Here is a 57671-nt window from a genome sequence, read left to right as displayed (position 1 = left end):
TTGCTTCATAGCGTTTTCCTTAAACAAGTCCGCTCAATAATACTCAATTCTGAGCAAGGCGTTGAAGCTTGTGCGAAAAATGCGGCAATAATGTGTGGTTGACCCAGGTTCAGGCGGGCGGCGTCCAGCAGCGACCGAGCGCCGAACCCTGGCCGCCATGTGCAGTAAGGTAGGTATTAATTTCGACCATGCCGGTCCAGCGGTTTTCGCACCACAGCGGCGCCAGCAGTGTAGGACGACGCGCGCTGGCAGAAACACGGTGGTAGATTATCTCCGGCGGCGTGTGGCGGATCATCTCGCCAGCAATGGTGGTGTACTCCTCAAGCCCGATGGCATTGAGGCGCCCCGCTTCCCAGGCCTTTGCCATAATGCTGCCTTTCACAATATGCAGTGGGTGCAGCTTGATGCCGTCGACGCCGGTTTCAACCACGCGCTCAAGCGTCGCCATGCAATCCGGCAGCCGCTCGCCCGGCAGGCCAGCAATCAGATGGGTACAGACCTTCAGGCCGCGCGCGCGGGCGAGCCGCGTGGTGTTTTGATAGCAGGCAAAATCGTGGCCGCGATTAATGCGGTGCAGGGTTTTATCGTGCGCGGTTTGTAGCCCCAGCTCCAGCCATACTTCAAAGCCCTGCTGGCGGTATTCGCACAGCAGATCCAGCACCGCATCCGGCACGCAGTCGGGACGCGTTCCGACGCACAACCCAACCATATTGGCCTGGCTCAGCGCCTGCTGATACATCTCGCGCAGCACCTGCACTTCCGCCCAGGTGCTGGTATAGGCCTGAAAATAGGCGAGATAGCGCCGGGCGCGGTTCACGCGCTGCGCCTGTTCGGCAAGCTGCAGCGCAATTGAACGATACTGCTGCGCCTCATCGGCAAACGAGGCAACGTTACAGAAAGTACAGCCGCCACGGCCCAGCGTGCCATCGCGGTTTGGGCAGCTAAAGCCGCCATGCAGGGTCAGCTTATGAACTTTTTCGCCATAGCGCCGGGCAAGATCCCCACCAAACATATTGACTAATTTCTGTAACTGCATAATCTGAAAGGCCGCCCAAATCAAAGGGCGTAGCCTGCCACTATTAGCTTTCATCGGCGATGACCTGGATCAATCGCCCGGGAAGGCTTTATCCATTGCATAATCAGTCAACATAACCGCTATTTCATTCACCCTCGGGGCGATTACTTTTCCTTATGCTGAAAGGTAAATTTGCAGAAATAGGTCTCTATCTCAAAAACAGTGGGATTATGCGGCGCCAGCCACACAAGCAGGATAATAATCTGCTAATAAAAGTCAGGTCAGAACAGAAGAGCGGAAACAGCGCATTACTATAGTGAGTCAGATCACACTCTCCCCCTGCATTATGCTGCCATAACTGAATGTAAAACTGATTAAACATCCTTTTAAATCAATTAGATGAATGCGCGTTAGCACATTTTTGGATAAATAAGCTCGGCATTTGACCTGTGTGCGGATTCCCGATAAGTTGGAAATCCGCTGGAAGCTTTCTGGATGAGCAGTCTGCTCATCATATTTATGCAGTAATTGAGATTCCCTCTTAAGCAAGTCCTCAACACTTGTGAATCGATGCGAAAAGGAAATGAAGAGGGCGACATACGAGGCCATTGCCCCGTCGCCATGCTCTTTCTGCGCCTGTGCGTAACGATCGGGAGGGCTCTCGCAGAGCCTGGGGAGGTTCACTGATATGTTGTACGATAAATCTCTTGAGAGAGATAACTGTGGTTTCGGCCTGATCGCCCACATAGAAGGCGAACCTAGCCACAAGGTAGTGCGTACCGCTATTCACGCACTGGCCCGCATGCAGCACCGCGGCGCGATCCTTGCCGATGGTAAAACCGGCGACGGTTGCGGCCTGCTGTTGCAAAAACCTGACCGTTTCTTCCGCATCGTCGCCGAAGAGCGCGGCTGGCGCTTAGCCAAAAACTACGCCGTCGGCATGCTGTTCCTCAATCAGGATCCGGAAAAAGCGGCTGCATCGCGTCGTGTTGTAGAAGAAGAACTTCAGCGTGAGACTCTCTCGCTCGTTGGCTGGCGCGATGTGCCGACCAACGAAGGCGTACTCGGTGAAATCGCCCTCTCCTCACTGCCTCGTATTGAGCAAGTTTTCGTTAACGCCCCGGCTGGCTGGCGTCCGCGCGATATGGAGCGCCGTCTCTTTATTGCCCGTCGCCGCATTGAAAAGCGTTTACAGGAGGATAAAGAGTTCTACGTCTGTAGCCTCTCTAACCTCGTCAACATCTATAAAGGTCTCTGTATGCCGGCGGATCTGCCGCGCTTCTACCTGGACCTGGCGGACCTGCGTCTGGAATCGGCCATCTGCCTGTTCCACCAGCGCTTCTCCACCAACACCGTGCCGCGCTGGCCGCTGGCGCAGCCTTTCCGCTACCTGGCGCACAACGGTGAAATCAACACCATTACCGGTAACCGCCAGTGGGCGCGCGCGCGTACCTACAAATTCCAGACGCCGCTGATCCCCGATCTGCATGATGCCGCGCCGTTCGTCAACGAAACCGGCTCTGACTCCAGCTCAATGGATAACATGCTGGAGCTGCTGTTAGCAGGCGGGATGGATATTGTGCGCGCCATGCGCTTACTGGTGCCGCCAGCCTGGCAGAATAACCCGGAGATGGATCCGGATCTGCGCAGCTTCTTCGACTTTAACTCCATGCATATGGAGCCGTGGGACGGCCCGGCGGGCATCGTCATGTCCGATGGGCGCTTTGCCGCCTGTAACCTCGACCGTAACGGTCTGCGTCCGGCGCGCTACGTCATCACCAAAGATAAGCTCATCACCTGCGCTTCTGAAGTGGGCATCTGGGATTACCAGCCGGATGAAGTGGTCGAGAAAGGCCGCGTCGGGCCAGGCGAACTGATGGTTATCGATACTCGCGGCGGGCGCATTCTGCACTCTGCCGAGACCGATGACGATCTGAAAAGCCGCCACCCGTATAAAGAGTGGATGGAGAAAAACGTCCGCCGCCTGGTACCGTTTGAAGATCTCTCCGACGATGAAGTCGGCATCCGCGAGATGGATGACGATCTGCTCACCAGCTACCAGAAACAGTTTAACTACAGCTTTGAAGAGCTGGACTCGGTGATCCGCGTGCTGGGCGAAAACGGCCAGGAAGCGGTCGGCTCGATGGGCGATGATACGCCGTTCGCCGTGCTCTCCAGCCAGCCGCGCATCATTTATGACTACTTCCGCCAGCAGTTTGCGCAGGTGACCAACCCGCCTATCGATCCGCTGCGCGAAGCGCATGTGATGTCGCTGGCGACCAGCATCGGCCGTGAAATGAACGTCTTCTGCGAAGCGGAAGGCCAGGCGCACCGTCTGAGCTTCAAATCGCCGATTCTGCTCTACTCCGATTTCAAACAGCTCACCACCATGACCGAGGAGCACTATCGCGCGGATACGCTCGATATCACCTTCGACGCCACGGCAACGACGCTGGAAGAGACCATTAAAGCGCTGTGCGACAAAGCGGAAGCGATGGTGCGTGCCGGTACCGTTCTGCTGGTGCTCTCCGATCGCAACATTGCCAAAAACCGCCTGCCGGTTCCGGCACCGATGGCAGTGGGTGCGATTCAGGCACGCCTGGTGGATAAGAATCTGCGCTGCGACGCCAACATCATTGTTGAAACCGCCAGCGCCCGCGATCCGCACCACTTTGCGGTGCTGCTGGGCTTCGGCGCGACGGCGATCTACCCCTACCTGGCGTATGAAACGCTGGCGAAGCTTATCGACAGCAAAGCGATTGAGAAAGATTACCGCACGGTGATGCTGAACTACCGCAACGGCATCAACAAAGGGCTGTACAAGATCATGTCCAAAATGGGCATCTCAACTATCGCCTCTTACCGCTGCTCAAAACTGTTTGAAGCGGTTGGTTTGCATGATGATGTTACCGAACTCTGCTTCCAGGGCGTGGTCAGCCGTATTGGCGGTGCCAGCTTCCCGGACTTCCAGCAGGATCTGTTGAACCTCTCCAAACGTGCCTGGCTGGCGCGCAAACCGCTGGAGCAAGGCGGCTTGCTGAAGTACGTCCACGGCGGCGAATACCACGCTTACAACCCGGACGTAGTGCGCACACTGCAAAAAGCGGTTGAGAGCGGCGACTACAGCGATTATCAGCAGTACGCGAAGCTGGTTAACGAGCGCCCGGCAGCAACACTGCGCGATCTGCTGGCCATCACGCCAGGCAGTGACGCGGTAAGCCTTAACGACGTTGAACCGGCGACAGAGTTGTTTAAACGCTTCGATACGGCGGCGATGTCTATCGGCGCGCTCAGCCCGGAAGCACACGAAGCGCTGGCGGAAGCGATGAACAGCCTCGGTGGCTTCTCTAACTCCGGCGAAGGCGGCGAAGATCCGGCGCGCTACGGCACCAACAAAGTGTCGCGCATCAAACAGGTCGCTTCCGGTCGCTTTGGCGTAACCCCGGCCTACCTGGTGAACGCCGATGTTATCCAGATTAAAGTGGCACAGGGCGCGAAGCCGGGCGAAGGCGGTCAGTTGCCGGGGGATAAAGTGACCCCCTATATCGCTAAGCTGCGTTACTCCGTGCCGGGCGTGACGCTGATTTCACCGCCGCCGCACCACGATATCTACTCGATCGAGGATCTGGCGCAGCTGATTTTCGACCTGAAACAGGTCAACCCGAAGGCGCTGATCTCCGTCAAACTGGTTTCCGAACCGGGCGTTGGCACTATCGCGACCGGCGTGGCGAAAGCCTATGCCGATCTGATCACCATTGCCGGTTATGACGGCGGTACCGGCGCAAGCCCGCTCTCCTCCGTAAAATACGCTGGCTGCCCGTGGGAGCTTGGCCTGGTGGAAACCCAGCAGGCGCTGGTGGCAAACGGTCTGCGTCATAAGATTCGCTTGCAGGTCGATGGTGGCCTGAAAACTGGCCAGGACATTATCAAAGCGGCGATTCTGGGTGCAGAGAGCTTCGGCTTCGGTACCGGACCGATGGTGGCGCTGGGCTGCAAATACCTGCGTATTTGTCACCTCAACAACTGCGCGACCGGTGTTGCAACCCAGGATGAGAAGCTGCGTAAGAACCACTACCACGGCCTGCCGTTCAAAGTGACCAACTACTTTGAATTTATCGCCCGTGAAACCCGCGAGCTGATGGCGCAGCTGGGCGTGAAACGCCTGGTCGACCTGATTGGCCGCACGGACCTGTTGAAAGAGCTTGATGGCTTTACCGCGCGTCAGCAGAAGCTGGATCTCTCCAAACTGCTGGAGACCGCTGAACCGCATGCCGGCAAAGCGCTCTACTGCACCGAGAGCAACCCGCCGTTCGACAATGGCGTGCTGAATGCCCAGCTGTTGCAGCAGGCGAAACCGTTTGTTGATGAGCGCCAGAGCAAAACCTTCTGGTTTGATATCCGCAACACTGACCGCTCGGTTGGCGCGCTGCTCTCTGGTTATATCGCCCAGACGCATGGCGATCAGGGTCTGGCATCGGATCCGATTAAAGCCTACTTCAGCGGCACCGCAGGCCAGAGCTTCGGCGTCTGGAACGCGGGCGGCGTTGAGCTTTACCTCACCGGCGATGCCAACGACTATGTCGGTAAAGGCATGGCGGGCGGGCTGCTGGCGGTACGTCCTCCGGTCGGTTCGGCGTTCCGTAGCCACGAAGCGAGCATTATCGGTAACACCTGCCTCTATGGCGCAACCGGCGGTCGTCTCTATGCCGCAGGCCGCGCGGGCGAGCGTTTCGCCGTGCGTAACTCCGGGGCTATTACCGTGGTTGAAGGCATTGGCGACAACGGCTGTGAATATATGACGGGCGGTATCGTCTGCGTACTCGGCAAAACCGGCGTCAACTTTGGCGCGGGCATGACCGGCGGCTTCGCCTACGTGCTGGATGAAGATGGCGAGTTCCGCAAGCGCGTGAACCCGGAGCTGGTGGAAGTGCTGAGCGTCGACGATCTGGCGATCCACGAAGAGCATCTGCGCGGGTTGATTACCGAGCATGTGCAGCATACCGGTTCGCAGCGCGGTGAAGAGATGCTGGCCAACTGGCCGACATTTGCCGCCAAATTTGCCCTGGTTAAGCCGAAGTCCAGCGATGTGAAAGCGCTGTTGGGTCACCGTAGTCGTAGCGCGGCAGAGTTGCGCGTGCAGGCGCAGTAAGGAATTGAGATGAGTCAGAACGTTTACCAATTTATCGACTTACAGCGCGTTGATCCGGCAAAGAAACCGCTGAAACTGCGTAAGATTGCCTTTGTCGAGATCTACGAGCCCTTCTCCGAAGGGCAAGCGAAAGCGCAGGCTGACCGCTGTCTCGCCTGCGGCAACCCCTACTGCGAGTGGAAGTGCCCGGTTCATAACTACATCCCGAACTGGCTGAAGCTGGCAAATGAAGGGCGTATTTTTGAGGCGGCAGAACTGTCGCACCAGACCAATACCCTGCCGGAAGTGTGCGGGCGCGTCTGCCCGCAGGATCGCCTGTGTGAAGGCTCCTGTACGCTGAACGACGAGTTCGGCGCGGTGACCATCGGCAATATCGAGCGCTATATCAACGATAAAGCCTTCGAGATGGGCTGGCGTCCCGATTTGACCGGCGTGAAGCAAACGGATAAACGCGTGGCGATTATTGGCGCGGGCCCGGCTGGTCTGGCGTGCGCGGATGTGCTGACTCGCAACGGCGTGAAAGCGGTGGTCTATGACCGTCACCCGGAGATTGGCGGCCTGCTGACCTTCGGTATTCCGGCCTTCAAGCTGGAAAAAGAGGTGATGACGCGTCGCCGTGAGATCTTCACCGGCATGGGCATTGAGTTCCAGCTCAACACCGAAGTGGGTCGCGATGTGCAGATTGACGATCTGCTGAAAGAGTACGACGCCGTGTTCCTGGGCGTCGGCACCTATCAGTCGATGCGTGGCGGCCTTGAGAATGAAGATGCGCAGGGTGTGTTTGACGCGCTGCCGTTCCTGATTGCCAATACCAAGCAGATTATGGGTTATGGCGAAACGCCGTCAGAACCCTATATCAGCATGGAAGGCAAACGCGTCGTGGTGCTGGGCGGGGGCGATACCGCGATGGACTGCGTGCGTACCTCGGTTCGCCAGGGTGCAACTCACGTAATCTGCGCCTATCGTCGTGACGAAGAGAACATGCCTGGCTCACGCCGCGAAGTGAAAAACGCGCGTGAAGAGGGTGTCGAGTTCCAGTTCAACGTACAGCCGCTGGGAGTTGAAGTGAATGCCAACGGTAAAGTGAGCGGCGTGAAGATGGCGCGCACCGAAATGGGCGCACCGGATGAGAAAGGCCGTCGCCGCGCCGAGATCGTTGCCGGCTCTGAACACGTTGTTCCGGCTGATGCGGTGGTGATGGCGTTTGGTTTCCGTCCACACAGCATGGAGTGGCTGGCGAAGCACAGCGTTGAGCTCGATTCGCAGGGCCGCGTGATTGCCCCGGAAGGGAGCGATAACGCGTTCCAGACCAGCAACCCGAAAATCTTCGCCGGTGGTGATATCGTTCGCGGTTCCGACCTGGTAGTGACAGCGATTGCCGAAGGGCGTAAAGCCGCGGACGGCATCCTCAACTATCTCGAAGTGTGATCTTGCGAAAACGATAAAAAAGGAGGCTGCGGCCTCCTTTTTTATATTCTGCGGGCAATAAAAAAGCAGAACCGGGGTTCTGCTTTTCTCAGGTTATTTCACCACACGCAGCGATGGACGCCCACCGCGCGGCGGCGGATCGTCATCCGGATCGTTATCCTGATCCACTGCATGATCGGGTTTATCACCGTCGATAACCGACATCACCGTCTCGTTCTCCTGCTCGGGCATCTCACCATCATCGTTGAGACTGACGAGCTCTTCGTCGTAGGCGGTTTCTGGCTCAAACATGGTGCCGGCACCGTTTTCACGGGCATAAACGGCCAGTACGGCAGCCATCGGCACTTCCACCTGGCGCGGCACACCGCCGAAACGCGCGTTGAAGCGCACTTCGTCGTTGCCCAGCTCCAGGTTGCCCACCGCACGCGGTGCGATGTTTAATACGATCTGGCCGTCACGCGCATACTCCATCGGCACGCGTACGCCCGGCAACGTCACATCAACAACCAGATGCGGCGTCAGCTGGTTATCCAGCAGCCATTCGTAAAAGGCCCGCAGTAAATACGGGCGGCGTGGAGACAGTTGCGACAAATCCATGATTAACCCCGACCAAGGCGCATTTCGCGCTCGGCTTCTGTCAGAGAGGCAAGGAAAGAATCACGTTCGAAGACGCGCGTCATGTACCCTTTCAGCTCTTTCGCGCCTGTGCCGCTCAGCTCGATGCCCAGTACCGGCAGACGCCACAGCAGCGGCGCGAGGTAGCAGTCAACCAGGCTGAATTCGTCATTCAGGAAGTAAGGCTTCTGGGTAAACAGCGGGCCAATCGCCAGCAGCTCTTCACGCAGCTGTTTACGGGCGGCATCGGCCTGCGCACCGCTGTTGTTCTCGATGACGTTCATCAGCGAGTACCAGTCTTTCTCGATGCGGTGCATGTAGAGACGGCTTTCACCGCGCGCCACCGGATAAACCGGCATTAATGGCGGGTGCGGAAAACGCTCGTCCAGATATTCCATAATGATGCGTGATTCCCACAGGGTGAGTTCACGATCTACAAGTGTCGGTACGCTTTGACTCGGGTTGAGGTCAATCAGATCCTGAGGAGGATTATCCTTTTCCACGTGCTCAATTTCAAAGCTGACACCCTTCTCGGCCAGCACGATGCGGACCTGATGACTATAGATGTCCACAGGACCAGAAAACAGCGTCATTACCGAACGTTTGTTGGCAGCGACAGCCATGAAAACCTCCAGGTATATTCAGAAATACTGCTACCGGACTAACTCGACCGGTCAGATGTTAGTTAGCTACCCGCGCGTACTGTCTCTCTTGTTCAAAAAACAAACAAAAAACGAACAATCCCAGCCATTTGGGCAGAAAATTGGATGATAGTTTACCAGATTTTGCGCGCTTTGTGGTGAGGGGATTCCGGAAATGCTGAAAAAGAGGAGATAAGCGACTGATTGCTGTGGATAACACAATTTTTATCCATAAAAAAACCCGGCTTGCACCGGGTTTTTCGCCAATCGTTCTGCCGAAGCAGAGGACAATTAACGTTTGGAGAACTGCGGACGACGACGTGCTTTACGCAGACCGACTTTCTTACGTTCAACCTGACGAGCGTCACGAGTAACGAAGCCAGCTTTACGCAGTTCAGCGCGCAGGGACTCGTCGTACTCCATCAGAGCGCGGGTGATACCGTGACGGATCGCACCAGCCTGACCGGAGATACCACCACCTTTAACGGTGATGTACAGGTCCAATTTCTCAACCATGTCGACCAGTTCCAGCGGCTGACGAACTACCATGCGGGCAGTTTCACGACCAAAGTACTGTTCCAGCGAACGCTGGTTGATTACGATTTTACCGTTGCCCGGTTTGATAAACACGCGAGCGGCGGAGCTTTTGCGGCGACCAGTGCCGTAGTATTGATTTTCAGCCATTGCCTATAATCCCGATTAGATGTCAAGAACTTGCGGTTGCTGTGCCGCGTGGTTGTGCTCGTTGCCAGCGTAAACTTTCAGTTTACGGTACATAGCACGACCCAGCGGGCCTTTTGGCAGCATGCCTTTAACCGCGATTTCAATCACACGCTCAGGACGGCGGGCAATCATCTCTTCAAAGGTCGCTTGTTTGATACCACCGATGTGGCCAGTGTGGTGGTAATACACTTTGTCTTCACGCTTGTTGCCGGTTACAGCAACTTTCTCAGCGTTCAGAACGATGATGTAATCACCAGTATCAACGTGCGGAGTGTATTCCGCTTTGTGCTTACCGCGCAGGCGACGAGCCAGTTCGGTAGCCAGACGACCCAGAGTTTTACCGGTCGCGTCAACAACATACCAGTCGCGTTTTACGGTTTCTGGTTTAGCTGTAAAAGTTTTCATTAAAAGCTTACCCAAATAATTAGTTTCACGTTGGTGAACACCCAAACGTTTGTCAGTTGAGGTTCACACGACAAAGTCCGGCAAACCTACCCCTTCGAATAGCCTATGCCGGCGCATAGAAAGTTTTGGGGAAAAAAAACTTTCCCGTAACGTGGGGTCGCAGGATTATAGAGAAGTCGGGGTCAAAGATCGACCCCTTTTCGTCTTTTGCTGTTCGATTTCTGCGCCTGGTGGCAATGAAAAAAGGATTACGGCATATGCTCGCGTTTCAGGTACTCCTCGCTCTGCATCTCCTGCAGGCGCGATAAACAGCGCTGAAACTCGAACTTAACCCGCTCGCCCTGATAAATCTCATGCAGCGGCGCCGCCGCGCTCACCACCAGCTTCACGTGGCGTTCATAAAATTCATCCACCAGCGCGATAAAACGGCGCGCTTCGTTCTCCATCAGCTTCGTCATCACCGGCACCTCAAACAGCATCACGGTGTGGAAAAGGCGCGACAGCGCGATGTAATCATGCTGGCTGCGCGCATCAACACATAATGTGGCAAAGGAGACGGCTAAGGTTTGATTCTCCACGCCAAGCGTCGCCAGCGGCCGGTGGTTAATCTCCAGCTCCGGCGCATGGCTGCGCGGTGCGCCCGCCAGCGCCAGCCACAATTTATCCATCTGCTGCGCGGTCTCTTCACCAAGCGGTGACAGCCACAGATGGGCCTGGGTCAGCGTGCGTAAGCGGTAATCGATGCCGGCGTCGACATTCATTACATCGCAAAACTGCTTGATCGCCTCAATGGCGGGCAGAAAACGGGCGCGTTGCAGACCGTTGCGATAGAGCTCGTCCGGGGGAATGTTCGATGTCGCCACCAGCGTAATGCCGCGCGCGAAGAGCGCCTTCATTAATCCGCCAAGCAGCATCGCATCGGTGATATCAGAAACAAAAAATTCGTCAAAACAGAGGACGTCGGTTTGCGCCTTAAAACGGTCGGCGACAATCTCCAGCGGATCGCTCTGCCCTTGCAGCGAAGTTAACTCTTCATGCACACGCAGCATAAAGCGGTGAAAGTGCAGACGCTGTTTACGCTCGCCCGGCAGGCTGTGATAGAAGAGATCCATCAGCCAGGTTTTGCCTCGCCCGACGCCGCCCCACATATAGAGGCCGCGTACCGGCTCGCGCGAAGGGGTATCGCGTTTGCCCAGCAGCTTGCTGAACTTCGCCATCAGGCCTCCGCTTTGCTGCGCGGCGGGCTGCTGTTCGGCAATCAACTGTTGATAAATCGTATCCAGTCGGGTGACAGCTTCTTTTTGCACATCGTCCGGCTGATGGCTACCCTCTTTCAGGGCTGTAAGATATCGCGATGTCGGGGAAAGGCTTTGCATGGTGTTATTGTTGTTCCTTGAAAATCGATCCGCCCCCACAGGGTTGACGAAAAAAAGGCCGCTCTACACTACGCGATGCAGCGTCAGGATTCCACTTCTGCACCTTTAGCGGTTATAGTGGCACTCTCCGGCGCAGGCAAGAAGCTTGCAGCCCACCCCCTACGGAATCGAACAACAATGGGAGAAGTCATGACCTGGGAATACGCGCTAATTGGGTTAGTTGTCGGCATTATTATTGGTGCCGTGGGCATGCGTTTCGGAAACCGGAAATTGCGTCAACAGCAGGCCTTGCAGTATGAACTGGAAAAAAACAAAGCAGAACTGGAAGAGTACCGCGAAGAGCTGGTGAGCCACTTTGCCCGCAGCGCTGAACTCCTCGACAACATGGCGGACGACTATCGTCAGCTCTATCAACATATGGCGAAGAGCTCCTCAAGCCTGCTGCCGGAAATGTCCGCGGAAGAGAATCCGTTCCGCAACCGTCTGTCAGAGTCTGAAGCGAACAACGATCAGGCCCCGGTACAGATCCCGCGCGACTACTCTGAAGGCGCATCGGGTCTGCTGCGCGGTCGCGCCAATCGCAAATAAGGCTTCTCACCCTCCTTATTTATACGGGCGCGTCCCCCGCGCCCGTCGCAACTTCCCCATTCCAGCTATTATTTAGTCATTCTTCGCATTGTTACCCGGTTGAAATTTCAATAACATCACTCTGTTTTGGGCGTCTATCCTTCCACTTCAGGTTACTGAGAGCCAGCATCGATGAAGAAACAAACCCAGCTGTTGAGTGCAATCGCGTTAAGTGTCGGCTTATCTCTCTCGGCACCGTTGGCAACGGCGGCGATGCCGTCACAGGTACCTGGCCAGGGGGCGTTACCCAGTCTTGCGCCGGTTCTTGAGAAAGTACTTCCCGCCGTGGTCAGCGTGCAGGTTGAAGGCACGGCGGTACAAGGCCAGAAGGTGCCGGAAGAGCTAAAAAAATTCTTCGGTGAAGAAGCGCCTGACCAGCCGCAACAGCCGCAGCCGTTTGAAGGGCTAGGCTCCGGAGTAATTATTGATGCCGCGAAGGGCTACGTCCTGACCAATAATCACGTCATCAACCAGGCGCAAAAAATCAGCGTACAGCTTAATGATGGCCGTGAATTCGACGCCAAACTGATCGGCGGCGATGACCAGAGCGACATCGCACTAATACAGCTGCAAAACCCCAGCAACCTGACGCAAATCGCCATTGCGGACTCCGATAAGCTGCGCGTCGGTGACTTTGTCGTCGCAGTTGGTAACCCGTTTGGCCTCGGGCAGACCGCAACGTCCGGGATTGTCTCAGCGCTCGGGCGCAGCGGTCTTAACCTCGAAGGGCTGGAGAACTTTATCCAGACCGATGCCTCGATTAACCGCGGCAACTCCGGCGGCGCGCTGCTCAATCTCAACGGTGAGCTGATCGGCATTAATACCGCCATTCTCGCTCCCGGCGGCGGCAGCGTCGGCATCGGCTTTGCTATTCCCAGCAATATGGCGCAAACCCTCTCCCACCAGCTGATTCAGTTTGGTGAGATTAAGCGCGGCCTGCTCGGTATTAAGGGCACGGAGATGAGCGCGGATATCGCCAAAGCCTTTAACCTGAATGTGCAGCGCGGGGCGTTTGTCAGCGAAGTGCTGCCCAACTCCGGCTCGGCGAAAGCGGGAATTAAATCCGGGGATGTGATTGTCAGCCTCAACGGCAAAGCGCTGAACAGCTTCGCGGAGCTGCGCTCGCGCATCGCCACGACCGAACCGGGCGCGAAAGTGAAGCTTGGGCTGCTGCGAGACGGTAAACCGCTCGACGTTGAAGTGACGCTGGATAAGAGCACCTCCGCTTCCGCCAGCGCAGAGCTGATTTCCCCGGCATTGCAGGGCGCAGAGTTGAGCGACGGTCAGCTGAAGGATGGCACCAAAGGCATCCGGGTCGGTGAAGTTGAGAAAGGCAGCTCGGCGGCACAGGCTGGCCTGCATAAAGATGATGTGATCATCGGCGTTAACCGCACGCGCGTGCAGTCCATCGCCGAGATGCGCAAAGTGCTGGAGACCAGGCCGTCGATAATGGCGCTGCACATTGTGCGGGGTAACGACAGCATCTATCTGCTGCTGCGTTAACCCTTTCCTCGTCCGGGCATCACCGCTGCGTGTGATGTCCGGATAACTCATGGTATGCTGCTGCGGTCCTTCTTTTAACGACTATCCCATCATGTATGTGAAGCTTTTACGTTCGATTGCAATCGGTGTTGTCGTCGGTGGCCTGATCATCGCCGCCATGCCGTCGCTACGTCAGAATAACCCGCTCGCGACGCATCAGTTAGACAGCGCCGATGAGACGCCTGCGTCCTATAACCCGGCCGTGCGCCGCGCCGCGCCCGCAGTGGTCAACGTCTATAACCGTAGCCTGAACAGCTCCACGCACGATCGCCTCGAAATCCGCACCCTCGGCTCCGGCGTCATCATGGATCAGCGCGGCTATATCATCACCAACAAGCATGTGATTAACGATGCGGATCAGATTATCGTCGCCCTGCAGGATGGACGTGTCTTTGAAGCCTTATTGGTCGGCTCAGATAGCCTGACGGATCTGGCGGTGCTGAAGGTGAACGCTAACTCCGGGCTGCCGGTGATCCCGATCAATGCCAAGCGCACGCCGCATATTGGCGATGTGGTGCTGGCGATCGGCAACCCCTATAACCTCGGGCAGACCATCACCCAGGGGATTATCAGCGCCACCGGGCGTATCGGCCTCAACCCCAGCGGGCGGCAAAACTTCCTGCAAACCGATGCCTCCATCAACCACGGTAACTCCGGCGGCGCGCTGGTCAACTCGCTGGGCGAGTTAATGGGTATCAATACCCTGTCGTTTGATAAGAGTAACGACGGAGAGACGCCGGAAGGGATTGGTTTCGCCATTCCGTTCCAGCTGGCAACCAAGATTATGGATAAGCTTATCCGCGACGGGCGGGTGATCCGCGGCTATATCGGTATCGGCGGGCGCGAGATTGCCCCGCTGCACGCTCAGGGCACCGGTATCGATCCGATTCAGGGGATTGTGGTTAATGAAGTATCGCCAGACGGCCCGGCGGCGCGCGCAGGTATTCAGGTCAATGACGTGATCACCTCTGTGAACGGCAAACCGGCGGTATCCGCGCTGGAGACCATGGACCAGGTAGCGGAGATCCGCCCTGGCTCAGAGATCCCGGTTGAAGTGATGCGCGACGACAAAAAGCTGACCCTGCACGTCACGATTCAGGAGTACCCGGCCACCAACTGACGGCCATAAAAAAACCGGAGCGCAGGCTCCGGTTTCTCATCTCAGCCGCGCTTAGCGGTTGACGAAGTCGACACCAAGTTCGATATCTTTTTTCAGCGTATCCAGCATGCCTTCCAGCGACTGCTGTTCAAACGCGCTGAGCTGGCCAATCGCCTTGCGCTCTTCTACGCCGTTTTTACCCAACAGCAGCGGCTGCGAGAAGAAACGGGCGTGTTCGCCATCGCCTTCAACATAGGCGCACTCAACGATGCCGCTCTCGCCCTGCAAGGCGCGAACCAGCGACAGACCAAAGCGTGCAGCCGCCTGGCCCATGGAGAGGGTTGCAGAACCGCCACCCGCCTTCGCTTCCACCACTTCGGTGCCCGCGTTCTGGATACGTTTGGTCAGATCGGCAACTTCCTGCTCGCTGAAGGTCACGCCCGGGATCTGCGACAGCAGCGGCAGAATTGTCACGCCAGAGTGCCCGCCAATAACCGGCACTTCAATCTCTGCTGGTTTCTTACCTTTCAGCTCAGCAACAAATGTATTGGAGCGAATGATGTCCAGCGTGGTCACGCCAAACAGTTTGTTCTTGTCATAGACGCCCGCTTTTTTCAGCACTTCAGCCGCAATCGCGACGGTGGTGTTGACCGGGTTGGTAATGATACCGATACAGGCTTTCGGCGCGGTTTTTGCCACCTGCGCCACCAGGTTTTTCACGATACCGGCATTCACATTAAACAGATCGGAGCGATCCATCCCCGGCTTACGCGCAACCCCTGCGGAGATCAGCACCACGTCGGCACCTTCCAGCGCTGGCGTCGCATCTTCACCGGAGAAGCCTTTAATGTTTACATCGGTCGGGATATGGCTGAGGTCTACAGCGACACCGGGAGTGACAGGTGCGATGTCGTAGAGGGAGAGTTCTGAACCTGAAGGCAGTTGTGTTTTCAGTAGTAGGGCAAGCGCCTGGCCGATACCGCCGGCCGCGCCGAGGACTGCGACTTTCATCCTAAACTCCTTATTATGGTTAGCTAAATATATTGTTACTCCGCTGCGGCGACCTTAATTCACCCTGCTAATTATGACAATAAGTGCGCCAAAATAACGCGGCACAGCCCACTGTAGCGATTTTATAAAAGGGTTAAATACGACCGTCAGATCGGCAAGCTAAGCAACTAACTTAACGAGTTTATAATATAGCTGTAGAATTCACCAAAATAACATCATATTTATAACATTTAATTTACTTTTTACTCTTATTTGCGACGTAAGCCACATGCTGATGTCCTTAACGAAAGAATTTGCTAAACTTCGCGCCCTTCCCCATAACTTTTCAGCATATTTATCTGCACAATGTTTGCATAAAAATTCATTAATATGCATAATAATGTTATTTTCACAGCCATATTACGGGTGACTTATGCGAAGCTCGGCTAAACAAGAAGAATTAGTGAAGGCGTTTAAGGCGCTTTTAAAAGAAGAGAAATTCAGTTCCCAGGGGGAAATTGTCCAGGCCTTACAAGAAGAGGGCTTCGACAATATCAACCAATCTAAAGTCTCACGCATGCTGACCAAGTTCGGCGCGGTGCGTACGCGCAACGCGAAGATGGAGATGGTCTACTGCCTGCCGATCGAGATGGGCGTGCCGACCACCTCCAGCCCGCTGAAGAACCTCGTGCTGGACATCGACTACAACGATGCGGTGGTGGTCATCCACACCAGTCCGGGTGCTGCGCAGCTGATCGCGCGTCTGCTCGACTCGCTGGGTAAAGCGGAAGGGATCCTCGGCACCATTGCCGGTGACGACACCATCTTCACCACGCCGGCCCGCGGTTTTACCGTTAAAGATCTCTACGAAGCGATTCTGGTCCTCTTCGAACAAGAGCTTTAACCGCGCATTCCCCTCGGTTCCCGCTGAGGGGGAATGTTCGGCATTTTTCCTCTTCCAGGCGACTTTTCACCCCATTTCATTTAACAAATAGTGCGATTTTTCGTTTCATTCCCCTGCCACAGCCGATAGCACCGCACAAAAAATCAAAGCAATCTATCTCGCTGATTTTATTAATCCTCGTTAACTAATTATTCGCCTTAAGCAAAATTTTTATGCTGGCAGGTTATAAAAACCGCCGTGCGTTATATGTATTCGGCGTAGTTATAATTAGCTTGGTATTAATTATTCGCGTGATTAGTGTATACTTGATTTCGTGATGGGGGTCACAAAACGAGCCCCTGGAAAAATTCAAAGAAAAGAATACGACGAGGTAAGCATTATGAATATCAAATCATCTATCGCAACTATGGGTATCCTCTCAGCACTCTCATTCGGCGCCTTTGCCGCTGACATGATCAATGCAGACCAGGCGCAAGACCGCCAGTCTCTGGGTACCGTCTCCGTCGGCGCCATCGCCTCTTCACCGATGGACATGAACGCGCAGCTGAGCAAAAAAGCGGAAGAGCAGGGTGCATCCTCCTACCGCATCATTGAAGCGCACAGCGGTGACCGCTGGCACGCGACGGCAGAACTCTACAAATAAGTTTTACCCCAAACCCTATGAATTAATCGCTCAACGGCACCAGGCATAAGAAAAGACGTTTAACCCTTCTCGCCGTTGAGTCTCTCTTAAGGAGAACACAGTATGAAACGCAATCTGATTATCGCATCCCTTGGCCTTGCTTCCCTGATCTCGTTCGGCGCAGGTGCCGCAACGCTGGTTAACAGCGATCAGGCCAGCAACCTGCAATCCGTAGGTACCGTCTCTGTTTCACAGATTGCCGGTGTACCGATGGATATCCGTCAGGAACTCTCTGCGAAAGCCGACCAGGCTGGCGCAAGCAGCTACCGCATTATTGAAGCCCGCACCGGTTCTCACACCCACGTGACGGCTGAACTGTACAAATAAACCCTCGTCGTCTGTCCGACGACTTGCCCCTGCCTCCCCTGGCAGGGGCTTTTTTTATCAGAAGTAGTAGTGCACCTGCGCGTTGATAGCCTGCTCCGCATCCATGTTGCCAAACCTTGAGTGCGCGACATCAAGCTCCATGTGGAGGTTATCGCTCACTTGCCCATCAATGCTGGCATGGTAGTGTATGCGCCCGTCACGCCCGGCTTTAACCCGCATATTGCCTGCGTCATCATGAAGGATGATATCGCCATCCGGCCGCAGTTCAGTCTCATAATGCCACCCTGCCCGCAGCGTAATCGCCCGATCGTCATCGCAGAAGTGCGCACCCGCCACGATCCCTGTACGCCCCACCCACGGAATTGCGCTCCGGCGATGCAGGGTGAGAGGAAGGCCGCGATCGTGCCAGTGAAGCGTGGCGCCGGAGAGCTTGCCCAGCACCACCCCCGCCTGCGGTTCGATATAGGCGTGCCGGGTCAACGGATAGTGATAACCCGCTTCAACGCCGCCTAACCAACTGTTAGTGCGGTAATCGCGCGCGTTAAGACCGCTGAACGCCAGCCAGTCGTGATTGAATGAGTGGACATATTTCACGGCGGTATCGAGATAGAAACCGGATTTGTTCAGCAACGTGGCGTAATAGCCTGCGCCGAAATCGCGACTGCTTCCCTGGACGCTTGCGCCGCTCAACTGCTGAGTGGCGTAACTCATATAGACGCCAGAAAAGAGATCGGCACCTGGCAAGGCGCTTTTTCTGTCGATACCCGACCAGGTCATGGCGTCGTGGTGGTTTACGCTCCCTTTGCCGGTGCCGTTATGGCGCTGCGTGAATGCCCACGCCCCCGCATGCCCGCCCTTCTCCCGCAACTGCACGGCGCGTTTATTCAGGCTATTCACTTCCGTAATGAAGCGCTTATAACTCATGGCAAAAAAGCGTCTGGCTTTGGCAATGGCGGCGGGATCGGGCGTCTGCCTGAAACCGGTCAGGATCCACTGCGTGCTTAGCGCATCCTCTTGCTGTTTGATAATCGGCTCAAGTTTGCTAAACCCCCGTACCGCTTTTGCCGCCGTAATGAGCGAAGCGGGCGTGCCGCGCGGGGCGGTAATCAACGGAAGATGCAGCCCCTGGAGGCGTCGGGAGAGCTTGAGCACATCAAGAAACAGAACGTTATTGCGCCCCCCCGCACGCTGGCTAATGACGATTTTATCGCTGCTTTGCAGGTCCGTACGCAGGGCGAACCCCGTATCATTGGCCTCTAACTCACCAATTTTTAAGGTATTAAAGCGGTATCTTCCTGCGGAAAGCCCCACCAGCGAGCGCGAAGCAGAGAGTTTGCCGACCTCAGAATCACGGCGTAGCTGCCACCGCGTCGCATTGAGGCTTAAGCGCACGCGCGGCGCAGAGAGTGAACCAATCCAGCTGCTCTTAAAACCAAAGAGCCTGGCCACGCTCCCCTTCTGCCCCGGCGTAAGCCCCTGAACAAGCCGCGGCACATCACTCTCACCAAAGCGGATGAACGCCTCGCCTACGGCGTGAATATGCCCCCACAGAGAAGCGAAGGGGGCCACGTTAAGCGTGCTTTCATCATTAAGTTCATACGTCGCACTGCTCTTGAGCGCATAGAGCGTAGGGGTAACGCGCCCCGCCGCAACAGGGTTTGCCGCCAGCAGTAGCGAGGCGGAAGAGCCGACGGTCACCGTAGCGTCACTGCCCCAGCCACCCGTTGCGGTCAGCCGTGCATTCTCCTCAAGGGTGAGCGGGGTTTGGCTAAACTGGCTGAATCCATCAAACGTGGCATCCCGCGATGAAACCGTTACCTGGCTATCCTGCCCGTAAACCGTGCCGGTAAATTTCTCCCGAATGGCGAGTGTCGAGTGGGCAGAGAGATTAATGTGCCCCCAGAAGCGGCTAAGCTCCTCATCAAGCGCTCCCGTTGAGCTGCCCCGGCGCGGTACGTTCACCACGCCATTGCCATCATTGATATCGATATAGGGTGTAGAGCTACCCAGCGTGATAGCCGAGCCTCTGGCCTCAATATTGCCGGTCAGCGACGCATTTCTGGCAAGGTCGAACGAGGCATAATCAAGCACTAACCGATTGACGTGAAAGATGCGGCGCTCCCAGTCCGGCTGCGTAAACGAGACCGGCTCGCTGCGCAGCGAGAAATCCCTCAGCGAACGCAGTTTTTCAACAATCTCCGGCGTGTTATAGGCATGGATAACAGGATGTCCCTGAAACACCAGCCGACCATACTGCTGCGTAAAATCACCGGCTATGTCGACTGCGCCATCCAGGATCAACGCGCCTCGCGTTCCGGGTGCGACACGGTTAGTGAAGTTAAGATTTCCCCGCAGCTGGCCGTGATAGATATAGTCCTCATCTTTGAGGCGCTCATACCGGGTGCGGATCGCCTGCTGATGATCGTGACCGACAAACTCCCAGTGTTCATTGCTGTGCTGATTGTCCGGGAACCAGTCATAGTCAGGCGTTTTAAGAATGAAGTAATCATTGGTGCCGGTGTTGGAATTACGGTACCCATACAACTCGCCGACCTTCCCTGTTCGCGAGTAGGACCACTCGTAGACGGGAATGGTGTCGATAGCGCGCTGATAGCGTAAATTGATATCGGCCCGCTTTGCTGCCCGGTTAATCAGCGCAGCGCCGTAATCTTCGGCATTGAGCTGGTGGAAGGTGAGCGCATTGCCGTTAACGTCCAGCCTGCCGCCGCGAAAGCCCCACGTAATCGAATCGGGATCGACCTGCTGACCATCGCGAAGCACCACTAACGGCCTGCCGCTGACGATGCGCAGCACGCTGCATGCCCTCACCCTGCCCTGTGCATCGGGACGCTGGGCAAGCACCACGGTTCCGTCACCGACATTTAATCCGCCCGGATTGACGCCCACCGCGTTAATATTCAGCGTCCCTTTACCCACCTTATGCAAGTTATCGCCGTCGGTGCCGTTCACCAGCCATTTTACTGTCGCGCCGGAAGCGATATTGACGCCACCGCCGGTCCACGTCTGCGCCTGCATCGGCGAGACGCTGGCGTTGCCATAAAAGGTTAAGCTTCCCGCGCCCTGATCGACGCTATCCTGCAACATCAAAATAGCGTCCGTGCCGCGAAAAATCAGATCGTTACCGCTGCGGGTGCTCTCTGTGCCCTTGCCCTGCATGGCATAAGTGTTTCTCCCCTGGGTTAACGTGCCCGTGCCTGTGGCGGCATTGTATCGCCAGATAAACAGCGCATTGTATTGCCTGTTTTCTATCGCCGCGCTGGCATATTTATCCCTTGTCTGCTGAATGAATTGCGGATCAACAAAGGTGTACGCGGTCTGCTCAAGAGGCCCCAGATAGAGCATGCTTAATGAACCGACCACGATCCATTGGTTATTCAGGCTATCCCAGGCGTAGAGCGGAGAGCCGCTATCGCCCAGTGCGCCATGGCTCGCCAGCGGACCATTTTTAGGGTCAAAAACATCGCCGGAGTTGATCACCAACAGTTGATAAAGGTTAATCCGCGGCTGCCCGATAGTTCCGCCGGTGAGAAAACGATACGCCCCCTGAATATCGCTCCGCTTTCCCGCGGCATCGCTCACTTTTTGTCTGCCGGAGCCCATGCGGTAAAAGAGACGAAAACGCGCCTCGTCATGCAGCGTTTTAAGCGGCATGTTCAAGGGGGCTATCGCGGCGGGCGCCACCTCCGTCACCACTTTATTTAAGCGAATAACGCTAAAGTCCTTTAGCCGAATACTCTCTCTGTCTGCCAGCTCATAAGGATGATGACCAAATTCCAGGGTCCTGAGATATGACGTGGGATTATGATGCACCGTGGTTGCATATTGCGGGTGAATAAGTGTAGCGATACCCGTGGTGTTATTTACGCTGCTGAAATCGGGCATCGGCGCCTGATTTAACCGGCCAACCGTCTGACCATATTTATTATAAATGGGCACATCCCGGGCTCCCGGATAAAAAGCCCCCTTATTGCTCGCGAAATCACGATAGGTCTGATAAGGAATATCGGCATTCGCCACGGAGCGTTGAACAATGCGCGCTTTCGCATGCAGTGCGCAGGAAGGGAAAAAGAGTGATAAACAGAGTGATAGTGTGACTTCAAGCGAATATATTTTTTTCATACCAACCATCCTTTGGTTTAGTAATAGAAGAAAATATTGCTCTACATTGAAAATATAGTAATAAGCCCCTACTTATTATATTTATCGCGACAGGCTCTTTGCCCGTCGCGAATTAACTCTAGCACAGCGCGATATTTATATATTCTGAAAATAGAGTGCGGCTAGCGCACATTAAAATGCAGCGCGCCCTCCAGCTCCTCTTCCGCTTCATCAAACAGCAGGATCAGCGCCCCGAAACGGCGGCGCTTCTTCTCCGGCAGATGGATAAAAGCAATCTCCAGCGGCAGCGGTAACGCTTCCCCCATCACCGCATCCCACAGCGAATCGAGATCGTGCACCTTCTCCTCTTCAAGGGCGAACTGGCGGCAAAAATCGCGGTAGAAGGCGCGCTGATCGGCGATCTCTTTGAAATCGAAAGTGTAGGTTTTCATGCTCTCCATCATCTGCCGTTCCACTGTTTATAAGCCGCCTAAATGTAGCGTTTTCACTTCCATAAACTCGTCTAACCCCAGCACAGAGCCTTCGCGGCCTAACCCCGACTCCTTCACGCCGCCAAAGGGCGCGACTTCGGTCGACACCGCGCACTCGTTCACGCCGATCATGCCACTCTCCAGCGCCTGCGAAACGCGGAACACCCGTTGCAGGTTTTGCGTATAGAAGTAGGCCGCCAGCCCAAACGGCGTGGCGTTGGCGCGTTTGATCACCTCCTCTTCGCTGGTGAAGCGGAAGCAGGCGGCAAGCGGGCCGAAGGTCTCTTCCTGCGCCAGTTTCATGCCATCGCTACAGTCACCGAGCACCGTCGGCTGCCAGAAGTTACCGCCCAGCGCGTGCGGTTCGCCGCCGGTCAGCACTTTCGCGCCTTTCGCTACCGCATCTTCAACATGCTCACGCACCTTATCGACAGCGGAGGACTCAATCAGCGGGCCGACGACCACGCCCTCATCCATGCCATTGCCCACTTTCAGCGCCTTAACCGCCTCGCTCAGCTTGCGGGTGAACTCGTCATAGACCCCTTCCTGGATATAGAAGCGGTTGACGCTGACGCACACCTGGCCTGCGTTGCGGAACTTGTTCGCCACCGCGCCCTGCACTGCGGCATCGATATCCGCATCGTCAAAGACGATATAGGGCGCGTTGCCGCCCAGCTCCATTGAGACCTTTTTCATCGTCTCGGCAGCGTTGCGCACCAGCGTTTTGCCCACCGCCGTTGAGCCAGTGAAGGAGATTTTGCGCACCTCCGGGCTTGCCATAATGGCATCGCTGATCTCAGAAGTTGTGCCAGCAACCGCGTTTAGCACGCCATCCGGGACACCCGCTTTTTTTGCCAGCGTTAACAGCGCAAAGGCGCTCAGCGGCGTATTGTTAGCGGGCTTGATCACCCCGGTGCAGCCTGCGGCCAGCGCCGGGCCGAGCTTGCGGGTCAGCATCGCCATCGGGAAATTCCACGGCGTAATTGCCGCCACCACGCCGACAGGTTCACGGGTCGCCAGAATGCGCGATCCCGGCTTCACCGGCGGAATGATCTCGCCGTTGGCGCGTTTTGCCTGCTCGGCAAACCACTGAATAAAGCTGGCGGCGTACTCGACTTCGCCCTCCGCCTCTTTCAACGGTTTACCCTGCTCGCTGGTCATCAAGTGCCCCAGCCAGCTTTTGTTCTCGATAATCAGTTCATACCAGCGATAGAGAATGGTTGAGCGCTCTTTGGCGGTTTTTGCCCGCCAGGCGGGAAAGGCGCGCGCTGCGGCGGCAATCGCCTCTTCGGTCTCTTTTTTCCCCGCTTTCGCCACGCGCGCGATCACCTCGCCGCTGGCCGGGTTCAGAACCTCAAAGGTGGTCTCCAGGGTTTTCCAGACGCCATCGACCAGATAACCGGTCTGAAAAAGCGCACTCTCCTGCAATGCCTGCGTGCTCATGAGTTCTCCTGATCTGCGGTGTGTTGATTCTCCAGTGAAGTATAGTCATAAAAAAACCGACGCTTAGGGCGTCGGCTTTGTCATTAATTGCTGGTTAGCGCGTGTTGATACTTATGTAGCATGCCGGTTAGCCGCTCGACCGGCTCCGTCACCTGCGGCGAGGCATTCCACTCACGCAGTTTCTGCTGGTAGACAGCCAGCTCTTCAAGCAACTGGGTAAAGTAGCGACGCCGTTTGGTATCGGATCCGGCGGCGATCACCTCAGATGCGGTGCGGCGCAACTGCCGGTGGAACGCCGAGAGATCGTCATTGATCGGTACCGGCGCATCGCGCAGCCGCTGGTGGGCAATGATCAGTGTTAACGCCAGGCGAAACTTCGCCACATCGCCGGGAAACTTATTCAGCAGCAGGAAGAGCTGTTGATAGAGCGCCGGGAGGTGGTTCTCTTTACGCCGGGCGGTGTTGGTGGTCATCGCCGAGACCGCTGCCGAGACAAACTGGTTAAGCAGCACGCGTCCGGTGCGCGCCTGCGAGTTATCGCGCACCAGCAGGATCACCGTTATCGCCAGCACCACGCCCACCAGCTGCCCGAGCGCGCTGTCGAGGAAGAAGCTGAACTTGAAGGTCATCGGGTTATCCAGCACCAGAATATTGATGGTGCCCGCCAGCGTCGCCATCGATCCCAGCCGCCGTTTCTGCACTTCGATACCAATAAAGAAGGCCAGCACCGCAAGGCTGATACAGAGCAGCAGCATGCTTTGCTGGGTGGCAGGCAGGATAACCAGGAAGTAGAGCGCGCCTATTGGTAATGCCCACAACATGCCGTAAACGAAATCTTTCGCCACCATAATCGGGTTAGGCAGCCGCATCGCCAGCGAGGTAACAACGGCGATCATCACCATCGCCCCGCTGCCGGAGGTCCAGCCGGTCCACAGCCAGAAGAGCGTACCGAGGGCGCAGGAGAGCGTGGTGCGCCAGAAGTTAATCATCGCGTGGTGACGCTCAGCGGATTCCGCTTTCACCACCGCTTCGCCCCGCAGCACCTCCTCTTCGATGGCGCTGATTTTGGTATTGCCAATCACGCCGCGCTTAAGCAGCAGGTAGCGCGTCGCCGCCCCGACCCAACTGTAGAGCGTCACCGGCGTGTCACGCTCACCGGTCCAGACAATCACCCGGCGCATGCGTTTTAACTGCCGGTGTACGTCCTGCACCGTTTCGACCGGCTCGTCGAACAGCTCGCGAAAGGTATCGGTGATCAGCTCCGGGCGCGTATTCTGAATCAGGTAGGTTTCGCACGCCTGGGTAATCAGCGTCAGCGACAGCGTATTGATCACCTTCAGACGGCGGTTTGCCAGCCCCCAGCGCGAGGATTCGATCTTCAGGTTGCTGCGCATGCCATCCAGCCCGGCGGTGCGGCGAACCAGCGCGGCCCACGCGGCATCAACCTCTTCACTGTCGCCATGCTTGATACAGAGTTGCATCAACTGGTAGTGCGCTAACAGCAGGCTGTCGAGCTCCTGGTCGATTACCTGCTTCACCGAGCGCGGCGAGAAGAGCAGATCGGCGACAATCGCGCACAAAATCCCCACCACGATCTCACTACAGCGCTCCACGGCATATTGCGGTGCCAGCAGCGGGTTAGGCTCAATGGTGATAACAATGATCAGCGCCGTGTAGCCCGCCAGCCCCCAGGCGTAGGAGTTCTCAACGCGTATCAGCGAGGAGACCCAGGTACAAAACCCCGCCCAGATGCAGCTCACCAGCAGCATCAGCAGCGGCGTGCGGATCAGCATAATGATGATGGTCAGCCCGGCGATACAGCCAATAAAGGTCCCGGCGATACGCAACATACCCCGGTAGCGGATTGCCCCGGAGTAAGGCTCGCCGCCTGCCGCAAAAGCGGGACCGGCGGCAACAATCGCCGCGGTCAGCACCGCCCAGCGCGGTGTTTCAAGCTGGAAGTGAAAGCCGACAAACAGCGCCAGCACTACCGCGCCGGCCAGCTTGCAGGCAAAGCGCAGATGCTGGCTGGCGATAGAGAACAGCCCCATAGCGATTACCCCAGCTCACGCAGACGGTGGGCGATTTTACGAAACAGCGAATCGTGGCTGGCGTCGCGATCGGTTTTGCCGGTGACCACGACGGTTGCAGTGGTGCCTGCCGGCCACAGGTTGCCCTGCTGTTGATCCAGACGGATGCGCACCGGCACGCGCTGCGCCAGACGAACCCATTCGAGGTTGGAGTCGACGGTCGCCATCCCTTTGCTGTCATTGGTGCTGCTGGAGTTAGTCACCCCGGCGGCGACGCTGTCGACGGTGCCTTTCAGCACCTGGTTGCTGCCTAACGGTGTGATCTCGGCGCGGTAACCGGCGCGCACGCCCTCAAGCTTGGTCTCTTCCATATAGGCCAGCACATAGAAGCTGTTCTGTTTCACCAGCGCTACGGCAGTGGAGCCGCGGGTGATGAACTCACCGGCGTAAACGTTGAGGTTGGTGACCCAGCCATCGGCCGGAGCACGAATAGTGGTGCGCTCCAGATCGAGCTTCGCCAGGTCGCGTGTCGCCTGCGCTTTCGCTAACTGATGCAGTTCGGTTTGCAGGGTGTTATTCGCCTGATCAATCTCTTCGCGCGACATCGCCTGGATGCCTAACTGGTTACGGCGGCCAGCTTCGCGTCGCTTCTCATTGACTAAAGCCTGGTAATAGGCGACATCGGCTTCATCCTGCTCGAGCGCTTTTTGGTAGCGCGGCTGGTCGATGGTGAAGAGCACCTGGCCCTGTTTAACCAGCTGGTTATCGTGAACATCGACGCTGGTGACCAGCCCGGTGACATCCGGGGCGATGGCTACCACGTCGGCGGTGAAGCGCGCATCGCGCGTCCAGGGTGATTCGGTGTAGTAAACCCAGGCGCGGAAAATGGCGATAAACGCCAGGATAACAAGCGCCACGGTGATCGCGGTACGGGTGATATTTCTTGTTAGTGTTTTCACTTCTACCTCAAACAAATAAACGCGACAGCAGGTAAAACAGGCAGCAATAGAGCGCGGTGTTAAACAGCGCAGGATGCCAGACAAAATCGTAGATCCCGGTCGGGATCAGCATCCGACGCACCAGCCAGAAAATCGCCAGCGACAAAATCAGCTCGAAAAAAATCGGTGGGAACGACAAACCGAACACCACGATGACGGGAAACAGACTCATGTTGACCTTGGTTTTTTTACGCTTGCAGGTGATAAATCGTTCGTACGCCACCGCAGGAAAGGGCAAGGAGAGCCAGGCGAGAGTGACGTGAATATTATGGATAGATAGTATATTAGCGTAACTGTTATGCTGTTATCTATATTATGTGATCTAAATCACTTTTAAGTCAGAGTGAATAATGGAACGTTTAAAACGCATGTCGGTGTTCGCCAAAGTGGTGGAACTGGGCTCCTTTACCGCCGCTGCACGTCAGTTGCAGATGAGCGTTTCGTCCATCAGCCAGACCGTGGCGAAGCTGGAGGATGAGCTACAGGTTAAGCTGCTGAACCGCAGCACGCGCAGCATTGGGCTGACCGAAGCGGGAAAGATCTACTATCAGGGCTGTCGCAGAATGCTCCATGAAGTGCAGGATGTGCACGAGCAGCTCTACGCCTTTAACAATACGCCCATCGGCACGCTGCGCATCGGTAGCTCTTCAACCATGGCGCAAAATGTGCTGGCAAAAATGACCGCCGAGATGCTGAAAGAGCACCCGGGGCTGTCGGTTAATCTGGTAACGGGCATCCCCGCGCCGGATCTTATCGCCGATGGTTTGGATGTGGTGATCCGCGTGGGCGCATTGCAGGATTCCAGCCTCTTCTCCCGCCGCCTCGGCACCATGCCGATGGTGGTCTGTGCGGCCAAAAACTATCTCGCCCAGTACGGCACACCGGAAAAACCGGCCGATATGGTCAACCACTCGTGGCTGGAGTATAGCGTGCGCCCGGATAACGAGTTTGAGCTGGTGGCCCCGGAAGGGATCGCCACGCGCCTGATCCCGCAGGGGCGGTTTGTCACCAACGATCCGATGACCTTAACCCGCTGGCTAACCGCCGGCGCCGGGATCGCCTATGTGCCGCTAATGTGGGTGATCGAAGAGATCAACAGCGGCCAGCTTGAGATCCTGCTCCCGCGCTACCAGTCGGATCCGCGCCCGGTTTACGCGCTCTACACGCAGAAAGATAAGCTGCCGCTGAAAGTGCAGGTCTGTATCAACTATTTGACGGATTACTTTATCGAGGTGGCGAAGGTCTACCAGAGCATGCAGGGGCGCAGGGTGTGAAAGCATTCACCCTCTTTGCGCGAAAGAGGGTGAACGGTAAAGCTTAGGCCGTGCCGCCGACGGTCAGGTTGTCGACCTTCAGCGTCGGTTGACCCACGCCAACCGGCAGGCTCTGCCCCTCTTTGCCACAGACGCCAACGCCGTTATCAAGCTTCAGATCGTTGCCGACCATCGAGATCTGCTGCATCGCTTCGATGCCGGAGCCAATCAGGGTCGCGCCTTTAACCGCTTTGGTCACTTTGCCTTTTTCAATCAGGTACGCCTCGGAGGTCGAGAAGACGAACTTACCGGAGGTGATATCCACCTGGCCGCCGCCGAAGTTCGGCGCATAGATGCCATACTCCACGGATTCGATAATCTCCTGCGGCGTCGATTTGCCCGCCAGCATATAGGTGTTGGTCATACGCGGCATCGGCAGATGGGCATATGACTCACGACGGCCGTTACCGGTCGGCTTCACGCCCATCAGGCGCGCGTTCATCTTGTCCTGCATATAGCCTTTCAGTACGCCGTTTTCGATCAGCGTATTGTACTGGCCCGGCGTCCCTTCATCGTCGATGGCGACTGAACCACGGCGATCGGCGATGGTGCCGTCATCAACCACGGTGCAAAGCTCGGAGGCAACCAGCTGGCCCATCTGGCCGCTGAATACGGAAGTACCGCGACGATTGAAGTCCCCTTCAAGACCGTGACCAACGGCTTCGTGCAGCAGCACGCCCGGCCAGCCTGCGCCCAGCACTACCGGCAGCGTGCCCGCAGGCGCAGCGACGGCAGAGAGATTGACCAGCGCCATACGCACCGCTTCGTGCGCCCAGGCATCGGCACGAACTTCGCCATCCACCTCTTGCAGGAACCAGTCATAACCGAAACGACCGCCGCCACCGCTGGCACCGCGCTCGCGTTTACCGTCATCCTCAACCTGTACGCTGACAGAGAGACGCACCAGTGGGCGAACATCGGCCGCCAGCGTGCCGTCCGTCGCCGCCACCAGAATCAGTTCATAGACGCCGGTCAGGCTGGCGGTCACTTCCTGCACGCGCTTATCGGCAGCGCGTGCCGCTTTATCGACGCGACGCAGAATGTCGAGCTTCTCTTCGCGGCTCATGCTTTGCAGCGGATCGATGCTGGTATAGAGGCTCTGATGCTCGATCGCGCCGAGGGTTTTGACTTTACCGTCGCCCTCTTCGCGGACGATGGTGCGCGCGGCCTGCGCGCTCTGCTCTAACGCCAGCAGGCTGATCTGGTCTGCGTAAGCAAAACCGGTTTTCTCGCCGCTGATGGCGCGCACGCCCACGCCCTGGTCAATATTGTACGAACCATCTTTGATGATGCGGTCTTCTAAAACCCAGGATTCGTGATAGCTCGACTGGAAATAGAGGTCGCCGTAGTCAAGACGACGCGCGGTCAGTTGACCGAGAATGGCAAACAGATCCTGATGATTCAGGCCATTCGCTGCCAGCAGTTGTTCACTCACCAGATTAAGACTCATCATGTTTTCTCGTCGTTGCCGCCACATCGGGCAATAAAAAAGTGCGATACAAGGAGCTTGAGGCAATTCGCCGATGCCGTCAAATCATTGCTTTTTGTCGGTGCGCGGCTGGCGCATCACTTCATTGATCTGCGGCTGGTCTACCGGGCCGGTAATGCGGTAGCGCAAAATGGAGACTTTATTCCACAGCGGACCCAGCACTTTACTGGCCGCGAACACCGCCGCGCCGACAATCGGGTTAACGGCAAACGCCGCCGCCACGCCAACGGTCGCGGAAATTTCCGGTGCCACCACCGCTTCAACATCGAGCTGGCGACGCACCAGATCCACTGAGCCTTTCATCGCAATATCCGCTTCCAGCCCGTCGACCAGCGTGTCATCGGTGTGCAGCACGCCATCTTTGATCCACGCCGTGCTGCGAATGGAGTCAAACCAGAAGCCCTCATTACTGAAGGTGTCGCTGAAATCAAAGCGCAGCTTACGCAGCAGCGAGTCGACGCTGAACAGGCGCAGGATCTGCCCGGCATGACCGGTGCTGATATCGTCGATTTTGCCTTTGCCGAGGCGCGTGCGCAGAATGCCGTTGAGCGACGCTTCCTGCGGCTGCCACGGCGCGCTGCGCCAGTGCAGATCGTAATTGACGTTGAACGGTGCGTCGCGCACCGGCGTCGGCACTCCGAAGAAGCCCATCGCCGAATCCAGTTTGTCGCCGCGCAGAATGCCCTTAATAGAAGTGCGCTCGCCGCCCGTGCGGTTGACCCACTCGCCGTCGGCAGTCAGGCGCGCCACACCGCTATCGACCAGCCCATTTGCCAGCGTCAGCGTATCGCCTTTAATGGCGAAATCGCCCTCGATACGGCCATATTTCTGCCCCCACAGCCAGCACTCTTTACAGCGCAGTTGCAGATCGGGCCAGCCGCTGAAATCAATCCGCTGCTGCTCGCTGAAAAGCGTGGTTGGCGAAGTGATATCTTTCGTCTTCGCGGCGCTCGCCGGGTTGTAGTAGAGATAACGAATATCGGCCTGCCACGGCGCGTTTTTATTGATCTTCAGCGTCGCGTTAAGCTCGCGGCCCTGCGCGTCAATAGTGGTGCCGGCAAACTGCGGCTGCGAGACGATGCTCATGTTATTCCACTGCTGCCCGCCGAGCGTCAGGGCGGGCGTGCGCAGCGTGATGCGCGACGGCAGTGAAGCGCTGCTGCTGACATGGCTTGCCGCACCCTGATTAAACAGCGCCAGCCACTGCGCGCCATCCAGCGGCGGCAGATTAAGCTCCAGCCCGCTCTGCTCCGGCAGCGGCGGCGTAGTTTTACTCTCCGAGGTCCAGATCCCGCGATCGAGCGCCAGCTTGCTGCCGAGCAGCCAGCGGCTGTTGAAGTGGTTATTCGCGCCTGCGTTACCGGTCAGTTCAAAGCTGTGCAGGTTGCCATCCACTTTCACCTTCACCGGCAGCGCATGACCCGCCCGCTTATCGAGCGGCGGCGGTAAGGTGCTGGCGATATTACCGAGATCGCCTGCCAGGTTGACCTTATAGCTCGCTTCGCCGCGGTAAGGGAGCGTCACGCCAACATCCCCTTTCCACGTCACATTTCCGCGCAGCGCATCGTTAAGCTGCTCCGGCAGTACGCCGGTACGCGATGGCTGCCAGTTGCCGTTGAGATTGACCGCCACCTCGTAGGCTTTAGCGCCCTCGGTAGTGGTGAAATCGACGTTCAGCGGCTGGTTAAACCAGGTGGCGGTCAGCGGCTCACTCTTCAGGTTGCCATTCTCAAAGCTGAATTTGCCGCTGAGGTTTTTCAGTGTGCTGCTGATGGGCTTGATAAACAGCGAATTGTTTTTCAGCGCGACCTCGCCTTTGGCCAGCGTCATCTCGCCGTCCAGCGGAATATCGAGATGTAAGCGAGCGCTCACATCGCCGTCAATTTGCAGCTCATCTAACGCGCTGCCGAGCGAGTCATGCAGAGGCGTTTCTTTAAAATAGGGGCCAACCGCTTTGCCCGGCCCGTTGATATCGGCATCAATGATCAGCTTCTCTTTGATGTAATCCGGGATCGCGGCGGCCAGGTTGCTGGCGGTCACGCCGCCGAGCATCACCTTGTCGCTCTTCATCCATAAACCGTCATTGAGGAAGTCGAGACTAATGTCGAGGTTTTGCAGCGCAGGCCAGTCCGGCTGGAAAGCAAAGGTGGCATTGCGCAGCGGCACCAACACTTCAAACTGCCCCTCGTTGTGCTTATAGGGGAAAAGGCTCGGGTTGCCAGCGTAGACCAGCGTGGCGTTTTCCGTCTGCCCGCCTTTAATCGCGCCGCTGAGATAATCCACCAGCGCTTTGCCCATCAGGTTTTCCGGGAAGTAACGCCAGGCTTGCCCGGCGTCGGAGACGTTAATCCCCGCCAGGATGCTGAGCCACGGCTCTTTGCCTTCCGGTTGCAGATAACGGAAATCCCCGCGCGCATGCAGCCCGGTGGCCTGCACATCAATATTGCGCCCGTCCAGTTGGAAGCCCTGCTCGTTCTTCTGCCAGTTGAGCGTTGCCAGCCCCTTTTCGAGCTCCAGCGGCGCGCGAAACACCGTCTCATACGGCATCTTCGCCTGCGAAATATCGGCGGTTAAGCGCCCGTTTTCGACGCTCCCTTCAAGGGTACCGGCGAAGTGCTCCATTCCCGGCAGCAGCTTCCACTGATGCCAGCTGAGATCCTGCCAGCGCGCCTGGAAGCGGCTCTTTTCCGGCGTTTTTAACGGAATATCGACCGCCAGCCGCTCGAGTTTTCCCGCCGGTTGCAGGGTATTCCAGATGTCATACATCGCCGGGGAGATCTTCTGCGCAATCGGCATCAGCCCGTCGAGGCTGTTCAGTTCAAGGTTGCTGGCGCGAACGCGTAGCTCATCGCTCGCCTCTTTCGCTTCCTGCGCCGGTACCCAGGCGAAGCTGAGCGCGCCCTGCGGCCAGGGTTTGTCATCAATTGCAATGCGCGTTACCGGCACGTCAAACTGCCAGCCCGCTTTCTGTCGGCTGATATGGGTGGTGAGGTTGTCGACGGTCATGCGATGGGTGGTATTATTCCCCAGCCAGCTGGCACCACCTTTTTTCAGCCACACATCGCCGCTTTCAATTTCGCCCTTGTTGAGCGTCATCCACCCTTCGAGGCTAAAGCGGGCCGAGGTGAGCGCGACCTTATCCTGCATCCACTGGCTGAGCCACGGTTTGACGTCAATATCATCGGCCTGTAGCCAGACGCGCCCATTATTTAGCAGGCCGTTGTCATCGCGCAGATCCATGCGCACCTGCATCACGCCATGCTGCCCGGTGAGGCTAGTGAGGCTCACCTGCCCTTCGGCACGGTGACGATCGTCGCCGTTAAGCCAGGTAAGCTGCGGGATCGCCAGTTCGGCGCGTTGGCCTGAAGGCGTTAAAAAGCTGACGCGACTGTCGCGTAGATCGAAGTGATCGAACTGGCGTAAAAAGAGATCGCTGATGCGATCTTTGCCGAGGGTATTGCCCTCTTCGCTGCTCTCAAGGGGGGTATTGCTGTTAACCGCGAGTTGGTAAAAGGTGAGATCGCGAAACTGCCAGCGCAGGTGCAGCAGGCTCTGCCAGACGTCGAGCGCCAGCGTAACGCGCTTAACCTCAGCGCTGCCGCCATCTTTCAGCGTGGCCTGAATATCGCGCACCTCCAGCTCCGGGCCGAAAGTTTGCCAGCGCGCCTGAAACTCGCTGGCCTTAAGCGGAAGGCCGGTTTCAGCGGAGATGCGCGCCAGGATCGGCTCGCGCCACTCATTAAGGTGGGGTAACACAAGGCGCAGCCCACTTACCAGCAGCGCCGCGATAACGATCAGCGTCGCGCCTGTAAGCAGTAATATCCCCGGCAGTCGCCTCACGCCTCTCTCCTTGTCAAACCCATCAGACCCGCTTGTTTCGCAGCATGGCCGCGAATTACATCATGACTACGTCAAACTGCTCCTGATTATAGAGCGGCTCGATTTGTACTTTGACCTGCTTACCGACGAAGATTTCCACCTCCGCCAGCGCATGAGACTCTTCGCTCTTCAGCGCTTCCGCCACGGCCGGAGAGGCGTAGACCAGGAAGCGATCGGAGTCGTAGGCATGATGCACACGCACGATTTCGCGCATGATTTCATAGCACACCGTTTCGACTGACTTTACCGTGCCGCGCCCGTGACAGGTCGGACACTCGTTGCACAGCACATGTTCAACGCTTTCGCGGGTGCGTTTGCGGGTCATCTCCACCAGGCCAAGCTGGGAGAAACCGTTGATGCTGGTTTTCACCCGGTCTTTGCTCAGCGCCTGCTCCAGCGAGTGCAGCACGCGGCGGCGGTGATCCTCATTATTCATATCGATAAAGTCGATGATGATAATGCCGCCGAGATTGCGCAGCCGCAGCTGGCGGGCGATCGCTTGGGTGGCTTCAATGTTGGTATTGAAGATGGTGTCGTCGAGATTGCGATGGCCGACAAACGCGCCGGTGTTGATATCGACGGTGGTCATCGCTTCGGTTTGATCGATAATCAGGTAGCCGCCCGATTTCAGCTCAACTTTGCGCTCAAGCGCACGCTGGATTTCGTTTTCGACATCAAAGAGATCGAAGATTGGCTGGCGGCCGCTGTAGTGCTCAAGCTTGCTGGTCATCTCCGGGATGTACTCCGCGGTAAACTCCAGCAGCGCTTCAAAGGTGAGGCGCGAGTCAACGCGGATGCGATCGAGATGGGCATCCGCAAAATCGCGCAGGACGCGCTGGGCTAACGCCAGCTCGCCATAGAGTTTATAACGCGTCTGCTGGCGCTTTTTGCGCTCCATCACCTTCGTCCAGACGCGCTTCAGGTAGGCCGCGTCAGAGGCGAGATCCTCTTCGCAAACCCCTTCCGCAGCGGTGCGAATGATAAATCCGCCCTGCTCATCGCAGTAGCTCGCCACCACCTTTTTCAGGCGATCGCGCTCGGCTTCGCTCTCAATACGCTGAGAGACGCCAACGTGCGCGGCGCCCGGCATAAAGACCAGGTAACGGGAGGGTAAAGTGATGTCGGTAGTGAGACGCGCGCCTTTGGTGCCGAGGGGATCTTTCACCACCTGCACCATCAGGTCCTGGCCCTGGCGCACCAGCTCGGAGATGTCGCGCACGGTAAAGTTCTTCTGCTCTTCACCGGCAACGCATTCGGTATGCGGCATAATGTCGGAGGCGTGTAGAAACGCCGCCTTTTCCAGACCAATATCTACAAAAGCCGCCTGCATACCCGGTAGCACCCGGCTGACCCGACCTTTGTAGATATTGCCTACTATCCCGCGCCGTGCTTCGCGCTCAATGTGAATTTCCTGCAGAATGCCGCCGTCAATATAGGCAACACGCGTTTCCGATGGTGTAACGTTGACCAGTAATTCAGCCGTCATGATTATCTCTTCCTTCACGCACTGCGTTGAAATTGCTCAGCAATTCAAAGGTTTCCACTAGCGGTAAGCCAACGACAGCGTGATAACTCCCGTTAATTTTCCTGACAAAGCAACCGCCCAGCCCCTGAATACCATACGCACCGGCTTTATCCAGCGGTTCCCCGCTCGCTACATAGTCGGCAATATCCTTTTCTGATAACGCTCTGAAGGTCACTTCGGTTTCTACCAGACACTCCAGCACCTGTTCGCGGTCCGCAATAGCGACGGCGGTCATCACCTGGTGAGTCTGCCCGGAGAGTTGGCGCAGCATAGTGGCAGCATGCGAGGAGTCATGGGGTTTTTCAAGCACTTCCCCATTTAATATGACAATGGTGTCGGCGCCCAGCACCGGCAGATCGCGCGATGCCATCGCCACGCCCGCCTGCGCCTTTTCCCGCGCCAGCCGCGCCACGTACTGCCTGGCGCTCTCACCGGCCTGCCGCTGCTCCTCGATACCCGGAACAACACGCTCAAACGACACCCCAAGCTGCGTCAGTAATTCCTGACGGCGGGGAGAACCAGAAGCAAGCCAGATAGCTGTCATATCAACCTTTATTGCACCGCAAATTGCTGACGGATCTTACGCATAAGCAGGAAGATCCACGGCCAGAGCACGCCATTGACCAGGCTGCTCCAGAAAATTTCTGGTTTGAACGAGACGTTGATCACCAAAAATTCGGCCCAGAAGACGACCACTTCTGTTGCCAGCGACAATAACATTACCACCAGCGCCTGTTGCCAGAGCGCCAGATTACGGAATAACTGAAATTTTAGTGCGACCAGATAGGCGACGATGCTCAGGGAGAGCGCCCGTACGCCGAGGGTGGATCCGCTAATGAGATCCAGTATGGCACCCATCGCGAAACCCGTACCGACATTTACGCGGTGCGGTAAAGCGAGGATCCAGTAGAGCAGAATCAGCAGCACCCAGTTTGGCCGGTAGACGATGATGTCATCCGGCCAGGGCATGATTTGAAGCAATAGCGCAATGAAAAACGAGAGCCAGATGACCCAGCGCCCCTGGCTACGATAACTTGCCACTACTGCCCTCCCGACGATTGTTGCGGCATCGGCTGGGTTAAGCCGGTCGCCGGTGCAGGCATCGGTGCAGGCGGCCCCATGGTATCCGGAGAAGGCAAGACCTGCGGCATCATCTGCAGCAGACGCTCGTTCGCCACGCGGTGAACATCTTCCGGCGTGCGCGGGTTAGCGCCGTTGCGATCGGAGCCCCAGAGCAGAAGCAGGTAACGTAAACGTTGCAGACCGGCGGTTGGACGCGCCTGAATCACCGTGTACGCACGCTGAGTATCAAGTTTCACCGAGGAGACCACCGCAACCGGGTAGCCTTCCGGGAAACGTCCGCCGAGACCGGAAGTCACCAGCACATCACCCACGCGAATATCGGTATTCGCCGGCAGATGTTCCAGCTGCAGATCGTCAGTACAGCCGTTACCGGCGGCAATGACGCGGATATCGTTACGCAGCACCTGGATCGGCAACGCATGGGTCGCATCGCAAATCAGCAGCACGCGGCTGGTCATCTTAGCGACCGCAATCACCTGGCCGACAACGCCTTTATCGCTGATCACCGGCTGGCCTTCGTAAACGCCGTTGACGCTGCCTTTATCGATAACCACCTGATCGCTGTAGGGATCGTTAACCGTTGAGATCACCTGGGTGACCATTTTTTGCTCATCCTGACGCAGCGGCGAGCCGAGCAGTTCGCGCAGCCGCGCGTTCTCCTGCTTGTACTGCCCTAACATCAGCAGCTCGCTGTTTTTCAGCAGCAGCTCCTGGCGCAGCGCCCGGTTTTCGAGTTCGAGCTGATCGCGCGAAGCCAGCGTTTGCGACACGCTGTCCAATAATTCGCGGGGACCATTGGAAATAAAATAGAAAGGGCTGACGGCCGTATCCATGTACGTCCGGATCTGGCTGAACGTACCGAGGCGGCTGTCGGCGATAATGACTCCAAGCGCCACCAAAACCGCCAGGAACAGGCGAATCTGCAGTGACGGGCCACGGCTAAAAATTGGCTTCATAGGCTTTGCGTATTCTCAGGCCAGACAGATACGGAGCGCGAGGCCCCGTATCTGACGCGGATTACTCTTCGCTGAACAAGTCGCCGCCGTGCATATCGATCATTTCCAGCGCCTTGCCGCCGCCACGCGCTACGCAAGTCAGGGGATCTTCTGCCACTACCACAGGAATACCCGTCTCTTCCATCAGCAGACGGTCGAGGTTGCGCAGCAGCGCGCCGCCGCCGGTCAGAACCATACCGCGCTCGGAGATATCAGATGCCAGCTCCGGCGGGCACTGCTCCAGCGCGACCATGACAGCGCTAACGATGCCGGTCAGCGGCTCTTGCAGCGCTTCAAGGATTTCATTGGAGTTCAGGGTGAAACCGCGCGGAACACCTTCAGCCAGGTTACGACCGCGCACTTCGATTTCGCGCACTTCGTCGCCCGGGTAAGCAGAGCCGATTTCGTGTTTGATACGTTCTGCGGTGGCTTCACCAATCAGCGAGCCGTAGTTGCGGCGCACATAATTAATGATCGCTTCGTCGAAGCGGTCGCCGCCGATGCGGACAGAGGAGGAGTAAACCACGCCGTTTAAGGAGATAACGGCGACTTCGGTGGTACCACCACCGATATCGACGACCATAGAACCGGTCGCTTCGGAAACCGGCAGACCCGCACCAATCGCGGCGGCCATCGGCTCTTCAATCAGGAACACTTCGCGGGCGCCAGCGCCCTGCGCGGATTCACGGATCGCGCGGCGCTCAACCTGCGTGGCGCCAACCGGCACACAGACCAGTACGCGCGGGCTTGGGCGCATAAAGCTGTTGCTGTGTACCTGTTTGATAAAGTGCTGCAGCATCTTTTCGGTCACGAAGAAGTCCGCGATTACGCCATCTTTCATCGGGCGGATTGCAGCGATATTGCCCGGCGTACGGCCAAGCATCTGCTTCGCTTCATGACCGACTGCGGCCACGCTTTTCGGTGAACCGGCACGATCCTGGCGAATGGCCACCACGGAAGGCTCATTCAGTACGATGCCTTGTCCTTTTACATAAATCAGGGTATTCGCGGTACCCAGGTCAATGGACAGGTCATTGGAAAACATGCCACGAAATTTTTTCAACATACTAAGGGATAATCCTGAAAGCTGGGGCGGAAAGAAAAATCCGCTTACTTTACCAACCACACGCAACAGCGACAAGGCACAAGAAGTCTCAGCTACGGTGAAAATTAGTGCAGTTTGTTTCCTTTGTTGCAAAACGACATGACTCTGTCCGGAAGCGTAAAAAAACCGTCGTTCCGGCACATTGCGCCTGCAAGCTGGCAAAGGTCAAACCGGCATTTTTACTGCAACAATCTGGCGGGCAGGCTCGCACGCCCCCCGACCACGGCAGCGCGCGTTATTCTACGTGAAAACGACTCAAACAGCAGTTCAAACCGAGTATCTTTGTGAATATTTTTTCACATTGGTGTCGAGCGGTTGAGACGCCGCGAAGAAATCGCCCTGTCCGCCCGCCACGCCTCGCTCCACCAGCATCTGCCATTCGCCGCGCGTGCGAACGCCGGTCGCAAAGACGCGGGTTCGTGTGCCTTTACACGCTTCAACAAGGCTCTGTACCAGCAGCTGGTTTTCGGTGCGCTTCTCAATGTTCCTGACCAACCCCGGATGCAGCTTCAGTAGCTCGACATCCAGCGCTTTGATCCAGCTGGTGCTGACCAACGTCAGACCCGCCTGAACCACCGCCACGCGCGCGCCTAATCCATTGATCAATCGCACGACCGACTGCAATCGGCTGATGTGTTGACACACATCGGCCTCTGCAAGTTCAAAAATAATCCGTTTGCGTTGCGATTTTTCGCATTGCATCAAGGTATCGCGCAGCCAGCGCTGGAAGCGCGGACGGATCAGCGACTCGACGGTGACCTCAATGGCGAGGTTCTCCTCCGGCCAGTAGCCGAGGAACGGCATTAAACGCGTGATCTGCAGCCGGTCATACTCTTCTGACATGCCAAATTGCAGCACCATCTGCATATACTCTTCGGCGATCACCTCCTGTTCGCCGTCGAAAATGCGGCACATCAGCTCCCGGTGATGCACTTGCCCGTCACGGTTAACCGCCGGTTTCTGGTAGACGCGTGGCCCGCCGCGGCTCAGCATCTGCTCAATCAGCGTTCGCCAGCGCACATTGCCACGCCCCTGCTCGGGTAGCGAGTCGTCATAGACCGACCAGCTATTGGTGCCCTGTAGCACCGCGTTGCGCGCCGCCGCCTCCGCGTGCTCCATCACCTGCCGGGTCGACTGCCCACCGCGCCAGCTGCAAATGCCGATATGCATAATGTCTTCGCGGGTCAACATTTTGGTCGGCGGCAAACCATCCACCGCTTTCAGGATCTGCCCGGCGATGCTCTCCGCCTCTTTTAATGTGCGGTGCGGAAGCAGTACCGCGAAGTCACTGCGGTGATAGCGCGCCAGCAGCGCGCCGGGGTAACGCATAATAAAGGTGGAGAGCAGGTTAATAAGGGTAAAGAGATACTCTTCGGCGGCAGAGGCAAGCCCGTCGCTGTCGCGCAGCAGGTCAAAATCTGGCAAGCGGATCATCATCACCACGCCGTGCGAACCGACCTTCTCCTGATCTTCTAATAGTGTTGCCAGTTGATTATCAAAAAAGAGGCGGTTATTGAGGCCGGTGCGCGTGTCCTGCGCCGCGTAAGAGCGGATAAGCGTATCCATGCGGCTGCGCTGATCGCTGGCAAACTGAATATCCGTTAACAGCACGTCCAGCGCGCTGCTGGTGCGCGATGGCCACTCATAAATGCTGCCGCGCACCTGCGCCCCGCGCTCGCCATTAAGGATGCGCGTCGCCCGCAGTTCCAGCAGCTCCTGGCCGGAGAGTTGCCGCCGTAGCCAGCGCACCGCGAGGAAGATAATGACGATCATAAAACCAATCGCCACCGTCAGCGGCGCGGTGGTCATCATCGAGCGGAAATAGTTGGCCATCGGATCCTGATAGACCAGCGTAAAGGTCACGCCGGGGATCTTCATCGACGGCATCTCAATCTCGCGCATGGCGGAGTTACTGCCCGCCGGGCGATAACTCCCTTTGCGCGTATGGCTTAAAAGGATATGGCGGCCCTGCTTGATGGCAATAGAGGTGATATCGACCGGCACCATCATCTCATCAAGCTGCGTGGAGAGGCGCGGAAACGGAGTGGAGATCAGGCGGGTGTCGATAACGGTAGCGACGGCCTGTACGCGGTTGGCGACTTTATCCTGTATCGCGTTATAAAAGCTGAGTGAGCAGCCGATGAGCGTGACGAAAATCGCCAGCCCGGTCAGAAGTGTTACAAAAGCACTAAATTTCGTCGTTAATCGCATCCCTGATTTAACTCCGCGCGTGTAAAGAACAGAACGATATCGCCTGAAGAAGGTCTGTATAGTAAGCACTAACTTTTGAGCTTCGCCGCGACACGCGCGCGCACTGCGGTGAAGCCTGAAAATGGCACACCGTTTCACCCAGCGAGTATAGTCTTCAGAAATTTTTTTCCAATCATCAATAAGCTTAAAGAATGTCTTTAACACGCAATTTTCACTAATTGCTAACTTACTCTTCTTCGCGTTAACGTAGCTTTCCCTACGCCAGCCGCGACACCGTCAGAGGATGTAAATGAAGAAAAAATTGACCGAAGCAGATGTCACCGCTGAATCCGTGTTTTTTATGCAGCGCCGCCAGGTATTAAAGATGCTCGGCATCGGTGCGACGGCCGCCACACTCCCTTCGGTGGCGCACGCCGATCTTCTTGACTGGTTTAAAGGCAATGACCGCCCAAAAGCGCCGGCTGGTAAACCACTCACATTCACCCAGCCTGCCGAATGGCAAAGTAAGCTGCCGTTGACGCCGGAAGAGAAGGTTACCGGGTACAACAACTTTTATGAGTTTGGGCTGGATAAAGCCGATCCTGCTGCCAATGCCGGCAGCATGAAGACCGATCCCTGGACATTGACCATTGATGGCGAAGTGGCGAAACCGCTGACGCTCGATCATGCGGCGCTGACTTCGCGCTTTCCGCTGGAGGAGCGCATTTATCGCATGCGCTGCGTCGAAGCCTGGTCGATGGTGGTGCCGTGGATTGGTTTTCCACTGCATAAACTGCTGGCGCTGGTGGAGCCGACCAGCAAAGCGAAGTATGTCGCTTTTGAAACACGTTATGCGCCCGATGAGATGCCGGGCCAGAAGGATCGCTTTATTGGCGGCGGGCTGGCCTACCCTTATGTAGAGGGGTTGCGTATAGATGAAGCGATGCATCCGCTCACGCTGCTCACCGTCGGGGTATATGGTAAAGCGCTGCCGCCGCAGAACGGAGCGCCGATCCGCCTCACCGTACCGTGGAAATATGGCTTTAAAGGCATTAAGTCTATTGTCAGTATTAAGCTCACCAGCCAGCGCCCGCCGACGACGTGGAACCTCTCCGCGCCAAATGAGTATGGTTTCTATGCCAATGTGAACCCGCATGTCGATCACCCGCGCTGGTCGCAGGCGACGGAGCGTTTTATCGGTTCGGGCGGCGCGCTGGACGTGAAACGCCAGCCGACGCTGCTGTTTAACGGCTACGGTGAAGAGGTCGCTTCCCTCTATCGCGGTCTCGATTTGCGGGAGAACTTCTAAGTGCGGTTAACGGCAAAACAGATTACCTGGCTTAAAGTTGCGCTACATCTTGCCGGTTTCCTGCCGCTGCTCTGGCTCTTCTGGGCAGCGAACCAGGGCTACTTCAGCGCCGATCCGGCAAAAGATATTCAACATTTCACCGGCAGAATGGCGCTGAAGTTTCTGCTTGCCAGCCTGCTAATCACTCCGCTTGCGCGCTACGGTAAGCAGTCACTGCTGATCCGTACGCGTCGGCTGCTTGGGCTGTGGTGCTTTGCGTGGGCCAGCTTACATCTGGTCAGCTATACGCTGCTGGAACTGGGCATTAATAACCTGGCTTTGCTCGGACAAGAGCTGGTTACTCGCCCTTATTTAACCCTTGGCGCAATCAGTTGGCTGATCTTGCTGGCGCTGGCCGCGACGTCGACGCAGTGGGCGCAGCGTAAACTGGGCAGACGCTGGCAAACTTTGCACAACTTCGTCTATCTGGTGGCGATCCTCGCCCCCATTCACTACCTCTGGTCAGTGAAGATCCTCTCCCCGCAGCCGGTTCTCTACGCGGTTGCCGCGCTGGTATTGTTAGCGTTGCGTTACAAAAAATTCCGCCAATGGTGGCGTTAGCCACCGTTTTTGCGCGGTTCCCCGCAGAAAAAGCGCCTTTCGCGACGCGTTCCCGCAACATGAATTAGAATCTTCTCAGATAAGACCAGTATTTAGCTGCCAAAAGCAACGAAATGGTTATAATGTGCGACTTTGGTTCGTTTATCGGACTTTTTTAAGCTCCGAAAAGGTGACAAGCGCGAATCGAAGGTATATTTTGTTTTTTGCCGAAGAATCGCAGGAGATAGCAGCATAATGGCTGATAAGTTCCATGTATTGGTTTTGAACGGACCGAACCTGAATATGCTCGGTACGCGAGAGCCGGAGAAGTACGGCACGCTGACGCTTGAGGAGATTGTTAATTCTTTGAGAACGGAAAGCGCGTCACTTAACGTGGAACTGGCACATTTTCAGTCTAACGCGGAGTACGCAATCATCGACCGTATTCATCAGGCTAAAGACGTAACTGACTTCATCCTGATTAATCCGGCCGCGTTTACGCACACCAGTGTTGCTATCCGTGATGCGTTGCTGGCGGTGAATATCCCGTTTATTGAGATCCACCTCAGCAATGTACATGCGCGGGAGCCGTTCCGTCACCACTCCTATCTCTCGGATATTGCCGTTGGCGTTATCTGCGGGCTTGGTGCGGACGGTTATTCATACGCTTTACAGACGGCGGTAAAACGCCTGTCACAATCACACTAAACAAGAGTACGGAACCCACTCATGGATATTCGTAAGATTAAAAAACTGATCGAGCTGGTTGAAGAATCAGGCATCTCCGAACTGGAAATTTCCGAAGGCGAAGAGTCTGTGCGCATCAGCCGCAGTGCACCTGCCGCAAGTTTCCCGATGATGCAGCAGGCTTACGCCGCGCCGATGATGCAACAACAGCCTGCCCTGGCGAACGCTGTCGCTACGACAGCCACAGTAGAAGCACCGGCAGCCGCAGCAGAAATCAGTGGTCACATCGTACGTTCCCCGATGGTCGGAACCTTCTATCGCACCCCGAGCCCGGATGCGAAAGCCTTTATCGAAATTGGCCAGAAAGTAAACGTGGGCGACACCCTCTGCATCGTTGAAGCGATGAAAATGATGAACCAGATCGAAGCCGATAAATCAGGCGTGGTGAAAGCCATTCTGGTCGAGAGTGGCCAACCGGTTGAATTTGACGAGCCGCTGGTCGTCATCGAGTAACGAGGCGCACATGCTGGATAAAATTGTTATCGCCAACCGCGGCGAGATCGCACTGCGAATCCTTCGTGCCTGTAAAGAGCTGGGCATTAAGACCGTCGCTGTGCACTCCACGGCGGATCGCGATTTAAAACACGTATTACTGGCGGACGAAACGGTCTGTATCGGTCCGGCACCGTCCGTTAAAAGTTACCTGAATATCCCGGCGATCATCTCTGCGGCCGAAATTACTGGCGCAGTGGCGATTCACCCGGGTTATGGCTTCCTCTCTGAGAACGCCAACTTCGCTGAGCAGGTTGAACGCTCCGGCTTTATCTTTATCGGCCCGAAAGCCGACACCATTCGCCTGATGGGCGATAAAGTGTCCGCGATCAACGCGATGAAGAAAGCGGGCGTACCTTGCGTACCGGGTTCTGACGGCCCGCTGGGCGACGACGTTGACGCTAACCGTGCCCATGCAAAACGCATCGGCTACCCGGTTATCATCAAAGCCTCCGGCGGCGGCGGCGGTCGTGGTATGCGCGTAGTGCGCAAAGACGCCGACCTGGCGCAGTCCATTGCCATGACGCGCGCGGAAGCAAAAGCGGCGTTCAACAACGACATGGTCTACATGGAGAAGTACCTGGAAAATCCTCGCCACGTCGAGATCCAGGTGCTGGCAGATGGTCAGGGTAACGCGATCTATCTGGCCGAGCGTGACTGCTCCATGCAGCGCCGCCACCAGAAAGTGGTTGAAGAGGCACCGGCTCCGGGCATCACGCCGGAACTGCGTCGCTACATCGGTGAGCGTTGTGCGAAAGCCTGTGTTGATATCGGCTATCGCGGCGCGGGTACCTTCGAGTTCCTGTTTGAGAACGGTGAGTTCTACTTTATTGAGATGAACACCCGTATTCAGGTAGAGCACCCGGTAACCGAAATGATCACCGGCGTTGATCTGATCAAAGAGCAGCTGCGTATCGCTGCCGGTCAGCCGCTCTCCATCACTCAGGAAGAAGTGGTGATCAAAGGTCATGCGGTTGAATGCCGTATTAACGCCGAAGATCCCAACACCTTCCTGCCGAGCCCGGGCAAAATCACGCGCTTCCATGCGCCAGGTGGTTTTGGCGTGCGCTGGGAATCGCATATCTACGCCGGTTATACCGTACCGCCGTATTACGATTCCATGATCGGCAAGCTGATCTGCTACGGCGAGAGCCGTGATGTGGCGATTGCACGTATGAAGAATGCGCTGCAGGAGTTGATCATCGACGGGATTAAAACTAACGTCGATCTGCAGATGCGCATTATGTCCGACGAGAACTTCCAGCACGGTGGAACCAACATCCACTACCTGGAGAAGAAACTCGGTCTGCAGGAAAAATAATCGCGATTACGCGCAAAAGGCCGGTTCTTCCGGCCTTTTTTCTTTTTCTCTCCCCTCATCTTTTCCTTAAGGTACAATCCCCGCTTTCTTCATCCACAAGGGAATAAAATGGACAACCGTTTTGTTCAGGCACACATTGAAGCCCGCTGGGCGCTGTGGCTGACCCTTCTCTATCTTGTTGCCTGGTTAGTGTGTGCTTACATACCGGATTCAGCGCAGGGCATCACCGGTTTACCCCACTGGTTTGAGATGGCCTGCCTGTTAACGCCGCTGGTGTTTGTGCTGCTCTGCTGGGCGATGGTGCGTTTTATCTTCCGTGATATCCCGCTGGAGGATAAGGATGCAAACTGAAATTATTGCCGTGCTGGTGATCTACCTGTTCATCGTTTTCGGCCTCTCCTTCTATGCCATGCGTCAGCGCAGCAGCGGCACTTTTCTGAGCGAGTATTTCCTCGGGAGCCGCTCGATGGGAGGATTTGTGCTGGCGATGACCCTGACGGCGACCTATGTCAGCGCCAGCTCCTTTATCGGCGGCCCGGGCGCTGCCTATAAATTCGGCCTCGGCTGGGTGCTGCTGGCGATGATCCAGGTGCCGACCATCTGGCTGTCGCTCGGTATCCTCGGCAAAAAATTCGCCATTCTTGCCCGGCGGTATAACGCTATTACCCTCAACGATATGCTGATGGCCCGCTACCAGAGCCGGGCAGTAGTGTGGCTCGCCAGCATCAGTTTACTGGTGGCCTTTGTCGGGGCGATTGCGGTGCAGTTTATCGGCGGCGCGCGCCTGCTGGAGACCGCTGCCGGTATCAAGTATGAATCTGGCCTGCTGATTTTCGGCATCACTATTGCGCTCTACACCGCCTTTGGCGGTTTTCGCGCAAGCGTACTGAACGACACCATGCAGGGAATGGTGATGTTGATCGGCACGCTTGTTCTGCTGGCGGGGGTGATCCACGCGGCGGGCGGTCTGCACCATGCGGTGGATACTCTGCGGCAGATCGACCCGAAACTGGTCAGCCCCCACGGCGCGAGCGATATTCTCACCCCGGCCTTTATGACCTCTTTCTGGGTGCTGGTCTGCTTTGGTGTAATTGGCCTGCCGCATACCGCTGTGCGTTGCATCTCTTATAAAGACAGCAAATCGGTGCATCGCGGCATTATTATCGGCACCATTGTGATTGCACTGTTGATGCTCGGTATGCACCTGGCGGGCGCGCTGGGCCGGGCGGTGCTGCCGCATCTGTCGGTGCCGGATCAGGTGATCCCCACCTTAATGGTTGAAGTGCTGCCACCGTGGGCGGCGGGACTGTTTCTCGCCGCGCCGATGGCGGCGATCATGTCTAACGTCAACGCTCATCTGTTGCAGGCTTCGGCCACCATCATTAAAGATCTGTGGCTCAGCGCCCAGCCGACTAAAATTCGCCATGAGCCGCGCCTGAAGCGTATTTCGACGGCAACCACGCTCATTCTCGGCGTGCTGATGATGCTGGCGGCATGGCGTCCGCCGGAGATGATCATCTGGCTGAATCTGCTGGCGTTCGGCGGTCTTGAAGCCGTGTTCCTGTGGCCGCTGGTGCTGGGGCTTTACTGGGAGCGCGCAAATGCCGCAGGTGCGCTTAGCGCCATGATTGTCGGCGGCGTGCTGTATGCCGTGCTCGCCACCCTGAATATTCAGTACCTGGGCTTTCATCCGATCGTGCCCTCGCTGCTGCTAAGTTTGTTAGCCTTTGTGGTCGGGAACCGTTTTGGCCGCCCGGCGCCGCAGGCTGCTTCCCTTTCTGCTAATCAATAAAGAGTAACGCCATGCCATGGATCCAACTGAAACTGAACACCACCGGCGCGCATGCTGAAGATCTGAGCGACGCTCTGATGGAAGCAGGCGCAGTCTCCATTACCTTCCAGGATACGCACGACACCCCCGTGTTTGAGCCGCTGCCGGGCGAGACCCGCCTGTGGGGCGATACCGATGTGATCGGTCTGTTCGATGCTGAAACAGAGATGGCGGAGGTGGTTGCCCAACTCGCCTCTCATCCGCTGCTGGGCGAAGGTTTCGCGCATAAAATTGAGCAGCTGGAAGATAAAGACTGGGAGCGCGAGTGGATGGATAACTTCCACCCGATGCGCTTTGGCGAGCGGCTGTGGATCTGCCCGAGCTGGCGCGATGTGCCGGATGAAACCGCCGTCAACGTAATGCTCGATCCCGGGCTGGCATTCGGCACCGGCACCCATCCGACAACGTCGCTCTGCCTGCAGTGGCTCGACGGCCTCGATCTTAACGGCAAAACGGTGATCGATTTTGGCTGCGGCTCCGGCATTCTGGCCATCGCTGCCCTGAAGCTGGGCGCGTCGAAAGCGATCGGGATCGATATCGATCCGCAGGCGATCCAGGCGAGCCGCGATAATGCCGAGCGCAATGGCGTGTTAGACCGCATTGAACTCTATCTGCCGGACGATCAGCCCGCAGAGATGAAAGCCGACGTGGTGGTCGCGAATATCCTCGCCGGCCCGCTGCGCGAGCTGGCACCGCTGATTAGCGTTCTGCCTGTTACGGGCGGACTGCTGGGGCTGTCGGGCATTCTTGCCAGCCAGGCAGGGAGCGTTTGTGAAGCTTATACCAACCTGTTCAACCTCGATCCGGTGGTTGAAAAAGAGGAGTGGTGCCGCATCACCGGCCAGAAAAAATAGTCCCCACAGCGTGGCCTCCCGGCCACGCTTTTTATTCCCCTGCCATTTGTAGTGATTTATTTCCCGTGAAGTTTATAATGAGCCGCCGCTGTATTAACGGATGGTAAATCATTGATTTATAAACATTCATCGGATGAATACTATGTCACTTCGTATAGCAAAAACAGCCTTTGCTGTGGCAAGCCTGTTTCCCTTATTGGCGTGGTCCGCTCACTGGAGTTATGAAGGCGCAACATCGCCGGAACATTGGGGTGAGTTAAGTCAGGAGTTTCAGGCCTGCCAGAGTGGTAAAAACCAGTCGCCAATTGATATTGATAATATCGTCACTGCTCGCCTTTCACCGCTTAGCAGCCACTACCGTGAAAGCCCCGCGCTGCTGATAAACAATGGCCATACTCTGCAAGCCAACTTTATCGATAACCTCAATACCATAGAGCTGGCGGGAGTTGTCTCGCACCTCCAGCAGTTTCACTTCCACGCCCCCAGTGAGCATACCCTGCATGGCAAGCATGCCCCGCTGGAGATGCATCTGGTTCATACCTCGGTGAAAGGCGATATCACCGTTGTCGCGGTGCTATTTGAAACGGGGGCGGCAAATCGTGAGCTGGCGGCGCTATCGCAGCATCTCCCCACTCGCGGTGGCTCAACGGCGCTAACGGCGCAGCACATTGATATGGCGGCGCTGCTGCCGCGTGAAAAGACCTACTGGCGCTTTAGCGGATCGCTGACCACGCCGCCCTGTTCAGAAGGGGTTACCTGGCTGGTAATGAAACAGCCGCTGACACTCTCTCCCGAGCAGCTTGCGCAGTTCAAATCTGCGCTCGGGCACGCCAATAACCGCCCGACACAGCAGCTGTATGGCCGGCTGGTCGTCGAGTAGCGGCCTTAAAATATCAGCATAAAAATGAGAGCGGGTTCGCAAAATCCGCTTTTTTTTGGCTTAAAAATCAGCAGTTATGCTGCTTATTGCCCCATTAAAAACGATAAATCTCGTGAATTTATCAGCAAGCTAAAAATTTTAGCTTTGCTATAACCCAATGAAAATTATGATTTAATGCCTGTTTGCCTCTCCAGGACTGGCTATTCCTTGATCTACAACAGTGGATTGCTCAAAGTTTGGCCTTTCATCTCGTGCAAAAAATGCGTAATATACGCCGCCTTGCAGTCACAGTATGGTCATTTCTTAACTCATGCGCATCGGACACCACCAGCTTAGAAATCGCCTGATCGCAGCGCCCATGGCTGGCATTACTGACAGACCTTTCCGGACGCTGTGCTACGAGATGGGAGCCGGTTTAACCGTATCCGAGATGATGTCGTCTAACCCGCAGGTCTGGGAGAGCGACAAATCACGACTGCGGATGGTGCACATTGATGAGCCCGGTATTCGCACCGTGCAAATTGCGGGCAGCGACCCGGAAGAGATGGCCCAAGCCGCACGTATTAACGTGGAAAGTGGCGCTCAAATTATTGATATCAATATGGGCTGTCCGGCTAAAAAGGTGAATCGCAAGCTTGCAGGTTCCGCCCTGTTGCAGCACCCGGATTTGGTGAAATCGATCCTCACCGCGGTGGTTGGCGCAGTGGATGTTCCTGTAACCCTGAAGATTCGCACAGGCTGGGCCCCTGAGCACCGTAACTGCGTAGAGATTGCCCAACTGGCTGAAGAGTGTGGCATTCAGGCTCTGACCATTCATGGACGCACCCGCGCCTGTTTGTTCAATGGAGAAGCTGAGTACGACACGATTCGGGCAGTTAAGCAGAAAGTTTCCATTCCGATTATCGCGAATGGCGACATTACTGACCCGCTTAAAGCCAGAGCTGTGCTCGACTATACGGGGGCGGATGCCCTGATGATAGGCCGCGCAGCTCAGGGAAGACCCTGGATCTTTCGGGAAATCCAGCACTATCTGGACACTGGGGAGCTGCTGGCTCCGCTGCCACTGGCAGAGGTTAAGCGCTTGCTTTGCGCGCATGTTCGGGAACTGCATGACTTTTACGGTCAGGCAAAAGGTTACCGAATTGCACGTAAACACGTCTCCTGGTATCTCCAGGAGCACGCCCCGAATGACCAGTTTCGGCGCACATTCAACGCCATTGAGAATGCCAGCGAACAGCTGGAGGCGTTGGAGGCATACTTCGAAAATTTTGCGTAAACAGAAATAAAGAGCTGACAGAACTATGTTCGAACAACGCGTAAATTCTGACGTACTGACCGTTTCTACCGTTAACTCTCAGGATCAGGTAACCCAAAAACCGCTCCGTGACTCGGTAAAACAGGCACTGAAGAACTATTTTGCTCAACTGAACGGTCAGGATGTTAATGACCTCTATGAGCTGGTACTGGCTGAAGTAGAACAGCCACTGTTGGACATGGTGATGCAATACACCCGTGGTAATCAGACCCGCGCGGCGCTGATGATGGGCATCAACCGCGGTACGCTGCGTAAAAAACTGAAAAAATACGGCATGAACTGATTCGTCAGTGAGTGGTATTGATAAAAAGGCGCTGACCGGCATGGGTAAGCGCCTTTTTTATTGCCTGAAATGACGCTAAAAAGAGCGCTTTCATCGGCATTACCTCAGCGCAAAATCGTGTATATTTTCCGCAAATGGTTGCAAAAAAGGGAGAGACGGAATGATTCGCAAATATGGGTGGCTGCTGGTTTTCGCTCTCTCGATCTTTGCGCTGGATGGCTTAATCATGCAGTGGATCGAGTATCTGACCACTGACATTAATAAATGCCGCAATATGAACTCCGTCAATCCACTCAAACTGGTTCACTGCGATTCTCTCTAAGTGATTGCTTGCTGCGATATTTGGTAAAAATGCAGCGATCGCCTTGATTAACGCAGGGATTTAAATCGATTTGAGTCCTTCCCGGACAGTGATAATGTCTCAGCCCTTTTCGCCTCTACGACCGTAGCAATACGTAACGCCCTTAGTGAATGAGTTGATGACATCATGCTGGTTAGCCAATACGACTATATCCTTGTTGTTGTTTCGTTTGTTGTAGCCATTCTGGCCTCTTATACCGCCCTGAATATGGCCGGACGCGTCTCCACCAGCAGCGGTGCCTCATCCTGGGTATGGCTGTGCGGCGGCGGCGTGGCGATGGGCATCGGCATCTGGGCGATGCACTTTATCGGCATGCTGGCGATGAATATGTCGATGAACATGCGCTACGAGCCTGTTCTCACCGGCTTATCGATGGCGATCGCCATTGGCTCCTCGCTGTTTGCGTTGTGGCTGGTTAGCGCGCCAAAGCTGCACCTGCGCCGGCTGATTCCTGGCTCTGTCGTGATGGGTCTTGGCATTGCTGCGATGCATTACACCGGTATGGCGGCGCTACAGGTTTCACCGCCGATTGTCTGGCACAAAGGCTGGATCGCCCTTTCGATAGTAATTGCCCTGGCGGCCTCTTTCGCCGCGTTATGGCTCACCTTCCGCCTACGCCACGAAGCGGCACAGGTTGCGCTTATGCGCTTTGGCGCAGCCATCTTAATGGGGCTGGCCATCACCGGCATGCACTACACCGGAATGATGGCAGCGCAGATCCCCTTCCAGCATCATCACATTGCAGTGGTGCACCACGGCTTCAATAATAACTGGCTCGCCGTGCTGGTCAGCATGATGGCCTTTTCCGTGCTCGGCATTACCTTACTGGTTTCGATGTTTGATGCTCGTTTACAAGCGCGCACGTCGCTGCTTGCCACGTCACTTGCAGCGGCAAACCGCGAGCTGGCGAGGCTGGCGCTGCACGACACCTTAACGCGTCTGCCAAACCGCGTCCTGCTGGAAGATCGCATTGAGCAGGCAATCAATAAAGCGCGCCGTGAAGAGAGCGCGTTTGCGCTGATGTTTATGGATCTCGACGGCTTTAAAACGGTCAATGACGCATGGGGACACGATGTTGGCGATAAATTACTGGTGGCGGTAACCGAGCGGCTCACGCAGCAACTGCAGGGGCAATATACGCTGGCGCGCATTGGTGGCGATGAGTTCGTGCTGCTGGCTGAGATTGCCGCGCCGGACGATGCTGCCACGATCGCCAGTTCGCTCATCCGCGCTGTCGATCGCCCTTTTACTATTGATCCCTATGATGTGATGGTGACACTGAGTATCGGTATCGCGCTCTACCCTGACGATGGCAAAAATGAGCGCGAGTTGATGTTCAACGCCGATGCGGCGATGTATCACACCAAACATATGGGCCGTAACGGCTATCACTTCTTCCAGCCCTCAATGAACCGGCTGGCGCAAACCCAGCTGCAACTGCTGAATGATTTGTGGATGGCGCTGGAGCGTAAGGAGTTCCGCCTCGTTTACCAACCTAAATTCCAGGCACCTTCCGGGCCGGTTGTCGGTTTTGAGGCGCTGTTGCGCTGGCACCATCCCCAGCAGGGTGTGCTGAGCCCGGATCTCTTTTTGCCGCTGGCGGAGAAAACTGGCCTGATTGTTCCGCTCGGTGACTGGGTGATCGATGAGGCCTGCCGCCAGCTCAGCGAATGGCGCCAGCAGGGACATACGGACTGGACGATAGCCGTTAACCTTTCGACATTACAGTTCGAGCATAGCGCGCTGGTACAAACCATTCTGGGCACGCTGAGCAGACATAATGTTCCGCCTGAGCAATTGATCCTTGAAGTAACTGAAACGACGGCGATGAGTAACCCCGATGAGAGCGTGCGGGTGCTAACCGAGTTGAGTGACGCAGGCGTGAAAGCATCGATTGACGACTTCGGGACCGGTTATTCGAGCCTGCTTTATCTTAAGCGTCTGCCGGCGTGCGAGCTGAAGATCGATCGCGCGTTTGTCCGCGAACTGGGCCAGGAGGGTGAAGATGCCACGATTGTTTCCGCGATCGTCGCGTTAGCCAGAACGCTGAACCTCAAAGTGGTGGCAGAGGGCGTCGAGACGGAAGAACAGCAGGCATTTCTCACCGAGCTGGGCTGCAATACGTTGCAGGGCTATCTCTTAGGTAAACCGGTCAGTGCAGAAACGATTACCGCACAAGGGAAGAGTCTCGCCCCCACTGAAACGGTGACGTGAATTTAATGATTAAATAAAGGCGTCTGCGGACGCTTTTATTTTACGTCAGTGAGAAATTAGATTATTCTCATGCCCTTAAGCGCTGTTTACGCTTTTAAACGCCTTCTTTTATCTTCCTTTTTTCTGAATCTCACTTTTATTTATCTCGTCTCCATAATTTCTGCACAATTTCGCTTAAATACCCTTTTTAACTTCATCAAGTTTACAAAGTACATATCCGGACATTATTGCCCCGGTGAATCTGTTTTACTGAATGATAAAATCAAGCCATAGATACTGACCAGATATTGCGACTGTTGATATCAAGAGTCGCGGTTAAATAGAGGTAATTACAATGAAAAAAATGATCTCCGTCGCCCTGCTGGCAACCTTCCTCGCGGGCTGTGCACACGACTCACCTTGCGTACCGGTCTATGACGATCAGGGCCGCCTGGTGCATACCAACACCTGTGTGAAAGGCACCACGCAGGATAACTGGGAAACAGCAGGCGCTATCGCCGGCGGCGCGGCAGCCCTTGCCGGCTTAACGCTCGGTATTGTGGCCCTCACCAAATAGTTCTCTTAAGCGCGGTTTTCCGCGCTTTTGCTTTATAACGGTGCAGCAATTTTTTATTTCACCGCTTTTGCTATCGAAAACGTGCATCGGTTCCCGTTATAAGCATCACTTTTTTATATTTCATAATGCCATTCCGACGCTGTTGTTTGTCTTACGTGATTACATTCACAAATCAACCCCATCGTATTTAATGCTTATATTCACCTGCGAAACTTGTCTGGCAGAAATAGCGAATTAACGACGCTGTTTTGCTCCATTTTGTGGAGTGCGTTCTATTTTTGCACCAGCCCGGGGCATTGCTTCTCCACTTTCCTGTCTACACTCATCCTGAAACCTGTTTGATTCCTTAAATACCCTGCATAAACCAACCTGGCATCACCTTTGCTATATCCACTGCGGCCTTCGCCACAGACAGGTTCAGGCGTTACCCGGACGCCCCATATAACGATAATTTTCGCCACACAGGATGCATTATGAAAAAGATGATGATCGCCAGCCTGGCCGCTGCCGGCGTGCTGTTTGCTGTCGCCAGCCAGGCGCACGCAGGTACAACGCTTGATGCTGTCAAAAAGAAAGGGTTTGTTCAGTGCGGGATCAGTGATGGTTTACCTGGTTTCTCTTATGCGGATGCAAACGGGAAATTCACCGGTATCGACGTGGATATCTGCCGTGGCGTTGCCGCCGCCCTTTTCGGCGACGACAGCAAAGTGAAATATACCCCGCTGACGGCGAAAGAGCGCTTTACCGCGCTGCAATCTGGCGAAGTGGACATGCTCTCGCGCAATACCACCTGGACCTCTTCACGCGATGGCGGTATGGGGCTTTCGTTTACCGGCGTAACCTACTATGACGGCATCGGCTTCCTGACCCATAACAAAGCGGGCCTGAAGAGCGCTAAAGAGCTTGATGGCGCAACCGTTTGTATTCAGGCCGGGACTGATACCGAGCTGAACGTGGCGGATTACTTTAAATCCAACAAAATGAGCTACACCCCGGTGACGTTTGACCGCTCTGACGAGTCGGCGAAGGCGCTGGAATCCGGCCGCTGCGATACGCTGGCCTCCGATCAGTCTCAGCTCTATGCGCTGCGTATCAAGCTGAGCAACCCGGCAGAGTGGATCGTCTTGCCGGAAGTGATCTCTAAAGAGCCGCTCGGCCCGGTGGTGCGCCGCGGTGACGATGACTGGTTCGCCATCGTGCGCTGGACGCTCTTCGCCATGCTGAATGCCGAAGAGATGGGCATTACCTCGAAGAACGTCGATGAGAAAGTGGCTAACCCTGCAACGCCGGATATGGCGCACCTGCTCGGGAAAGAGGGCGACTTCGGCAAAGATCTTAAACTCGATAACAAGTGGGCTTACAACATTATTAAGAAGGTCGGTAACTACTCCGAAGTCTTCGAACGTAACGTCGGTTCTGAAAGCCCACTGAAAATCAAACGTGGCCAGAATAACCTCTGGAATAACGGCGGGATTCAGTACGCTCCACCGGTGCGTTAATCCGCTGCTGCCGTAACGGGCGTTACTCTGCGGTGACGCCCAGTCCAGAATTATGGTTACTGAGGTTTTCTCTATGCCCCATCGCCGCCCAACCGTGAAAGGCGCGCTCTCCCTTTCAAACCCTGCGGTTCGCGCCTGGCTGTTTCAAATCCTGGCGATTATCGCCGTGGTTGTTGTTGCCCTCTATCTGCTCCATAACGCGGTGACTAACCTCAACAACCGGGGCATTACCTCCGGCTTCGCCTTCCTCGACCGCGCGGCCGGTTTTGGTATTGTTCAGCACCTGATTGATTATGAACAGGGCGACACCTATGGACGAGTGTTCCTGGTCGGTTTACTGAATACGCTGCTGGTCTCGGCGCTCTGTATTGTCTTCGCCTCGCTGCTGGGCTTTTTCCTTGGCCTTGCAAGGCTTTCTGAAAACTGGCTGCTGCGAAAGCTGTCGACGATCTATATCGAGACATTTCGCAATATTCCCCCGCTGTTGCAGATCTTCTTCTGGTACTTTGCGGTGCTGCGCAACCTGCCCGGTCCGCGCCAGGCGGTAAATGCCATGGAGCTGGTGTTTCTCAGCAACCGTGGACTTTATATTCCTTCACCGCAAGTGGGCGAAGGGATGCTTCCCTTTATCGGCGCGCTGGTGCTGGCGGCGGCCATAACCGTTGGACTGTTTCGCTTTAATAAAGCGCACCAGATCAAGACCGGTCAGCTGCGGCGAACCTGGCCGACCGCGCTGGGGCTGATTATTGTGCTGCCGCTGATGGCGCATGCGCTGTTCGGTGCGGCGCTGCATTGGGAAGTGCCGCAGCTGCGCGGCTTTAACTTCCGCGGCGGCATGGTGCTGATCCCGGAGCTGGCGGCGCTGACTATCGCGCTTTCGGTTTATACCTCAGCCTTTATTGCTGAGATTATTCGCGCCGGGATCCAGTCTGTGCCGCACGGACAGCAAGAGGCGGCGCGTTCGCTTGGCCTGCCTAATCCTGTCACGCTACGGCAGGTGATTATTCCCCAGGCGCTGCGGGTGATCATTCCACCGCTGACCAGCCAGTATCTCAACATTGCGAAAAACTCATCGCTGGCGGCGGCGATCGGCTACCCCGATATGGTGTCGCTGTTTGCCGGTACGGTGCTGAATCAGACCGGCCAGGCCATTGAAACCATCGCCATTACCATGTCGGTCTATCTGCTTATCAGCCTCTCCATTTCGCTGCTGATGAATATCTATAACCGCCGTATTGCCCTGATTGAGCGCTGAGGATAAATGATGACAAAAGCTATTGTGTCGCCCTCCACGCGCCCGCTGCCATCGGGAAATAACGGCATGCTGCTGTGGGTGCGTAAAAATCTCTTTTCAAGCTGGTCAAACTCCCTGCTGACGCTCTTTTGCCTGTGGATGATGTGGGAGCTTATCCCGCCGCTGCTGCAGTGGGCGCTGTTCCAGGCGAACTGGGTCGGCTCGACTCGCGCGGACTGCACTAAAGCGGGCGCCTGCTGGGTCTTTATTCATCAACGCTTCGGCCAGTTTATGTATGGGCTCTACCCACACGACCAGCGCTGGCGAATCAACCTGGCGCTGATTGTTGGCCTGCTCTCTATCGTACCGATGTTCTGGAAAGGGATGCCGCGACGCGGACGCTACATTGCCTGCTGGGCGGTGCTCTATCCGCTGGTTGTTTGGTGGCTGATGTTTGGCGGCTTTTTCGGGCTGGAGCGCGTTGAGACCCGCCAGTGGGGCGGCCTGACGCTAACGTTGATTATCGCCTCGGTCGGTATTGCCGGCGCTCTGCCGCTGGGGATTTTGCTGGCGCTGGGTCGACGCTCAACGATGCCGGTAGTGCGGATATTGTCGGTGATGTTTATTGAGTTCTGGCGCGGCGTACCGCTGATTACGGTGCTGTTTATGTCTTCAGTAATGCTGCCGCTGTTTATGTCTGAAGGCACCACCATCGATAAGCTGATCCGCGCGCTGGTTGGGGTGATCATGTTCCAGTCCGCCTATGTGGCAGAAGTGGTTCGCGGCGGTTTGCAGGCGCTACCGAAGGGGCAGTATGAAGCGGCCGAGTCGCTGGCGCTGGGCTACTGGAAGACGCAGGGGCTGGTGATCCTGCCGCAGGCGTTAAAGCTGGTGATCCCGGGCCTGGTGAACACCATTATTGCGCTGTTTAAAGATACCAGCCTTGTGATCATCATTGGCCTGTTTGATCTCTTTAGCAGCGTGCAGCAGGCGACGGTCGATCCCGACTGGCTTGGGATGTCGACGGAAGGGTATGTGTTTGCTGCGTTAGTCTATTGGGTTTTCTGTTTCAGCATGTCGCGCTATAGCCAGCATCTGGAGAAGCGCTTTAACACCGGGCGTACACCGCACTGAGGATGATGATGAGTAATACAACAATGCAATCTGGCGACGCGATGATCACGCTCGAAAATGTGAATAAGTGGTACGGGCAATTCCATGTTTTGAAAGATATTAATTTGCATGTAAAGCAGGGGGAAAGGATTGTACTTTGTGGCCCGTCGGGATCCGGAAAGTCGACCACCATTCGCTGTATCAACCACCTGGAAGAGCATCAGCAGGGGCGTATTGTGGTGGACGGTATTGAGCTGAATGAGGATATTCGCAATATCGAAAAGATCCGCCAGGAAGTGGGGATGGTTTTCCAGCACTTCAATCTCTTCCCCCATCTGACGGTTTTGCAGAACTGTACGCTGGCACCAATATGGGTGCGCAAGATGCCAAAGAAAGAGGCGGAAGCGCTGGCAATGCATTATCTGGAGCGGGTACGTATTGCCGAGCATGCGCATAAGTTCCCGGGGCAGATTTCGGGCGGGCAGCAGCAGCGCGTAGCGATTGCGCGCTCGCTCTGTATGAAGCCGAAAATTATGCTTTTCGATGAGCCCACCTCGGCGCTGGATCCGGAAATGGTGAAGGAGGTACTTGATACCATGATTGGGCTTGCGCAGTCGGGTATGACGATGTTGTGCGTGACCCATGAGATGGGTTTTGCCCGCACCGTGGCGGACCGGGTGATCTTTATGGATCGCGGTGAGATCGTAGAGCAGGCAGCGCCCGATGAGTTCTTTGCACAACCAAAATCAGAGCGTACGCGGGCATTTTTATCGCAGGTTATTCACTGAATGCCGCATGCTTCCTGTTAAGGCTACCCAATGGGTGGCCTTTTTTATCGCCGGGTTTAGCCGGATGCAGAATGACAAAAGGCCCCGTCTTTCGACGAGGCCTTCTGCTTTA

49 protein-coding genes (1 of these 49 running past the window's edge) are annotated in these 57671 nt (G+C 56.1%); 27 read left to right on the top strand and 22 right to left on the bottom strand.

Annotated elements, in window-relative coordinates; translation table 11 throughout:
* Together arcB and N7V53_RS19250 are read right to left on the bottom strand one after the other, a co-directional pair.
* Positions 1-9 carry the start of an aerobic respiration two-component sensor histidine kinase ArcB gene (arcB, locus tag N7V53_RS19255; RefSeq protein ID WP_270221585.1) on the bottom strand. Its footprint begins 2328 nt before the window's first position, so only the first 9 of its 2337 coding nucleotides appear in the window; its start codon is at positions 7-9; the stop codon falls past the left edge of the window.
* 100 nt (positions 10-109) lie between these two features.
* Positions 110-1036 (bottom strand): TIGR01212 family radical SAM protein, encoded by a 927-nt coding sequence (locus N7V53_RS19250; protein WP_279794529.1) that lies wholly within the window; start codon positions 1034-1036, stop codon positions 110-112.
* A gap of 667 nt (positions 1037-1703) precedes the next feature.
* Here N7V53_RS19250 and gltB point away from each other — a divergent pair.
* Together gltB and N7V53_RS19240 are read left to right on the top strand one after the other, a co-directional pair.
* The gene (gene gltB, locus N7V53_RS19245) at positions 1704-6164 is read left to right on the top strand and encodes a glutamate synthase large subunit (protein WP_023480712.1); all 4461 of its coding nucleotides are present in this window, start codon (positions 1704-1706) and stop codon (positions 6162-6164) included.
* 9 nt (positions 6165-6173) lie between these two features.
* Positions 6174-7592 carry a glutamate synthase small subunit gene (locus tag N7V53_RS19240; RefSeq protein WP_279794528.1) on the top strand — a complete coding sequence of 473 codons (1419 nt, stop codon included), beginning with the start codon at positions 6174-6176 and terminating at the stop codon, positions 7590-7592.
* A gap of 93 nt (positions 7593-7685) precedes the next feature.
* Here N7V53_RS19240 and sspB read toward each other — a convergent pair whose 3' ends face one another.
* The 5 genes from sspB to zapE all read right to left on the bottom strand — a co-directional run bounded on the left by sspB (position 7686) and on the right by zapE (position 11352).
* Entirely contained in the window at positions 7686-8189 is a 504-nt protein-coding gene (gene sspB / locus N7V53_RS19235) for a ClpXP protease specificity-enhancing factor (RefSeq protein ID WP_023481029.1), read from the bottom strand.
* A gap of 2 nt (positions 8190-8191) precedes the next feature.
* A complete protein-coding gene (gene sspA / locus N7V53_RS19230) occupies positions 8192-8830 on the bottom strand; it encodes a stringent starvation protein SspA (protein ID WP_023480809.1) in 639 nt (212 codons plus the stop codon).
* Between the two features lie 309 nt (positions 8831-9139).
* Positions 9140-9532, bottom strand: a complete 393-nt coding sequence (gene rpsI, locus N7V53_RS19225; RefSeq protein ID WP_023480836.1) for a 30S ribosomal protein S9 — start codon at positions 9530-9532, stop codon at positions 9140-9142.
* 15 nt (positions 9533-9547) lie between these two features.
* The gene (rplM, locus tag N7V53_RS19220; RefSeq protein ID WP_023480976.1) at positions 9548-9976 is read right to left on the bottom strand and encodes a 50S ribosomal protein L13; all 429 of its coding nucleotides are present in this window, start codon (positions 9974-9976) and stop codon (positions 9548-9550) included.
* A gap of 248 nt (positions 9977-10224) precedes the next feature.
* Positions 10225-11352, bottom strand: coding sequence for a cell division protein ZapE (gene zapE / locus N7V53_RS19215; protein ID WP_034813631.1), 1128 nt, complete (start codon positions 11350-11352; stop codon positions 10225-10227).
* Between the two features lie 189 nt (positions 11353-11541).
* On the opposite strand from zapE, the gene zapG reads away from it, so the two are divergent.
* From zapG to degS, 3 genes are all read left to right on the top strand, one after another.
* Positions 11542-11940, top strand: a complete 399-nt coding sequence (zapG, locus tag N7V53_RS19210; RefSeq protein ID WP_023480758.1) for a Z-ring associated protein ZapG — start codon at positions 11542-11544, stop codon at positions 11938-11940.
* Positions 11941-12111: 171 nt separating this feature from the next.
* Positions 12112-13482, top strand: a complete 1371-nt coding sequence (gene degQ / locus N7V53_RS19205) for a serine endoprotease DegQ (protein WP_279794526.1) — start codon at positions 12112-12114, stop codon at positions 13480-13482.
* Between the two features lie 91 nt (positions 13483-13573).
* Positions 13574-14641, top strand: coding sequence for an outer membrane-stress sensor serine endopeptidase DegS (gene degS, locus N7V53_RS19200; protein ID WP_023480784.1), 1068 nt, complete (start codon positions 13574-13576; stop codon positions 14639-14641).
* 51 nt (positions 14642-14692) lie between these two features.
* On the opposite strand, the gene mdh is transcribed toward degS, so the two are convergent.
* Complete coding sequence (mdh, locus tag N7V53_RS19195) at positions 14693-15631, bottom strand: malate dehydrogenase (protein WP_042715833.1); 939 nt, start codon at positions 15629-15631, stop codon at positions 14693-14695.
* 412 nt (positions 15632-16043) lie between these two features.
* On the opposite strand from mdh, the gene argR reads away from it, so the two are divergent.
* From argR to yhcN (N7V53_RS19180), 3 genes are all read left to right on the top strand, one after another.
* On the top strand, positions 16044-16514 hold the full coding sequence (gene argR / locus N7V53_RS19190) for a transcriptional regulator ArgR (RefSeq protein WP_023480960.1): 471 nt from the start codon (positions 16044-16046) through the stop codon (positions 16512-16514).
* A 379-nt stretch (positions 16515-16893) separates the two neighbouring features.
* On the top strand, positions 16894-17157 hold the full coding sequence (gene yhcN / locus N7V53_RS19185) for a peroxide/acid stress response protein YhcN (RefSeq protein WP_023480826.1): 264 nt from the start codon (positions 16894-16896) through the stop codon (positions 17155-17157).
* Between the two features lie 102 nt (positions 17158-17259).
* Positions 17260-17523, top strand: a complete 264-nt coding sequence (yhcN, locus tag N7V53_RS19180) for a peroxide/acid stress response protein YhcN (RefSeq protein WP_124967168.1) — start codon at positions 17260-17262, stop codon at positions 17521-17523.
* A 57-nt stretch (positions 17524-17580) separates the two neighbouring features.
* Here yhcN (N7V53_RS19180) and N7V53_RS19175 read toward each other — a convergent pair whose 3' ends face one another.
* The 6 genes from N7V53_RS19175 to aaeX form a co-directional block, all read right to left on the bottom strand.
* Positions 17581-21663, bottom strand: coding sequence for a S6 family peptidase (locus N7V53_RS19175; RefSeq protein ID WP_279794521.1), 4083 nt, complete (start codon positions 21661-21663; stop codon positions 17581-17583).
* A 161-nt stretch (positions 21664-21824) separates the two neighbouring features.
* A complete protein-coding gene (locus tag N7V53_RS19170) occupies positions 21825-22094 on the bottom strand; it encodes a hypothetical protein (protein WP_054803020.1) in 270 nt (89 codons plus the stop codon).
* A gap of 27 nt (positions 22095-22121) precedes the next feature.
* On the bottom strand, positions 22122-23576 hold the full coding sequence (locus N7V53_RS19165) for an NAD-dependent succinate-semialdehyde dehydrogenase (RefSeq protein WP_279794519.1): 1455 nt from the start codon (positions 23574-23576) through the stop codon (positions 22122-22124).
* Positions 23577-23659: 83 nt separating this feature from the next.
* A complete protein-coding gene (aaeB, locus tag N7V53_RS19160) occupies positions 23660-25627 on the bottom strand; it encodes a p-hydroxybenzoic acid efflux pump subunit AaeB (protein ID WP_279794518.1) in 1968 nt (655 codons plus the stop codon).
* Positions 25628-25632: 5 nt separating this feature from the next.
* Complete coding sequence (aaeA, locus tag N7V53_RS19155) at positions 25633-26565, bottom strand: p-hydroxybenzoic acid efflux pump subunit AaeA (protein ID WP_279794517.1); 933 nt, start codon at positions 26563-26565, stop codon at positions 25633-25635.
* A 7-nt stretch (positions 26566-26572) separates the two neighbouring features.
* The gene (gene aaeX / locus N7V53_RS19150) at positions 26573-26776 is read right to left on the bottom strand and encodes a p-hydroxybenzoic acid efflux pump operon protein AaeX (RefSeq protein ID WP_023480966.1); all 204 of its coding nucleotides are present in this window, start codon (positions 26774-26776) and stop codon (positions 26573-26575) included.
* A gap of 178 nt (positions 26777-26954) precedes the next feature.
* On the opposite strand from aaeX, the gene aaeR reads away from it, so the two are divergent.
* On the top strand, positions 26955-27878 hold the full coding sequence (aaeR, locus tag N7V53_RS19145) for an HTH-type transcriptional activator AaeR (protein ID WP_023480783.1): 924 nt from the start codon (positions 26955-26957) through the stop codon (positions 27876-27878).
* A 43-nt stretch (positions 27879-27921) separates the two neighbouring features.
* Here aaeR and tldD read toward each other — a convergent pair whose 3' ends face one another.
* The 8 genes from tldD to csrD all read right to left on the bottom strand — a co-directional run bounded on the left by tldD (position 27922) and on the right by csrD (position 40204).
* On the bottom strand, positions 27922-29367 hold the full coding sequence (tldD, locus tag N7V53_RS19140; RefSeq protein WP_023480905.1) for a metalloprotease TldD: 1446 nt from the start codon (positions 29365-29367) through the stop codon (positions 27922-27924).
* A gap of 84 nt (positions 29368-29451) precedes the next feature.
* Positions 29452-33246, bottom strand: coding sequence for an AsmA2 domain-containing protein YhdP (yhdP, locus tag N7V53_RS19135; protein WP_279794516.1), 3795 nt, complete (start codon positions 33244-33246; stop codon positions 29452-29454).
* A gap of 55 nt (positions 33247-33301) precedes the next feature.
* The gene (gene rng, locus N7V53_RS19130; protein ID WP_023481025.1) at positions 33302-34771 is read right to left on the bottom strand and encodes a ribonuclease G; all 1470 of its coding nucleotides are present in this window, start codon (positions 34769-34771) and stop codon (positions 33302-33304) included.
* Entirely contained in the window at positions 34761-35354 is a 594-nt protein-coding gene (locus tag N7V53_RS19125) for a Maf family protein (RefSeq protein WP_279794514.1), read from the bottom strand. The genes rng and N7V53_RS19125 overlap by 11 nt, the downstream gene beginning before the upstream one ends.
* A gap of 8 nt (positions 35355-35362) precedes the next feature.
* Positions 35363-35851: a rod shape-determining protein MreD gene (mreD, locus tag N7V53_RS19120; RefSeq protein ID WP_023480801.1), complete on the bottom strand. Its 489-nt coding sequence runs from the start codon at positions 35849-35851 to the stop codon at positions 35363-35365.
* The gene (mreC, locus tag N7V53_RS19115) at positions 35851-36849 is read right to left on the bottom strand and encodes a rod shape-determining protein MreC (protein WP_023480946.1); all 999 of its coding nucleotides are present in this window, start codon (positions 36847-36849) and stop codon (positions 35851-35853) included. The genes mreD and mreC overlap by 1 nt, the downstream gene beginning before the upstream one ends.
* A gap of 61 nt (positions 36850-36910) precedes the next feature.
* Complete coding sequence (gene mreB / locus N7V53_RS19110) at positions 36911-37954, bottom strand: rod shape-determining protein MreB (protein WP_006818047.1); 1044 nt, start codon at positions 37952-37954, stop codon at positions 36911-36913.
* Between the two features lie 306 nt (positions 37955-38260).
* Positions 38261-40204, bottom strand: a complete 1944-nt coding sequence (csrD, locus tag N7V53_RS19105) for an RNase E specificity factor CsrD (protein WP_279794512.1) — start codon at positions 40202-40204, stop codon at positions 38261-38263.
* 289 nt (positions 40205-40493) lie between these two features.
* On the opposite strand from csrD, the gene msrP reads away from it, so the two are divergent.
* The 18 genes from msrP (at position 40494) to N7V53_RS19015 (ending at position 57559) form a co-directional block, all read left to right on the top strand.
* Complete coding sequence (gene msrP, locus N7V53_RS19100; RefSeq protein ID WP_076769266.1) at positions 40494-41492, top strand: protein-methionine-sulfoxide reductase catalytic subunit MsrP; 999 nt, start codon at positions 40494-40496, stop codon at positions 41490-41492.
* Positions 41493-42092, top strand: a complete 600-nt coding sequence (gene msrQ, locus N7V53_RS19095) for a protein-methionine-sulfoxide reductase heme-binding subunit MsrQ (RefSeq protein WP_279794510.1) — start codon at positions 41493-41495, stop codon at positions 42090-42092.
* A 234-nt stretch (positions 42093-42326) separates the two neighbouring features.
* Positions 42327-42779: a type II 3-dehydroquinate dehydratase gene (aroQ, locus tag N7V53_RS19090; RefSeq protein ID WP_023480704.1), complete on the top strand. Its 453-nt coding sequence runs from the start codon at positions 42327-42329 to the stop codon at positions 42777-42779.
* A gap of 21 nt (positions 42780-42800) precedes the next feature.
* Positions 42801-43271, top strand: coding sequence for an acetyl-CoA carboxylase biotin carboxyl carrier protein (gene accB / locus N7V53_RS19085; RefSeq protein WP_187800287.1), 471 nt, complete (start codon positions 42801-42803; stop codon positions 43269-43271).
* 10 nt (positions 43272-43281) lie between these two features.
* Positions 43282-44631 (top strand): acetyl-CoA carboxylase biotin carboxylase subunit, encoded by a 1350-nt coding sequence (accC, locus tag N7V53_RS19080; protein ID WP_023480919.1) that lies wholly within the window; start codon positions 43282-43284, stop codon positions 44629-44631.
* Between the two features lie 108 nt (positions 44632-44739).
* On the top strand, positions 44740-44982 hold the full coding sequence (locus N7V53_RS19075) for a YhdT family protein (protein WP_279794508.1): 243 nt from the start codon (positions 44740-44742) through the stop codon (positions 44980-44982).
* The gene (gene panF, locus N7V53_RS19070; protein WP_279794507.1) at positions 44972-46423 is read left to right on the top strand and encodes a sodium/pantothenate symporter; all 1452 of its coding nucleotides are present in this window, start codon (positions 44972-44974) and stop codon (positions 46421-46423) included. Before N7V53_RS19075 ends, panF begins: the two co-directional genes overlap by 11 nt.
* Positions 46424-46434: 11 nt before the next feature.
* Positions 46435-47316, top strand: coding sequence for a 50S ribosomal protein L11 methyltransferase (gene prmA / locus N7V53_RS19065; protein ID WP_279794506.1), 882 nt, complete (start codon positions 46435-46437; stop codon positions 47314-47316).
* 142 nt (positions 47317-47458) lie between these two features.
* Entirely contained in the window at positions 47459-48196 is a 738-nt protein-coding gene (locus N7V53_RS19060) for a carbonic anhydrase family protein (RefSeq protein ID WP_279794505.1), read from the top strand.
* A gap of 310 nt (positions 48197-48506) precedes the next feature.
* Positions 48507-49472, top strand: a complete 966-nt coding sequence (gene dusB / locus N7V53_RS19055) for a tRNA dihydrouridine synthase DusB (RefSeq protein WP_034813628.1) — start codon at positions 48507-48509, stop codon at positions 49470-49472.
* A 25-nt stretch (positions 49473-49497) separates the two neighbouring features.
* Positions 49498-49794: a DNA-binding transcriptional regulator Fis gene (gene fis / locus N7V53_RS19050; protein ID WP_000462905.1), complete on the top strand. Its 297-nt coding sequence runs from the start codon at positions 49498-49500 to the stop codon at positions 49792-49794.
* A gap of 160 nt (positions 49795-49954) precedes the next feature.
* The gene (locus N7V53_RS19045; protein ID WP_023480928.1) at positions 49955-50116 is read left to right on the top strand and encodes a DUF2556 family protein; all 162 of its coding nucleotides are present in this window, start codon (positions 49955-49957) and stop codon (positions 50114-50116) included.
* Positions 50117-50281: 165 nt separating this feature from the next.
* Positions 50282-52369 carry a bifunctional diguanylate cyclase/phosphodiesterase gene (locus N7V53_RS19040; protein WP_279794504.1) on the top strand — a complete coding sequence of 696 codons (2088 nt, stop codon included), beginning with the start codon at positions 50282-50284 and terminating at the stop codon, positions 52367-52369.
* Positions 52370-52703: 334 nt separating this feature from the next.
* The gene (locus N7V53_RS19035) at positions 52704-52925 is read left to right on the top strand and encodes a lipoprotein (protein ID WP_023480815.1); all 222 of its coding nucleotides are present in this window, start codon (positions 52704-52706) and stop codon (positions 52923-52925) included.
* 473 nt (positions 52926-53398) lie between these two features.
* Positions 53399-54424 carry an amino acid ABC transporter substrate-binding protein gene (locus N7V53_RS19030; protein WP_023480752.1) on the top strand — a complete coding sequence of 342 codons (1026 nt, stop codon included), beginning with the start codon at positions 53399-53401 and terminating at the stop codon, positions 54422-54424.
* Between the two features lie 73 nt (positions 54425-54497).
* Entirely contained in the window at positions 54498-55679 is a 1182-nt protein-coding gene (locus tag N7V53_RS19025) for an amino acid ABC transporter permease (RefSeq protein WP_279794502.1), read from the top strand.
* 9 nt (positions 55680-55688) lie between these two features.
* The gene (locus N7V53_RS19020; protein ID WP_279794630.1) at positions 55689-56792 is read left to right on the top strand and encodes an amino acid ABC transporter permease; all 1104 of its coding nucleotides are present in this window, start codon (positions 55689-55691) and stop codon (positions 56790-56792) included.
* An 8-nt stretch (positions 56793-56800) separates the two neighbouring features.
* Positions 56801-57559, top strand: a complete 759-nt coding sequence (locus N7V53_RS19015) for an amino acid ABC transporter ATP-binding protein (protein WP_054803019.1) — start codon at positions 56801-56803, stop codon at positions 57557-57559.
* Positions 57560-57671: the final 112 nt, after the last annotated feature.

Origin of the sequence: Kosakonia sp. HypNH10 (assembly GCF_029850615.1) — a bacterium.
In the GTDB taxonomy this organism is placed as follows: Bacteria; Pseudomonadota; Gammaproteobacteria; order Enterobacterales; family Enterobacteriaceae; genus Kosakonia; species Kosakonia cowanii.
This window is presented reverse-complemented; position numbering and strand designations above follow the sequence as displayed.

Excerpts from the sequence above, each read along its gene's own strand:
- N7V53_RS19240 (WP_279794528.1), top strand. The coding sequence starts at position 6,174 with ATGAGTCAGAACGTTTACCAATTTATCGACTTACAGCGCGTTGATCCG.
- panF (WP_279794507.1), top strand. The coding sequence starts at position 44,972 with ATGCAAACTGAAATTATTGCCGTGCTGGTGATCTACCTGTTCATCGTT.
- N7V53_RS19015 (WP_054803019.1), top strand. The coding sequence starts at position 56,801 with ATGAGTAATACAACAATGCAATCTGGCGACGCGATGATCACGCTCGAA.
- yhcN (WP_023480826.1), top strand. The coding sequence starts at position 16,894 with ATGAATATCAAATCATCTATCGCAACTATGGGTATCCTCTCAGCACTC.
- zapG (WP_023480758.1), top strand. The coding sequence starts at position 11,542 with ATGACCTGGGAATACGCGCTAATTGGGTTAGTTGTCGGCATTATTATT.
- N7V53_RS19035 (WP_023480815.1), top strand. The coding sequence starts at position 52,704 with ATGAAAAAAATGATCTCCGTCGCCCTGCTGGCAACCTTCCTCGCGGGC.
- aaeR (WP_023480783.1), top strand. The coding sequence starts at position 26,955 with ATGGAACGTTTAAAACGCATGTCGGTGTTCGCCAAAGTGGTGGAACTG.
- accB (WP_187800287.1), top strand. The coding sequence starts at position 42,801 with ATGGATATTCGTAAGATTAAAAAACTGATCGAGCTGGTTGAAGAATCA.
- prmA (WP_279794506.1), top strand. The coding sequence starts at position 46,435 with ATGCCATGGATCCAACTGAAACTGAACACCACCGGCGCGCATGCTGAA.
- mdh (WP_042715833.1), bottom strand. The coding sequence starts at position 15,631 with ATGAAAGTCGCAGTCCTCGGCGCGGCCGGCGGTATCGGCCAGGCGCTT.
- degQ (WP_279794526.1), top strand. The coding sequence starts at position 12,112 with ATGAAGAAACAAACCCAGCTGTTGAGTGCAATCGCGTTAAGTGTCGGC.
- mreC (WP_023480946.1), bottom strand. The coding sequence starts at position 36,849 with ATGAAGCCAATTTTTAGCCGTGGCCCGTCACTGCAGATTCGCCTGTTC.
- csrD (WP_279794512.1), bottom strand. The coding sequence starts at position 40,204 with ATGCGATTAACGACGAAATTTAGTGCTTTTGTAACACTTCTGACCGGG.
- argR (WP_023480960.1), top strand. The coding sequence starts at position 16,044 with ATGCGAAGCTCGGCTAAACAAGAAGAATTAGTGAAGGCGTTTAAGGCG.
- aaeX (WP_023480966.1), bottom strand. The coding sequence starts at position 26,776 with ATGAGTCTGTTTCCCGTCATCGTGGTGTTCGGTTTGTCGTTCCCACCG.
- gltB (WP_023480712.1), top strand. The coding sequence starts at position 1,704 with ATGTTGTACGATAAATCTCTTGAGAGAGATAACTGTGGTTTCGGCCTG.
- aroQ (WP_023480704.1), top strand. The coding sequence starts at position 42,327 with ATGGCTGATAAGTTCCATGTATTGGTTTTGAACGGACCGAACCTGAAT.
- N7V53_RS19045 (WP_023480928.1), top strand. The coding sequence starts at position 49,955 with ATGATTCGCAAATATGGGTGGCTGCTGGTTTTCGCTCTCTCGATCTTT.
- aaeB (WP_279794518.1), bottom strand. The coding sequence starts at position 25,627 with ATGGGGCTGTTCTCTATCGCCAGCCAGCATCTGCGCTTTGCCTGCAAG.
- rpsI (WP_023480836.1), bottom strand. The coding sequence starts at position 9,532 with ATGGCTGAAAATCAATACTACGGCACTGGTCGCCGCAAAAGCTCCGCC.
- rplM (WP_023480976.1), bottom strand. The coding sequence starts at position 9,976 with ATGAAAACTTTTACAGCTAAACCAGAAACCGTAAAACGCGACTGGTAT.
- rng (WP_023481025.1), bottom strand. The coding sequence starts at position 34,771 with ATGACGGCTGAATTACTGGTCAACGTTACACCATCGGAAACGCGTGTT.
- N7V53_RS19250 (WP_279794529.1), bottom strand. The coding sequence starts at position 1,036 with ATGCAGTTACAGAAATTAGTCAATATGTTTGGTGGGGATCTTGCCCGG.
- msrP (WP_076769266.1), top strand. The coding sequence starts at position 40,494 with ATGAAGAAAAAATTGACCGAAGCAGATGTCACCGCTGAATCCGTGTTT.
- sspA (WP_023480809.1), bottom strand. The coding sequence starts at position 8,830 with ATGGCTGTCGCTGCCAACAAACGTTCGGTAATGACGCTGTTTTCTGGT.
- fis (WP_000462905.1), top strand. The coding sequence starts at position 49,498 with ATGTTCGAACAACGCGTAAATTCTGACGTACTGACCGTTTCTACCGTT.
- N7V53_RS19125 (WP_279794514.1), bottom strand. The coding sequence starts at position 35,354 with ATGACAGCTATCTGGCTTGCTTCTGGTTCTCCCCGCCGTCAGGAATTA.
- dusB (WP_034813628.1), top strand. The coding sequence starts at position 48,507 with ATGCGCATCGGACACCACCAGCTTAGAAATCGCCTGATCGCAGCGCCC.
- N7V53_RS19020 (WP_279794630.1), top strand. The coding sequence starts at position 55,689 with ATGACAAAAGCTATTGTGTCGCCCTCCACGCGCCCGCTGCCATCGGGA.
- N7V53_RS19165 (WP_279794519.1), bottom strand. The coding sequence starts at position 23,576 with ATGAGCACGCAGGCATTGCAGGAGAGTGCGCTTTTTCAGACCGGTTAT.
- mreB (WP_006818047.1), bottom strand. The coding sequence starts at position 37,954 with ATGTTGAAAAAATTTCGTGGCATGTTTTCCAATGACCTGTCCATTGAC.
- N7V53_RS19040 (WP_279794504.1), top strand. The coding sequence starts at position 50,282 with ATGCTGGTTAGCCAATACGACTATATCCTTGTTGTTGTTTCGTTTGTT.
- zapE (WP_034813631.1), bottom strand. The coding sequence starts at position 11,352 with ATGCAAAGCCTTTCCCCGACATCGCGATATCTTACAGCCCTGAAAGAG.
- degS (WP_023480784.1), top strand. The coding sequence starts at position 13,574 with ATGTATGTGAAGCTTTTACGTTCGATTGCAATCGGTGTTGTCGTCGGT.
- N7V53_RS19170 (WP_054803020.1), bottom strand. The coding sequence starts at position 22,094 with ATGAAAACCTACACTTTCGATTTCAAAGAGATCGCCGATCAGCGCGCC.
- yhcN (WP_124967168.1), top strand. The coding sequence starts at position 17,260 with ATGAAACGCAATCTGATTATCGCATCCCTTGGCCTTGCTTCCCTGATC.
- N7V53_RS19075 (WP_279794508.1), top strand. The coding sequence starts at position 44,740 with ATGGACAACCGTTTTGTTCAGGCACACATTGAAGCCCGCTGGGCGCTG.
- N7V53_RS19030 (WP_023480752.1), top strand. The coding sequence starts at position 53,399 with ATGAAAAAGATGATGATCGCCAGCCTGGCCGCTGCCGGCGTGCTGTTT.
- N7V53_RS19060 (WP_279794505.1), top strand. The coding sequence starts at position 47,459 with ATGTCACTTCGTATAGCAAAAACAGCCTTTGCTGTGGCAAGCCTGTTT.
- N7V53_RS19025 (WP_279794502.1), top strand. The coding sequence starts at position 54,498 with ATGCCCCATCGCCGCCCAACCGTGAAAGGCGCGCTCTCCCTTTCAAAC.
- accC (WP_023480919.1), top strand. The coding sequence starts at position 43,282 with ATGCTGGATAAAATTGTTATCGCCAACCGCGGCGAGATCGCACTGCGA.
- tldD (WP_023480905.1), bottom strand. The coding sequence starts at position 29,367 with ATGAGTCTTAATCTGGTGAGTGAACAACTGCTGGCAGCGAATGGCCTG.
- N7V53_RS19175 (WP_279794521.1), bottom strand. The coding sequence starts at position 21,663 with ATGAAAAAAATATATTCGCTTGAAGTCACACTATCACTCTGTTTATCA.
- sspB (WP_023481029.1), bottom strand. The coding sequence starts at position 8,189 with ATGGATTTGTCGCAACTGTCTCCACGCCGCCCGTATTTACTGCGGGCC.